Annotated in this window: 30 protein-coding genes and 1 pseudogene; 24 read left to right on the top strand and 7 right to left on the bottom strand. The window is 43.2% G+C overall.

Going from position 1 to position 43,412, the window contains the following annotated elements; all coding sequences use genetic code 11:
• The 7 genes from ACT8YW_RS08995 to ACT8YW_RS08965 form a co-directional block, all read left to right on the top strand.
• Nucleotides 1–1,235, top strand: a 1,235-nt coding sequence (locus tag ACT8YW_RS08995; RefSeq protein ID WP_444104675.1) for a SusC/RagA family TonB-linked outer membrane protein, incomplete at its 5' end; no start/stop codon positions are given.
• 4 nt (nucleotides 1,236–1,239) lie between these two features.
• Entirely contained in the window at nucleotides 1,240–2,994 is a 1,755-nt protein-coding gene (locus ACT8YW_RS08990) for a RagB/SusD family nutrient uptake outer membrane protein (protein ID WP_444104674.1), read from the top strand.
• A gap of 32 nt (nucleotides 2,995–3,026) precedes the next feature.
• Nucleotides 3,027–6,143, top strand: a complete 3,117-nt coding sequence (locus tag ACT8YW_RS08985; RefSeq protein ID WP_087320732.1) for a SusC/RagA family TonB-linked outer membrane protein — start codon at nucleotides 3,027–3,029, stop codon at nucleotides 6,141–6,143.
• Nucleotides 6,144–6,162: 19 nt separating this feature from the next.
• Entirely contained in the window at nucleotides 6,163–7,872 is a 1,710-nt protein-coding gene (locus ACT8YW_RS08980; RefSeq protein WP_087320737.1) for a RagB/SusD family nutrient uptake outer membrane protein, read from the top strand.
• Between the two features lie 34 nt (nucleotides 7,873–7,906).
• Nucleotides 7,907–8,848, top strand: a complete 942-nt coding sequence (locus ACT8YW_RS08975; protein WP_444104673.1) for a hypothetical protein — start codon at nucleotides 7,907–7,909, stop codon at nucleotides 8,846–8,848.
• 240 nt (nucleotides 8,849–9,088) lie between these two features.
• Nucleotides 9,089–10,441 (top strand): sulfatase-like hydrolase/transferase, encoded by a 1,353-nt coding sequence (locus ACT8YW_RS08970; protein ID WP_270604180.1) that lies wholly within the window; start codon nucleotides 9,089–9,091, stop codon nucleotides 10,439–10,441.
• Between the two features lie 37 nt (nucleotides 10,442–10,478).
• A complete protein-coding gene (locus tag ACT8YW_RS08965) occupies nucleotides 10,479–12,164 on the top strand; it encodes an arylsulfatase (RefSeq protein WP_444104672.1) in 1,686 nt (561 codons plus the stop codon).
• Between the two features lie 120 nt (nucleotides 12,165–12,284).
• Here ACT8YW_RS08965 and ACT8YW_RS08960 read toward each other — a convergent pair whose 3' ends face one another.
• From ACT8YW_RS08960 to dut, 5 genes are read right to left on the bottom strand one after another with little or no spacing between them, the layout of a single operon-like run.
• The gene (locus ACT8YW_RS08960; RefSeq protein WP_444104671.1) at nucleotides 12,285–16,301 is read right to left on the bottom strand and encodes a hybrid sensor histidine kinase/response regulator transcription factor; all 4,017 of its coding nucleotides are present in this window, start codon (nucleotides 16,299–16,301) and stop codon (nucleotides 12,285–12,287) included.
• A gap of 20 nt (nucleotides 16,302–16,321) precedes the next feature.
• Nucleotides 16,322–17,623: a murein hydrolase activator EnvC family protein gene (locus ACT8YW_RS08955; RefSeq protein WP_444104670.1), complete on the bottom strand. Its 1,302-nt coding sequence runs from the start codon at nucleotides 17,621–17,623 to the stop codon at nucleotides 16,322–16,324.
• Nucleotides 17,620–18,198 (bottom strand): DUF4292 domain-containing protein, encoded by a 579-nt coding sequence (locus tag ACT8YW_RS08950; protein ID WP_008024136.1) that lies wholly within the window; start codon nucleotides 18,196–18,198, stop codon nucleotides 17,620–17,622. Before ACT8YW_RS08950 ends, ACT8YW_RS08955 begins: the two co-directional genes overlap by 4 nt.
• Nucleotides 18,195–19,967, bottom strand: coding sequence for a tetratricopeptide repeat protein (locus tag ACT8YW_RS08945; protein WP_022200118.1), 1,773 nt, complete (start codon nucleotides 19,965–19,967; stop codon nucleotides 18,195–18,197). Before ACT8YW_RS08945 ends, ACT8YW_RS08950 begins: the two co-directional genes overlap by 4 nt.
• A 24-nt stretch (nucleotides 19,968–19,991) precedes the next feature.
• Nucleotides 19,992–20,423, bottom strand: coding sequence for a dUTP diphosphatase (gene dut, locus ACT8YW_RS08940; protein ID WP_004307331.1), 432 nt, complete (start codon nucleotides 20,421–20,423; stop codon nucleotides 19,992–19,994).
• A 124-nt stretch (nucleotides 20,424–20,547) separates the two neighbouring features.
• Here dut and ACT8YW_RS08935 point away from each other — a divergent pair, with 124 nt between their 5' ends.
• The gene (locus ACT8YW_RS08935) at nucleotides 20,548–21,894 is read left to right on the top strand and encodes a deoxyguanosinetriphosphate triphosphohydrolase (RefSeq protein ID WP_444104669.1); all 1,347 of its coding nucleotides are present in this window, start codon (nucleotides 20,548–20,550) and stop codon (nucleotides 21,892–21,894) included.
• On the opposite strand, the gene ACT8YW_RS08930 is transcribed toward ACT8YW_RS08935, so the two are convergent.
• Together ACT8YW_RS08930 and ACT8YW_RS08925 are read right to left on the bottom strand one after the other, a co-directional pair.
• Nucleotides 21,866–22,882: a GNAT family N-acetyltransferase gene (locus tag ACT8YW_RS08930; RefSeq protein ID WP_022200119.1), complete on the bottom strand. Its 1,017-nt coding sequence runs from the start codon at nucleotides 22,880–22,882 to the stop codon at nucleotides 21,866–21,868. The two genes, ACT8YW_RS08935 and ACT8YW_RS08930, sit on opposite strands and share 29 nt — an antisense overlap.
• A gap of 26 nt (nucleotides 22,883–22,908) precedes the next feature.
• The gene (locus ACT8YW_RS08925) at nucleotides 22,909–23,727 is read right to left on the bottom strand and encodes a 1-acyl-sn-glycerol-3-phosphate acyltransferase (RefSeq protein ID WP_004324396.1); all 819 of its coding nucleotides are present in this window, start codon (nucleotides 23,725–23,727) and stop codon (nucleotides 22,909–22,911) included.
• A 258-nt stretch (nucleotides 23,728–23,985) separates the two neighbouring features.
• Between ACT8YW_RS08925 and ACT8YW_RS08920 the strand changes: the two genes are divergently transcribed.
• The 16 genes and pseudogenes from ACT8YW_RS08920 to ACT8YW_RS08845 form a co-directional block, all read left to right on the top strand.
• A complete protein-coding gene (locus ACT8YW_RS08920; RefSeq protein WP_004298201.1) occupies nucleotides 23,986–24,489 on the top strand; it encodes an RNA polymerase sigma factor in 504 nt (167 codons plus the stop codon).
• Between the two features lie 464 nt (nucleotides 24,490–24,953).
• Nucleotides 24,954–25,424, top strand: coding sequence for a division/cell wall cluster transcriptional repressor MraZ (mraZ, locus tag ACT8YW_RS08915; protein WP_004307337.1), 471 nt, complete (start codon nucleotides 24,954–24,956; stop codon nucleotides 25,422–25,424).
• Nucleotides 25,411–26,325, top strand: a complete 915-nt coding sequence (rsmH, locus tag ACT8YW_RS08910) for a 16S rRNA (cytosine(1402)-N(4))-methyltransferase RsmH (RefSeq protein WP_004309512.1) — start codon at nucleotides 25,411–25,413, stop codon at nucleotides 26,323–26,325. Before mraZ ends, rsmH begins: the two co-directional genes overlap by 14 nt.
• Nucleotides 26,326–26,331: 6 nt before the next feature.
• Nucleotides 26,332–26,688, top strand: a complete 357-nt coding sequence (locus ACT8YW_RS08905; RefSeq protein ID WP_004298204.1) for an FtsL-like putative cell division protein — start codon at nucleotides 26,332–26,334, stop codon at nucleotides 26,686–26,688.
• A gap of 76 nt (nucleotides 26,689–26,764) precedes the next feature.
• A complete protein-coding gene (locus tag ACT8YW_RS08900; protein ID WP_444104677.1) occupies nucleotides 26,765–28,891 on the top strand; it encodes a penicillin-binding transpeptidase domain-containing protein in 2,127 nt (708 codons plus the stop codon).
• A gap of 29 nt (nucleotides 28,892–28,920) precedes the next feature.
• Nucleotides 28,921–30,369, top strand: a complete 1,449-nt coding sequence (locus ACT8YW_RS08895) for a UDP-N-acetylmuramoyl-L-alanyl-D-glutamate--2,6-diaminopimelate ligase (protein ID WP_444104676.1) — start codon at nucleotides 28,921–28,923, stop codon at nucleotides 30,367–30,369.
• Nucleotides 30,370–30,459: 90 nt separating this feature from the next.
• Nucleotides 30,460–31,728 carry a phospho-N-acetylmuramoyl-pentapeptide-transferase gene (locus ACT8YW_RS08890; RefSeq protein WP_004298207.1) on the top strand — a complete coding sequence of 423 codons (1,269 nt, stop codon included), beginning with the start codon at nucleotides 30,460–30,462 and terminating at the stop codon, nucleotides 31,726–31,728.
• A gap of 141 nt (nucleotides 31,729–31,869) precedes the next feature.
• Nucleotides 31,870–33,204: a UDP-N-acetylmuramoyl-L-alanine--D-glutamate ligase gene (gene murD / locus ACT8YW_RS08885; RefSeq protein ID WP_444104668.1), complete on the top strand. Its 1,335-nt coding sequence runs from the start codon at nucleotides 31,870–31,872 to the stop codon at nucleotides 33,202–33,204.
• A 32-nt stretch (nucleotides 33,205–33,236) separates the two neighbouring features.
• Nucleotides 33,237–34,559, top strand: a complete 1,323-nt coding sequence (locus tag ACT8YW_RS08880; RefSeq protein WP_444104667.1) for an FtsW/RodA/SpoVE family cell cycle protein — start codon at nucleotides 33,237–33,239, stop codon at nucleotides 34,557–34,559.
• Nucleotides 34,560–34,619: 60 nt separating this feature from the next.
• Nucleotides 34,620–35,738, top strand: coding sequence for an undecaprenyldiphospho-muramoylpentapeptide beta-N-acetylglucosaminyltransferase (murG, locus tag ACT8YW_RS08875; RefSeq protein WP_032812022.1), 1,119 nt, complete (start codon nucleotides 34,620–34,622; stop codon nucleotides 35,736–35,738).
• Nucleotides 35,739–35,851: 113 nt separating this feature from the next.
• Entirely contained in the window at nucleotides 35,852–37,252 is a 1,401-nt protein-coding gene (gene murC / locus ACT8YW_RS08870) for a UDP-N-acetylmuramate--L-alanine ligase (protein ID WP_444104666.1), read from the top strand.
• 68 nt (nucleotides 37,253–37,320) lie between these two features.
• Nucleotides 37,321–38,058, top strand: a complete 738-nt coding sequence (locus ACT8YW_RS08865) for a cell division protein FtsQ/DivIB (RefSeq protein ID WP_444104665.1) — start codon at nucleotides 37,321–37,323, stop codon at nucleotides 38,056–38,058.
• Between the two features lie 80 nt (nucleotides 38,059–38,138).
• Nucleotides 38,139–39,590, top strand: coding sequence for a cell division protein FtsA (gene ftsA / locus ACT8YW_RS08860; RefSeq protein WP_444104664.1), 1,452 nt, complete (start codon nucleotides 38,139–38,141; stop codon nucleotides 39,588–39,590).
• 57 nt (nucleotides 39,591–39,647) lie between these two features.
• Nucleotides 39,648–40,958, top strand: coding sequence for a cell division protein FtsZ (gene ftsZ / locus ACT8YW_RS08855; RefSeq protein ID WP_175630769.1), 1,311 nt, complete (start codon nucleotides 39,648–39,650; stop codon nucleotides 40,956–40,958).
• An 86-nt stretch (nucleotides 40,959–41,044) separates the two neighbouring features.
• Entirely contained in the window at nucleotides 41,045–41,494 is a 450-nt protein-coding gene (locus ACT8YW_RS08850) for a GatB/YqeY domain-containing protein (protein WP_004324390.1), read from the top strand.
• Between the two features lie 751 nt (nucleotides 41,495–42,245).
• Nucleotides 42,246–43,367: pseudogene (locus tag ACT8YW_RS08845) on the top strand (tetratricopeptide repeat protein); the annotation flags it as partial.
• Nucleotides 43,368–43,412: the final 45 nt, after the last annotated feature.

Raw genomic sequence — 43,412 nt, 5'->3', positions numbered from 1 at the left:
GACACAAATTCGGTTTCTTCCCTACAGTATCTGCCGGATGGACTGTTTCTAACGAGTCTTTTTGGAAAGATGCCAAAAAATTAGTGCCCTACTTGAAACTAAAAGCATCTTATGGACAAGTCGGCAACTCATCGGGTGTAGATGCCTTTTATTACAGAGGACGTATGTGGCCGCAAAACGATGTCTATATCACAGGGGTAAACATGGGAACAAAGCTTGGAGGATATATTCAGGATATACTTCCAAATCCCGGACTGACTTGGGAGAAAGCAAGAATTCTGAACATCGGAATAGATACCAGGCTATTTTCAGACCGTCTATCTGTTACAGCTGAATTTTTCAAAGACAACCGTCATGATATGTATGTAGTTAATAATAAAATCAGTTCTCTTGTCGGTAATGTAAAAGAGTTTAAGCAGAATATAGGCAAGATCAATAGCCATGGAGTAGACTTATCTGCCATGTGGAATTCAACTATCGCAGATTGGAGCTATTTCATAGGGGGAACCTTCTCTTATTCCACGAATGAACTGATTGCAAATGGTGAAGTAGATCAGCCATACGAATGGTTGAAAAATCAGGGACGTCCTTTGGGAGAAAACCGGGGATATATCGCCAAAGGCTTTTTTAACTCATGGGAAGAAATAGCAGCCTCTCCTGTACAAACATTCTCTGATGTCCAACCAGGCGATGTACGTTATGAAGATATAAACAAAGACGGACAGATCGATGTAAACGATATGGTACCCATCGGATATGGAGATATTCCCAAAATCATGTATGGCATTAATCTGGGAGTCGGCTACAAAGGATTTTCGATCACCGCATTGTTTCAGGGAGCAGCAAAAGTCTCTCATCAATATTCGGATATCGTAATGAATCCTTTTACAGACAATGGAACCATATTCGAGCATCAACTTGACTACTGGACACCCGAGCACCAAAATGCAGCATTCCCGCGCTTAACGACACTGGACAATGCCAATCTTAATAACAGGCAAATAAGTACATTAAATGTAGAAGACGCTGATTTCTTAAGATTGAAGACATTGGAAGTTTCTTATGACTTTCCTGCAAAAATGATACAGAAAATCCATCTTAAGGGATTGAGACTTTTCCTTAGCGGAACGAATCTGATTACCTGGACAAAATATAAATGGGTTGACCCGGAAGCACCTTCACTGGCAGCTCCTTTGACGAGAAATATGAGTATAGGTTGTTCCTTAAAATTCTGATAGCATGAAAAAATCGATAATTTATTTAGCAATAAGCGCAACACTGACATTTTCCGGTTGTGATTATCTGGATGACATGCCCTATGACTGGGCACAACCTGATGATATTTTTACGAATGAACAGAATTATCTGAAACCAATCAATCAGGTTTATGCCTATATCCCTGAAGGCTTCAATCACGTAGGAAATGCTTTTTTAGATGCAGCCACCAACGATGGAATAAGTACAATCATAGATTCGGATATCCATAAGTTGTCTCGCGGATATATCACTTCTTCAAATCCGATTGAAGAATGTTGGAATAAGTCATACAAGGGAATTCAACAAGCCATTTTTGCCCGTAAGTATTTGCGTGAAGCCGACTTGGTGTTACAAAATAAGACAGAAGAAGATATCCAGGCATTCAAGGATACTTATTGTGCGGAAACCGAATGTTTACAGGCCTTATTTGAGTTTAACCTGTTAAGACACTATGGAGGTTTTCCCATTGTCGATCGTATTTATGAAGTCGACGATCCTGAACTGCAGACAAAAGCAAGAGACTCTTTCAAGGACTGTGTCAGTCACATCGTACAGTTGTGTGAAAGTGCTGCCGCTGTGTTGAAAGTTGATCCGGAAGGTGGAAATGGTTCTTATGGCCGTATGACTAAAGGGATGGCACTTGCCATTAAAGCCAAGACATTACTTTATGCCGCAAGCCCACTCTATAACAGAACAGATAATAATGACCCACTATTAGGATATACCGATGGCTCGGATGTAACAGAACGTTGGAAGCTTGCCGCCAAAGCTTGTTCAGACGTAATTAACCTGAATGCAGATGGAACTGTCAATCCGAATGGAAATAAGAAATATAGCCTGATAGCTCTTACTACTGCTAAAACGTACGACAAGATCTTTATCCATGCTAACCCTAATCCGGAATATATCTTATTCTACACAGCTGCCAAGGACAATGCTCTGGAAAACAGGCATTATCCCCCTACTATTTCAAAAGATCTGGGAGGAGGTACAGTACCTTCACAGCAATTGATCGATGCTTTTACTATGAAAGATGGAAGCGAATATACCCATTCTTCTGACGGCACAAACATGTATACTAACAGAGACCCGCGTCTGGCAGCAATTATCGGATATGACGGTTCGGCTTATGGGAAAAATACCATCTATACGCGAATTAGTGACAACACTACTATAGACGGACTCAACCAAGTGAAAAACCGTTCGACCAATACGGGATATTATTTGGCTAAGTTCCTGGACAAAACCCTGAACTTCGGACAGGCTAATGTAGGTACTGTTTTCCACTTATTCCCAATGATTCGCTTATCTGATATCCTACTTTCCTACGCAGAAGCCATGCACCAAGCTTACGGCATGAATGCGGATCCAGAAGGCTATGGTTTGACAGCAATAGAAGCCGTACAGAAAATACGTTCCAGAGCCGGATTCGGAATAGATGATAAATTTCTTAATGGGGTGACAGATGACAACTTCATGGAAAAAGTGAAGCAAGAACGTCGTATCGAACTCTGTTTTGAAGAACATCGTTACTTCGATCTGCGACGTTGGATGGATGGCAATCAACTTAGAGAACCTATTGTCGGAATGAAAATAGAGGAAAATGTTTCCGGACTTCATTATACTCGCTTTACAGTAGATGAAGCACGCAATTTTAAGGATTACATGTATTATCATCCCATTCCTCTGAAAGTAATCAAGGAAAGCCCTTCCATTCAACAAAATCCGGGTTGGTAACGGGTATCAAACCTATTTAATAGATAGAAAACATGAAAAAGATAATAATATTATTTATATGTTTCACCAGCTCCATCTGGCATGTCTGTGCACAAACCAAAGTTAGCGGAATTGTCAAAGATGCCCAAGGAATGGAGATGATTGGTGCTACTGTCCTTCAGAAAGGGACTAATAATGGAATAGTGACTGGTTTAGATGGCAAATTTACTCTTACATTGTCCAACGAAGCAGAGCAGACACTTCTTATTTCAATGATCGGCTTTATAGAACAATCTATTGCCATAAAAAAGAATCATCCTTTCATCAATGTCACTTTGGAAGAAGATGTTGCACAATTGGATGAAGTCGTTGTTGTGGGATATGGAACACAGAAAAAGGTTTCCCTGACCGGTTCTATTTCTAATGTCGGGACGCAAGACTTGAAAAGTATGCCTGTATCGAGTGTTACAAATGCTTTAGGCGGTCGCATCCCGGGACTGGTAACCCGACAAGAAAGCGGACGTCCCGGTGGTGATCAGGCTACAATGTTTATTCGTGGGCGCGCTTCATTAAACGATTCTAGTCCTTTGGTGCTGATTGACGGAGTAGAACGGCCTATGGCACAAATCGACCCTGATGATATTGAAACCATTTCCGTATTAAAGGACGCTTCTGCAACGGCGGTATACGGTGTACGAGGAGCAAATGGTGTAATATTGGTAACTACCCGGAGAGGTCGTGAAGGAGAAACTCAAATTTCTTTCTCATCTGAATTCGGTGTTACCTCCTTTAATCGCATATCCCAGACCCTAAATGCAGAATATGTTTCAAGATTCATGCGTGAAGGTGCTATCAATGACGGTTTTGACCCCTCCGATACCGGTAATACTCGCGGTCTTTTCCTGTCAGAGTATGATAACTATCTCTATCGTACCCAGAAAAGCCCGTTTACACACCCAGACAATGATTTCGTGGATATGTTTACGAAGAATGGTTTCCAGCAGAAATACAACGTCAACCTATCCGGTGGAAACAAAACTGTGCGCTACTTTATCTCTGTGGGATACTTCACGCAGACTGGTATGTTTGAAACTGACGTAGACAAAATAAAAGAACACGAAACAATACAAGCCCTTTTAGCAGCCTCGCCCGATGTAGCAAAAGGCTTATACAAAGAAGGCTATGATTCAGAATATAAGTACAGCAGACTCACCACCCGTTCGAATATCGATATCAACCTGACTGAAGATTTCAAGGTATCTGTGAATCTAGCTTATCGTTTCGGAAGCCAGAACCGCCCCTATGGTTATGATTCTGACGGACAAGAAGCACTACGCTTATTTGGTATGTTCTACCGTAATTCTCCACAAGCATTCCCCATCTTGAATGCGAATGGTACCTATGCCGCTGCCGACGGCATATGGAGACAGAACCCGCTCGTAACATTATGCTATTCAGGTTTTTTTCTTAATTTCAACAATAAGCTTGAGACTGATTTTGCTTTTAAATATAACCTAAGAAAGCTGTTAAAAGGATTAAGTATAGACGGAAAGTTCTCTTACGATGCCGGCTGGAGCAATAACCGCAGCATACAGCAGCGCCCTAACATCTATCAATATAATCCTGTAAACGAAACCTATAAACAAGGTCTTGAAATGGTGTTACCAACAAAGGCCACCAACAAAACAGCAGCTACACATCGTAAGTATATTGAAGCAGCCGTTCGCTATAAACAATCCTTCTCCGGGCATAACGTATCCGGACTAGTACTTTATAATATGAGTTACACCTCCACTCCCGGCGGACGCTATTCTTACGTGCCTCATATCTATCAGGCTTTAGTAGGACGTGTGAACTATGATTATGAAAATCGCTATCTACTCGAGGTTAACGCAGGTTATAACGGTTCAAACCGTTTTGCGGAAGGCCACCGTTATCAACTCTTCCCTGCAGCATCAGTAGGATGGGTACTGACTAATGAACCTTTCTTTAAAGAAAATCCAATCTTAAGTTTTACTAAACTACGCTTCTCTTATGGTGAAGTTGGTAATGACAAGCTGGGAGGTTTCTCTTACTATTATCGTTCAGGATATGATGAAGGATTAGGTTACACTTTTGGAGAGACACATAATCCTGCGATTAAAGGTCTGATTCAAGGAAAAAGTGCCAATGAAAATATCACATGGGAAGTGGCACGGAAATACAACTTAGGACTTGAGACAAAATGGCTGAAAGACAAAATATCTGCCAGTATTGACTTTTTTAAAGAACGTCGTAGTAACATCTTATGTGAGCCGGAAAGATATTCTCAAGCAGCCGGCTCAAACGGACTGGCTCCCATAAACTATGGTATCGTAACAAATCAGGGATATGATCTGGAAATTGGATATCAAGATCAAAAAGGAGATTTTGGATATTCTGTAAAAGGGATTTACGGATATGCCCACAATGAGATTGTCGAAAAAAGTGAATCAGTGAAACCCTATTCCTATATGTCACAAACCGGCAATCCTATCGGACAGTTTATCGGCTATATTTCCGACGGATTCTTCAGTTCTTATGAAGACATAGCAAGTTCTCCCGTTCAGTTCGGACAAGTAAGCCGACCTGGAGATATTAAATATAAAGATTTAAATCATGATGGAGTGATCGATTCTAACGACCAAGCTCCTATCGGCTACAATCCGGTACCCGAAATGACTTTCTCTCTTGCTGCCGGTTTGAACTGGAAAGGAATTGATTTTAGTATATTGCTTCAGGGAGCTGCCCGTTCATCCATCTATCTGCAACAGGATATTGCATGGGATAATTTCTGGGGTAATTATTACGAAGAGCACATCGGAAGATGGACACCGGAAACAGCAGCAACAGCAACGTACCCACGTTTCACTAAGGCAGCCACTGCCGCTCATCCTAATTATTATAAATCTGACTATTGGTTGAAAGACTCCAAATACTTGCGTCTGAAAAACATTCAGTTAGGTTACACTATACCTCGCAAACTATTGAAAAAATTCGGAGTACGTTCACTTAGAGTATATGCGAATGCCTACAATCTCTTTACATGGGACAACGTAAAGAAGGTAGACCCTGAATCATCGAACAATAGTAATGGACAATTCTATCCACAACAAAAAGTAATAAATTTTGGTATCAACCTGAATTTCTAATGTTTGAAATGAATAATTTATGAGAAAACTATTTATATCCTTTGTAACGGCTGTCCTGCTTGCCAGTTGTAGTGCAGATAGCCTGATGAAAGAAACCGAACTGGATCTTACGGATACAGAGAAAGTTTATTCGGACATTACATTGACCCGTAAAGTTGTATACGACTTGTATGCACGTATGCGCATGGGAAGAGACCGCCATGGTAGCTTTGGTTTTTTGGCAAACATGGGTAGTTCACCTTGTATGCTTGACAATGCAACAGACGATGGAGCTGGAAATACAACCCGTGCCGGAGGTGCAGTGATTCCCGCACTCGAGAAATTTATCAAGGGGGGAATCGATGCTTCCAAAGGTTTGATTGGCGATGACCATCCATGGACATTCTATTATAAGGCCATTCGTTCTGCAAACACATTCCTAAACAACGTAGACCGTTCACCTTTGGAGGATGCAGAGAAGATTTCCTTGAAAAACCAAGTACGCTTTCTGCGTGCATTGTATCACCACGAACTGTTTCGTTTCTACGGAGCATTAGTAATCGGAGACAAAGAACTCGATCCGTTACTTTATGATGAAATCAAACGTGAATCGTTAGAGACCACCGTCCGTTGGATTGCCAATGAATTCAAAGAACTTGCAGAACCGGGAGTATTACCCGACAAATACGATGCGGCAGACTACGGAAGAGCTACACGGGGAGCAGCCCTAGGCTATCTGGCACGCACACTACTTTATGCAGCAAGCCCTCTACACAATACGTCCGGAGTGACCTGGAAGGAAGCGGCTGATGCTGCCTATGACATGATTGAATATTCTGATGGCGGAGATTTTTATCGTTTATATGAAGATCCGACCACTCCGGAAAAAAGTTACACACGATTATTTAATACCCGTGCCAACGGCGAGGTTATTATGGGATTCCTTCGCGCACCGGCAAATGACCTTTACGCAATGATGCCTGCCTTTGACCCCTGGAATGTAAATAAAGAACTACTGACTTGCCCGAACCAATGGCTGGTAGACTGTTATGATATGCTCGACGGCTCACAGCCCATTCTCGGTTATGAATCAAATACGAAAGCCATCATCAACCCGAACTCCGGTTACAATGTAAATTCTCCTTATGCTAACAGGGATCCTCGTTTGGCGCAGAGTATTCTATGTGATGGTGCTACCTGGCCTTTAGTCAACGGTAAGCCAGCTACAATAGACCTGTCAAAATCATATAGATGGGGAAGTGGATACTTCCTGACAAAGTTCCTGGATGACCGTATCGATCATCGAAAAGGTGGCACCACTTACATGGACTTTCCAATGATGAGATATGCAGAAATCCTGCTCGATTATGCAGAAGCCGAGAATGAAGCTGAAGATACGAATACAGCCAGAGAAAAAGCAATAGCCCAGCTTAACAGGATACGTCGTCGTGCCGGTATCACGACAGACTTACTGGCCGCAAATTATAATCAGGCAACCCTTCGGGAACGCATACGCAAAGAACGCCGTGTAGAACTTTGTTTTGAAGATCATCGATTCTTTGATATAAGAAGATGGCTGATAGCAAAAGATGTAATGAGGTTACCGGCTGTCGGAATAAAGAAAATTAACGGTGAATATCAACGGGTAACTTTAGATACACGAAACTATAACGAGCGCATGAACTTGGCTCCAATACCACAGGATGAAGTTAATAACTGCCCGAATATCTACCAGAATCCAGGATACTAATCTAAATAGAATGTTTACTTAAAAAAATAAAGTCATGAAAACAAATAGTATAATTGCATTAATTCTGTCAATCAGTTTATTTGGATTATTCGGTTGTGCAGATAAATATGAAGTTGATTATGAAGCACCTGTCAAAATTGAATTTACAGGTGTCGATCAGAACAATAGAGTATCATTAGAGAAAGGAGTTGCAGAATACACAGCAACTGTTAAAGTTCAGGGAGAGATCATGAGTTTTGAAATTTATCAGGCAGACTCCAAAACCGGAATGCAGGGAAGTCTGATAGAAGAAACTGCCCAGTCATTTGAAGACGGAACCGCTAATTATGAGACAACTTACAAGTTTACTTCTTTAAAAGAAAATGCCTGTATTACAGTAGTCGTTCTAGGTACCGACGGCCATACGTACCAACGTAACTTATTGGTAGAGATTACTCCTTCTGTTTTATTCTCCGATCCAGATTACGGAAAAGATGGAGAAATAGTAGAGACAGCTTCAGCTTATTATGGTTGTTATTATGCAACATGGCTTCTTGGACGCACCTATATGGCTGCTGATGCCATGAAATATACAAACGAAGTCGATTTCTCACTCGGAGATATTATCTTGCCTTCAGGAAGCGAAGCTGTACCAGCTCTTGTTTCACCTGCTAAAAGAAGTAATTATGGTTTGATGACAATTAGCGGTTTGCAACACACATTATTTGCTGAAACCTCTTTATCACAAGCAGAATTTAATGCAATCTCCCAAGTAGATGCAACTCCAATAGAACGTCTGGCAGATCCAACCTCCGAAGTCTTAGCTATTCAGGCAGATAAAGTTTACCTGTTCAAAACTGCCAATGGAAAGAAAGGATTGATTTGCATACAAAAAATAACAGCAAAAACTGGTACTATCGAAGTCTCACCGGATAATTGGGTAGAAAACACTAAATACTCATGGGTACAATTACTGACTAAAACCGTGGCGAAGTAAAGCTCCCATTCAAGATACTTTCTCCAATGATCGTATCATAGAATAATTAGAAGAATAGAGAAGTTCTCGGTTTCTACGAGCTTCTCTATTCCTGTTTTCCCAATAGAAGAAAGAAGAAATCTATCATTCTACCATTTTTTTTCCTTTATTGATTAGTATTTTTCCTTCCTTCTCTGATATCTTCCCTACTTTTGCGAAAAGTCATCATGAAAAACTGAAGTTAATTAAATCACAATAATTATGAATCTGAAAAAACATTTACCCTGGCTGGGAGCCCTACTCCCCATTGCTAACACACAAGCAGAAACAAAACCTAATGTAGTAATTATCTATATCGATGATATGGGTATCGGTGATATAGGTTGTTATGGAGGTAAATTCGTTCCTACTCCTAATATTGACAAGTTAGCACAGGACGGACTATTATTCAACCAATATTACTCTTCTGCGCCGGTTAGCTCTCCATCCCGCTGTGGATTAACCACAGGTCTCTTTCCTCTTGAAGTAGGAATCAACACTTTCCTGAATGACAAAGCTGCTAATAAGAGATGCGAACAACGTAATTTCCTGGATGATAAGTTGCCTTCCATGGCGCGTGCCTTCCAAAATGCAGGTTACTCAACAGGACACATCGGAAAATGGCACATGGGAGGCGGACGTGACGTGCACAATGCTCCTTCTATTAAAAATTACGGTTTTGACGAATACATATCAACCTACGAAAGCCCGGATCCGGATCCAACAATCACTGCAACCAAATGGATCTGGTCGGATAAAGACAGTGTAAAACGTTGGAGACGTACCGAATACTTTGTAGATAAAAGTATTGAGTTTGTAAAAAAGCACAAAGACGAACCCTTCTTCCTAAACCTATGGCCGGATGATATGCATACCCCTTGGGTACCGGAATTCAAACAAAAGGAAAGAAAAAGCTGGGAAACACAAGAAGCATTTGCTCCTGTACTTGCAGAAATGGACAAACAACTCGGACGTTTCATCAAAACCCTGGATGAGTTGGGAGTGGGAGAAAATACAATCATTATTTTCACTAGCGACAATGGTCCTGCACCCAGCTTTAAATCTGTACGTTCCGCTTATTTGAGAGGAACTAAAAATAGTCTTTATGAAGGTGGAATCCGTATGCCGTTCATCGTTAGATATCCAAAGAAAATTAAAGCCGGACAGGTAAATAACGAGTCTGTATTATGCGCAGTAGATTTATATCCGACTTTGTGTTCTATAGCCGGAATCAAAACAGAAAAAGGTTACAAAGGCGATGGGCAGAACTACTCAAAAGTTCTTCTCGGTAAATCGGAAGCCAAACGCAAGACCGATTTAATGTGGGATTTCGGACGAAACAAACATTTTGGCTTTCCAGGAAACCCTTATGACAGAAGCCCTCATTTAGCTATACGTAGCGGAAAATGGAAATTATTAGTGAACGGTGACGGAAGCGACGCACAACTATATGATATGGAAAAGGATAAGTTCGAAAAGAATAATATTGCAAATGAGCATCCTGATTTGGTTGCCAAGTTGAGCAAGAAAGTATGTAAATGGTTTGAAGAAAACAAAGACAAAGGAAAAGAGTAATACAGTGAAAAACAAATTATAAACCAACATTAAACTTATGAATTCTAAATTTTTACTATTACCAACCGCCTTGATGGTTGCTGGACATTCTGCAGCAGAGGCCAAAGGAAAAAAGTCCGATCAAAGACCCAATATCCTGGTAATTCTTGCAGATGACCTTGGCTATTCTGACCTGGGATGCTACGGTAGTGAAATCCACACACCTAATCTGGACAAACTGGCAAAACAAGGAGTACGCTTCAATCATTTCTATAACACCAGCCGTAGTTGTCCGACGCGTGCTTCCCTGCTAACAGGACTGTATCAGCATCAGGCAGGAATCGGACGTATGACCTTCGATGACCACCTGCCGGGATACCGGGGGACACTCTCACGCAATGCCGTTACCATCGCAGAGGTATTGAAAGAATCAGGATATGCTACCAGCATGGTAGGTAAATGGCACATCGCAGAAACTCCACTACGCAAAGACCAACGCGAATGGCTCGCACATCACGTATACCACGAAACCTATTCTGATCTTTGTCATTATCCGGTGAATCGCGGATTTGATAACCACTATGGTACTATCTACGGAGTAGTAGACTATTTTGACCCATTCAGTCTGGTAGAAGGTGAAGTACCCGTGAAAGAAGTACCCGACGGATATTACATCACACAGGCGCTTTCAGACCGTGCAGTGAAAGAAGTGAAAGAGTATGCCAAAGACGATAAACCATTCTTTATGTACCTGGCTTACACAGCACCACACTGGCCATTACATGCACTGCCGGAAGATATTGAAAAATATAAGGATACTTATAAAGTAGGCTGGGAAGCTATCCGTAACGCCCGTTACGAACGTCAGAAACAGCTTGGTATATTCCCTAACATGGATAATTTCCTGTCTGATAGACAGTTCAAAGATAAATGGGAAGATAACCCACATGCTGAATGGGATGCTCGTGCCATGGCTGTTCATGCTGCCATGATCGACCGTATGGACCAGGGAATAGGACAAGTAATCGATGCTCTGGAAAAGACAGGACAACTTGAAAATACACTGATTTTATTCCTTTCCGACAATGGATGCAGCAATGAAGATTGTCAGAACTACTCTCCCGGAGAAAATGACCGTCCTGATATGACACGTAAAGGGGAGAAAATGGTTTATCCTCATAACAAAGAAGTGCTGCCTGGCCCGGAAACAACTTATGCTTCACTGGGAGCACGCTGGGCAAACGTAGCCAACACACCGTTCCGTTTTTGGAAAGCCAAATCTTATGAAGGAGGAATCTGTACTCCGATGATTGCCCACTGGCCAAAAGGTATCAAGAAGAATGTCGGCAAAACGACTCCCGAAATCGGACATGTGATGGACATCATGGCTACTTGTATCGATATGGCAGGCGCCACTTATCCTACCCAATACAAAGGAAATGACATCATCCCATTGGAGGGTAAGAGTCTGGTTCCTATCTTCAAGACCGGACATCGTGAAGGACATGACTACCTTGGATTCGAACATTACAATGAACGTGCATTCCTCTCTAATGACGGTTGGAAACTGGTTCGTCCGGGAGAAAACGCTAAATGGGAATTATACAACCTGAATGAGGACCGGAGCGAAATGCATAATCTGGCAGCACAATACCCTGAAAAAGTAGCTGAAATGACAAAGGCTTACGAAGCATGGGCTAAACGTTGCATGGTAGAACCTTACCCGGGACAGAAAAAGAAATAAAGCCAACTCAATTAATTAGAAAGAGTACTCGATTAATTATTTTATATTTGACTCCTGTCGGAAAATATCCAATGATATTGCACGACAGGAGTTTTTTTATATGCTTTTATCCCTTCTTTATCAAGCCTCACCTGAAATCGGAGGCTGACCTGTATACTCCTTAGGCAGTACACCATATTGCGCTTTAAAACATTTCGCAAAATAAGAAGAAGAAGTAAATCCTACCTGCGCTGCCACTTCAGAAATCCGGGTACCGCTCACAATCAGTTCAGCGGCTCTATTCATACGAAGTGTCTTCAAATAATCATTAGGAGACATTCCGGACAAAGCCTTTATCTTCCGATAGAAATTAGAACGACTCATATTCATCTGTTCCGCCAAAGTATCTATCGAGAAGTTCTCATCCGCCAACTGTTCGGCTATTACTCCCTGTATCTTCGCTATAAATTCACAGTCTTTTTGAGACATCGCAAAATCCGTTGTCGAAACAGCAACCGTATCTCCTGCCAAGCTCACCATCAATTTATGGAAAGACTGCCTCAACTTCAACAGATTCTCGATCTGCATATGGAGCTGTTTAACAGAGAATGGTTTCTCAACATATACATCCGCTCCACATTCAAGTCCTTCGACTTTAGACTCCAAAGTGGTTTTCGCCGTCAACAAAATAACCGGAATATGTGAATAAGAGATTTCAGACTTCACCTTGCTGCAAAGTTCCAGCCCATCCATCTCCGGCATCATAACGTCACTCACTATTACATCCACGTTTTCCTGCGCAAGCACTTCAAGCGCTTCACGACCGTTGGAAGCCCTCAACACACGGAACCACTCTGCCAATGACTCACGAGTCAGATTCAGCAAATCAACATTATCCTCAACCAACAGAACTGTAAACTTCTTCCCTGAATACTCCGAAGAAATCGTTTCAGAAGCATCCGCATGCTCCGGGGATATTTCTACAATATCGCTCGTTTTTTCCGTCTCCCACTCTTTGACCGGAAGAGACAGTATAAACGAAGAACCACCTCCAATATTATCTTCCAGACGCAAATCTCCCTGATGAGCTTCTGCCAAAGACTTCGCAAAAGCCAATCCGATGCCAGTGCCTACTGCTGTGGCCACCTTATCGTCAGGCAGTTGATAGAAAGCCTCAAATATCTTTTGTTTCTGTTCATTTGGTATTCCGGGACCATCATCGTTCACTTGTATCTCATATCCCCCATCAGTGACAAGCAGCTTCAAGTCAATACGCGCATGCGCATATTTGATGGCATTTCCCATCAGATTGACAAGAATCTTACTTAATTTGTCCCTATCCACCGTAGACACCAGCTCTTGTTCAGGCACAGTCAGTTGCAAATCAATACCTTTTAATTCAGCAGGACTTGTAAACTGATTATAAACGTCACTGACAAGTTCTTTAATATCACTCTTTTTCAAATTCAGATGCAGCGTACCACTCTCCATTTTCTGAAAATCAAGCAATTCATTAGTAATCCCCAACAGATAATTTACATTTTTATCTATCACAGACAAATACTTGAGATCTTTTCCTTCATGCTCTTTCTCTAATAATTTCTCCAAAGGAAGCCGTATCAAACTAAGCGGAGTACGTATCTCATGTACCAGATTGATGAAAAAGCTAATCTTCGACTTATAAACTTCCTGTTCCTTGGCAGTCTGGTATTTTTCCATCCGCCGTTTATATTTGCGTTTAACACGGAGGTTCCATCGCCAAGCCATCCAGCCGATCCATCCCAACAGCATGAGGACATAAACGAAGTATGCAAAGGTACTACGCCACCAGGGAGGGGTAATCACCACTTTTAAAGTGGTAGTGTTCTCGTTCCACTGACGATCATTATTAGAGCCTCTGACTTCGAACAAATACTCACCGGGAGGCAAATTGGTGTAAGAAGCCATATTGTTATCGGTATTCATAATCCATTCCTTGTCCACTCCCCGAAGTATGTAAGAATACCGGTTCTTCCCCGGATCTTCAAAACTAAGAGCGACAAAACGAATGGAGAAACTATTGTTTTCGTAAGATAAAGTCACCTTATCAGCCATATAAAGCGGTTTATCCAACTGAAGCAGTTTCTTCACCTCCTGCTCATCGGTTTGATAAGACAACCGGATATCGGTCACATAAACCGGAGGAATATATTTGTTATCTACAAACTGTTCCGGCTGGAATACATTAAAGCCATTGATCCCACCAAAATACAATTTTCCTTCGGATGATTTCAATGAAGATCGAGCTATAAACTGATTCCCTTGCAAGCCGTCATTAATCGTGAACTGGCGGAAATGATCTTTGGTAACAGGATTAATCTTAAAGATTCCGGCATTGCTGGATACCCAGAAATCACCTCCCTGATCTTGCTCAATCGCATAAATAACCTTGTTAGGTAATAAAGTATTATGCGGGTCAAACTCAATGAATCTTTTCTCTTTAGCATCAAAAGAACACAGTCCTCCCCCATTCGTTCCAAACCACATGGTTCCTTTCGTATCTTCAAATAAAGTAATGACCGAATTACTGGTGATCGTAGTCGAATCTTCCCGTTCATGCTGATAATGTTTCCAATGAGCATTCATTGTATTGTAAGAAAACACACCACTATTGGAAGTCGCAATCCAGAGATGATTGTACATATCCTCATAGATATCGACAACAGAAACCATTGAACCGACACTTGTGATGGTCATAAAGTTATCTCGAGCAGCGTCATAACGACACAATCCCCAACTCGTTCCTACATAAATTTCTCCTTTTCGTCCTTTATAAATACACAACACATCGTTGCTACAAATCGTATTGGGGATTCCACGAGAATGAGTATAGGCTTTCACTGCCCCTGTGCGTAAATTGATAACCCGTATTCCTCCGGCATAAGTACCGATCCATAAATAGTCACCATCCAGCATTAGAGAACGAATGTCATACTTTTGATTTTTAGTTCCTCCTATTGCATAAGGAGAAAGCTCCCGAGTAGCAGCATTGAAAAAATACAAACCGCTTTGAGTTCCAATCCAGATATTCCCATCCTTATTCTCACAGAAAGGAGCAACGACCTCCCCCGCTCCCGGCACTCCGGACAGATAGGCAGGCGAATAATAATCAAAGCGTTTAGTCTGCTTGGACATATAGTTAATCCCACCCAAATTGGTCAACACCCAAAGAGCCCCTTCGGCATCCCACATCATTCCATTGATAGTCTGGTCACTCAAACTTCTCGGATCGGCGGGATTATCCGCCCGCTGGAATGTGTTTGTATTTTGATCGAACAGATAAAGCCCGTTATCCGTTCCTACCAACAGCTCTTTATCCGTATACTTCAACAAACAATGAACAGCTCCGAAATTAAACGCCGAACCACTGTAATTGTCTATAGCTTCAGTTCGTTCATCCAAACGGCTCAACAGGTTACTTCCCGCACCAATCCAGATTTCTCCATCGATATTCTGAATACAGTTCACCTTATAACTATCAGAGGCATTTGTTTCCAATGAGATTTCGTATGCCCGGAGAAACTTGCCATTCTCGTCAAAACACAACAAACCTTCCTGTAGAGAAGAGATATACACCCTCTTTTGATCGGCACTCTGACAAAGGTCCCACACAAAAGAAGTCTGAACACTATTTTGAGTCAACACCTCTGTTTTCGGATCATAAATAAAAAATCCCTGTCCCAAAGTAGCAATCCAGATAAGACCATTTTCTGTCTTTACAATCTTTTTAATCTCACTACTGATATACACACCATACTGCGTAGTTTTATCAAAGTAAGAAAAACGATCGGTATCGCAGTCATAAATATAAAGTCCGGAGTTTGTTCCGACCCAGATACTCTTGTCCACCTCTATCAAGGCTTCTACGAAATTATTTTCTAATGAAAATTTGTCGTTGAGAACATTTCGGTACACTTTATTGCCTTGTCCGTCATAACGGTTCAGTCCGTCACTGGTACCCAACCAGATAAAGCCATAACTATCTTGAAGGGCGCACCACACGGTATTATGAGACAATCCATCTTCTACTTGATATTTCTTGAACGAAAAATAAGGAGACGCGGATAGTGTTCCGGTCCAGAAGACCAGCAAGCATATTAGTATTTTAGTTAACTTCATTCTACGTGTTTTTTATTCAATTATCGGTTCAGCCAAGGTTCAGGATTCAACTTTTCTTTCTCCCTACGCAACTGGAAGTGCAATACCGTCCGTCCATTATCCGTACCGTCAGAAAAGACCTGACCGATGGATTGCTTCGTCTTCACCGTATCACCGGCTTTGACGGATGCAGAAGAAAGATTGCAATAAACAGAAATATAATTGCCATGACGAATGAGGACATTAAATAATCCGTTCAATTGGAACACAGCCGCCACCTTCCCATCAAAAATGGCACGCGCCTGTGCACCCGGTTTTCCCTGAATATCAATACCCTTGTTATCCAGTTTCACGTTGCGCAACCCCTCTACGGCATATTGCCCATAACGGCTGGTGATAATATAAGCGCCGGATATAGGCATTGGCAATTTCCCGCGATTCGCGGCAAAGTTACCTGATAATTCCCGATCCGCCTTACTCATGGTATAAGCCTCAAGAGGTTTCGATTTGGCGACCGTTTCCGTTGCGGCGGATTTTCCCTCCTTGCTTTCCTCTTTCTTACGGGCAGCCGCTTCACGACGAGCCTCTTCCTGCGCACGCTTACGGGCACGCTCTATTTCTTCCGCAATTAATTTATCGATGCGGGCATTCAGCTGATTGGCTTCCCTGCGTTTTTTATTTATCTCATTCTGCAATCCTTTCTGCTTCTTTTGCAGATTAGTCACTAACGTGCGTTTCTCTTTTTCCTGCTCTTCCAACTTCACCTTTTCGCTCTCACGTTCTTGCAGCAGGTTCTCTTTGGCGGCTTTCACTTGCTGACGTTCCGCTTTCTTCTTGCGTATCTGCTCCTGTTTCTTTAGGATTTCTTCCCCTTGCAGACGTTGATAAGTGGCATATTCACGAACATATCGCATACGCCGATAAGTCTGCCCCAGATTCTTTGCCGAAAAAATAAACATGAGCTTCTCCTCTATCGACTTATTCTTATACAAGTACTGGACAGAAGCTTCATATTTCTTCTTTTTATCTTTCAAATCCTTCTCCAGCCCGTGCAACTGGCGCTCCAACGAAGCCAACTCACGCTGGATAGCCTCCACATCATTGTTGATAGCCATGATATAGCGTTTCCGCTCTTCAATCTGTCCGGTCAACACAGCCAGACTATTCAACTGGCTTCCCACATCTTTCTTTGTATCCTTCAATATAGATTCCGATTCGGCAATCTGCTTTTGCAGCGCACCGCGTTTACTTTCCAGCTCACGAATCAACTTGTTCGATTGAGCGAAAAGAGGAACTGCCAACCAAAGGCAACTGATTAGAATAACAAAGAAACGTTTCATCATAATAAAGCTACCAGCATTTTTACTAATTCTTCCAAGGGAATCTGGTTGTATTTGGACGTCAGTTCCGTCGGAGTCATTGAAAACTCTTGTGTGGAAAACTCATAAAGTTGGACTTTAGCCTTTTCTAATGAAGGAATTCCTATATCTTTTCCTGTCAGCTCTGTCTTTCCACCAGGAAGAGAGGCATCCATCAATATCTTTTCCAAACGGGAAAACTCCACATTCTTCGACAATACATTTTTCAATTCAGCTTTAGTGGCACGAACAAAGCGTTTATTCATCCTGTCTACCAATAAAACTTCGTCGGGAGTAACTTCTATACGTGCCACTTCTGTACGCAGAATAGGCATCAATAAGGAGATTTGTACCCGCTCATGAGTTTTCATCTTCATGGTTCCCCCTACAGACATGCTTCCCTTCTTGCCGGGAATAGTCAACTGAAGCTTGGAAGCCAGGTAACTGGATGTCGGAGCCTTTGTCGAAGTCTTAGTTTCCGAAGTTGCCAAGTGTTTCGAACTCTTACAGCCGGCCAACACCACTACCACCAACAACAGTAGATAAATGATTCTTTTCATTCCGCAATATATTTCTTCTTCTCTATTTTCTGTTTCAACGTTTTCGACTCGCTACCCATTTCCAGTGCCTTCTTCCAATATTTCAACGCACCTTCCACATCGCCGGTCATAAAATAAATATCTCCGCAATGCTCCACAATCACATCACTCTTCTCGCCGTCGTTCTTCATTGCATTATCAATATAGATACGGGCTTCGGCATAGTTTCCCTTTTCAAAAAGAATCCATGCATAAGTATCGAGATAGGTCGAATTATTAGGTTCGGCTTTCACCGTTTTGTAACTCATCTCCTCCGCCTTGTCCAAGTCACGACGTTCCACAGACAGATAATAAGCATAATTATTTAATGCGCCAATATTGGAAGGATTATATACCAAAGCCGAATCGTAAGCAGCATAAGCCTCCGTCATTTGTTTCTTGGTATGATAAATATCCCCCATGATAGAATAAAAATCTGAAATGACTTCTTTTCTGGTATCGGGAGTTATATGTTCCAATGCTCTATTACAAACACTCAATACACTATCTCCCTGTTCTGCCTGATGATAAGCGATAGCCAGATAATAATAAAGTTCCAACGCATCCGGAGTAGCTTCAATGCCCGGTTCGCAGACCTTGATAATTTGCTTGTAATCTTCCTTTTTCACCGCCGCGCTAACCAGCATCAGACGGGCAGCCTTATTGGTAGGATCCAGATCAACCACCTGCTCCAATACCGGCACAGCCTCTTGTTCCATATTCTTCGACAACAGGTATTGAGAATAAAGCATCGGTATCTGCGGATCATCCATATCCTGCTTCATCATCCGGTCAAACAAGGCAATCACCTGAGTGCTATCTTTAGCGGACGACTGTTCATTTTCCGCAATCACCTGTCTCATGACACTGATTTTAGTATCAGAAGTCACCTTTTTGTTCAATAACAACGTATCCAGTTGCTGTTGATACAATTCTTTCTGCCCGGTCTGTTCATAGTAAGAAGCCATCGAGAAGAGAGCCATCGGATTATCAGGCTCTACAGCCAGTACCTTCTGGTATGCATCATAAGCTTCCTGCTTTTTCCCGTTCTGAAGATATACATCTCCCAGTATCACCTGATAACGCATATCCATCGGATATTCCTGTACCAGACTTTCTATTTCCTGAAATGCCTTCTTATCATCTTTCATCTGAAGATAAATCCGGAATTTCTCCATAGACAGCTGCTCATTCTTACCCAAACGTTTCTCTAAACGATTCAATGTAGAAATGACATCATTATACTTCTCCTGGCGACTGTAAATATCAAGAAGGCTGAACAAAGGGTCCTGTTTCGACGGGAAACGGGTCACCATCTTCTCAAGCAAAGCCGCAGCCTTATCCAATTCATTTTGTTGCTGGTACAAACTGACCAATCCCTGACTATACCAATAATTATCAGGCGCAAAAGCCACTGCCTGCTCCAAAGCAACCTGACCTTGCGGCACCTGGCGAAGGAACATATAATATTGCGATATTTCATAAAGCGCAGAAGAAGCAGTGGGGTTGATATCCAGACAATGCTGTAGTAATCCAAATGCCGCATCATACTCATTCTTTCCTTTCATCCGCATGGCTTCTAAAAAGAAGTAGTCATATTTACGCTGTTGTTCAGCAGAAAGCAATGTTTCCTTCATCAAAGAAGCTCCATCTGCTTTCGCTGTTGTTTTTGCTGTACGCACAGACCGGATTCCCCCACATGAAGTGAGCATCAATACCGTCACGAACAGCCATCCTATTTTTATCTTCATTCTATTTTCTCCATTAAGCATTCATCATACTCCGGTATGTCCGAAACCACCGGCTCCCCGTTCTGTTTCATCCAGCACCTCTACTTCCTGCCATGCAGGCTGTTCGTGCTTCGCTATCACCATCTGCGCGATACGTTCACCGTCTTCAATCACAAACGTTTCAGAGGAGAGATTGACTAAAATGATACAAACTTCCCCACGATAATCCGCATCAATCGTACCCGGAGAATTGAGCACCGTAATCCCTTTCTTGATCGCCAGTCCGCTACGTGGACGAACCTGTGCCTCAAATCCCTTCGGCAAGGCGATATACAGTCCTGTCGGCACCAGACAACGTTGCAACGGTTCCAATGTGATAGGTTCAGAAAGATTAGCACGGATATCCATTCCTGCGGACAATTCAGTGGCATAAGCCGGAAGCGGATGCTTCGATTTATTGATAACTTGAATATTCATAAATGCATGTTTACTATTTAACGGGCGAAAATACACATTTTGAACTGAAAAATAGTTAAGTTTGCAGTTAAATAATGTACCTGTAGCCAATTTGCGAATGGTAAACACTAAAATTATAGATAAAATGATGAATTGGAACCAATTAATATCAGCGAAACGTTTCGGAATGGAAGAATTCCATGAGGAACGACAGGAAAACCGATCCGAATTCCAACGGGACTATGACCGTCTTATTTTTTCGGCTCCTTTCCGCAGATTACAGAACAAAACGCAAGTATTCCCTCTACCGGGCAGCGTTTTTGTACACAATCGACTTACGCACAGTCTCGAAGTCGCCAGCGTTGGCCGTTCACTCGGGGACGATGTTGCCAAAGCACTTCTGGAACGTCATCCGGAACTTCAGGATTCTTTCCTGCCGGAGATCGGTTCTATCGTTTCGGCTGCTTGCCTGGCACACGATTTGGGCAATCCGCCTTTCGGTCATTCAGGCGAAAAGGCCATTTCCACTTTTTTCTCTGAAGGCAAAGGAGTTCGCCTGAAAGAGAAACAGCCCAACGGAGAGCAACTTTCTCCGATGGAATGGGAAGATTTAATACATTTTGAAGGAAATGCAAATGCCTTCCGAATACTTACACATCAGTTCGAGGGACGTCGCAAAGGCGGATTCGTTCTAACATACACCACTCTGGCTTCTATCGTAAAATACCCCTTTTCATCGAGCCTTGCAGGAACAAAATCCAAGTTTGGCTTTTTCGTCAGCGAAGAAGAAAGCTTCCGCAAAATTGCAACAGAATTAGGACTGATATTGCTCAACGAACATCCTTTAAAGTATGCACGCCACCCGTTAGTTTATTTGGTTGAAGCGGCAGACGACATTTGCTATCAGATGATGGATATTGAGGATGCATATAAACTGAAGATTCTCACCACAGAAGAGACTAAAAAGCTATTAATGGCCTATTTCAGCGAAGAGCGGCAGGAACATCTCCGAAAAACATTCCTGATTGTTAACGATGTCAACGAGCAAATCGCTTACCTGCGCTCTTCCGTCATCGGTTTATTGATCCGGGAGTGTACCCGTGTCTTTTTAGATCATGAACAAGAAATCCTGTCCGGCACGTTCGAAGGATCACTAATCAAGCGCATAGCCGAGCGTCCGGCAGCAGCCTATAAACACAGCGTCGAAGTATCTATCAATAAAATCTACCGTTCACGGGACGTACTGGATGTTGAACTGGCGGGATTCCGCATCATCAGCACCCTGCTCGAATTGATGATAGATGCCGTAACCTCACCCGAAAAGACTTATTCCAAACTCCTGATCGACCGGGTTTCCAGTCAATACAATATAAAAGCGCCCGTACTCTATGAAAGAATACAGGCGGTACTTGACTATATATCGGGAATGACCGACGTCTTTGCTCTTGATCTTTATCGTAAAATTAACGGGAACAGTCTGCCTGCGGTGTAACCACTTTAGGAGTAAACACCTCTTCCCCTTCACAAGAAGACAATCTCAACGCATCCGGATGGCTTTCAATAAACGTCTGGATGTGTCGAATCCGCTTATCTTCGAGAATTTCGTCTACAGCAATCAGAATACCGGTTTCTTCCACATCACCGAATTCATAATTGATAGCTGTTCCGAACATACGCATAGTAGGGCTTAGGCTCATATATGCATTTACCAACGGAGGAATATTATATCCCAGTTTACGAATTTCACAATTCAATATTTTATAATCTTCCTTGAAGGAATGCTTGCAAAACAAAGCACTCAGCTCGTCTTCGGAAGTCTCAAGTTTCAGAGGCTCGATCGGAGTGACAAGTTTCTCTTTGTCATAAAAATGTTTCTTAAGGAAATGAAGAATCATATCACGGCCACGACGGTGATAGCTTGGATACATGGTCACTTTGCCAAAGAAATATTTCACATTCGGCATAACAACAGTCAACGCTCCCAATCCATCCCACAGATTATCTAAAGCGAACAATCCTTTACTTCCGGCACGGGTAGACTGATATTCAAGCGTAACGAACGAACGTCCCAACTCAATTGTCTGTGGCAAATATTCTTTAATAAAAGCATCGGAGAAATGAAACATATGGGAAGTAGCCAGAATCGGAGCACCTTTTTCATCAAAACGCACGTCCGTACCAAGCAGATACCGGTAACCACCCAGAATTTCTTCCGCTTCCGGATTCCATACGATCAACTGCTTGTAAGGGTGTTCCATCGTGTCGTATTCATCAATATCCATTGACAGGCCTGTACCTCCACCAGCAGCACGGAAAGCTATTTCACGCAAACGACCAATCTCTCTCATCACATTAGGAGCATTCTGATGAGTAATAATATAAATCTGATTATTACTCTTATTCGTCATTCGTAAGCGTCTGTCTTCCGTCAATTCTGCCTTTAGCAGTTCTTTGCTTACCGGTTTAATAATCTCTTCCATATTCCTTGTTATAGTTGTTCTATCAGTTACAGTTTATAAACAATATCCTTTACGTATTCAGCCCACTGCGCAGGAGTTTTCGATTTATCAAAAGTCTGCCAGGGTATAGGTTTGCCAAAAGTGACAGTAAAAGTTTTGTGGCGATTCTTAAACATTTCATCCGCAAGATACAACATAGCAATGTTAAACTTAATGCCCAGTGCCTTACAAACATTTGCCAGATTGTAAAAGAAGTCAGAATTCCTGCCCCCAAAATGCACGGGTATTACATCACGTTTTGCTTGTATGCTCTTTACTACAAATGTCTTTTTCCATTCCAGGTCGCGAATCACTCCATTCTGACGGCGCGAGCACAGTCCGGCAGGAAACATAATCAGCTGATCGTCGGACTGAAATCCGGCTTCCACCATCTTCGGGAAGTCCTTTGCCTGCTTGCCGGTTTTATTAATAGGTATGCAAAGGGGAGCCAACCCGCGTAGATTCATCAATAAATCATTCACCAGGTATTTCACCTTCCCCTCATAGTGCTTACCTAACACATAACCAAGCGCAACACCATCCTGTCCGCCTAACGGATGATTGGACACAAAAGTATACAATCCATCCTTAGGCAAATTCTCAATGCCTTTTATGTCCACTTTCGCATCCAAAAAGCCCATACATGCCTCCAGAAAGTCCACACCCAATCTATCCTTCGACTCATTCAGGAATACATTAATTTCATCCTGATGAACAATTTTCTTCAGATAAGAAACCACGAATTTAGGGATGTACTTATAATGCTTCGGAGCCTTTGTCCGAAGTATCTTATCGACATCAATCAAAAATAAAGAGTCATCAGTCATTCTTTTCAAATAAAAATGATGGCACAAAATTAACGGTTCTTTTTTATTAATCGCAATAATTTGGTAGAAAATGCAGGATTTAAGTTCAGAACATAAAAAAACACCACCCAAAAACTATCAAAAATGACCTAAAAACTATCCGCGGATAGTTTTCGGGTAAAAAACGTCAGTTTTTCCCCTACCGGGTTTCAAAAATTCATGTAAACTTGCAACATCGAAAATAACAAACGAATATTCACCTTTAAAAAGCAACACATTATGAAAAGTTTAAGCTTCAGAAAAGACTTAGTAGGAGTACAAGATGAATTACTACGCTTCGCTTATAAACTGACAACTGACCGTGAAGAAGCAAACGATTTGTTGCAGGAGACATCATTAAAAGCATTAGATAATGAAGATAAATATACCCCTGATACAAATTTCAAAGGATGGATGTATACCATCATGCGCAATATATTCATAAACAACTACCGCAAGGTAGTCCGCGACCAGACATTCATCGACCAGACTGATAATCTTTATCATCTGAATTTGCCACAGGATGGAAGTTCTGAAAATACAGAAAGAGCATACGACCTGAAAGAGATGCACCGTGTAGTTAACAAACTCCCCAAAGAATACAGAGTTCCGTTTGCGATGCACGTTTCAGGATTCAAATATCGTGAAATTGCGGAAAAACTGAACCTCCCGTTGGGTACAGTGAAAAGCCGTATTTTCTTCACGCGCCAGAAATTACAGGAAGAGTTGAAAGACTTCCGCTAAACCTTAACTATATAAAACTTAGTGATTTTGAATCACATATTTCTTTAATGCAGATTTTTAGTTTTGATAATGATTAAAAGGCAGAAATACTCCGGTATATTCTGCCTTTTCTTTTATTGCGAAGATTAGTTGTCCGACACCCGGGTGTCAGCACATACAACACCCGGGTCTCAACCTATCTGACACCCGGGTCTCAGTGCACCCGACACCCGGGTGTCAGATAAACCTCTATTGCATGAAAAAGAATCTCTCCCACCACATTATTTAAATTTTACCTATACAGACATTTTTTTCGTCCTACGCCCACGGGCTCCCCACCAGTAAAGCATTCTCGGAGGCACATCATTTTCAAGCAAATAGACATTTAACATTCTGTTGAAAACTTCTCTGAAAGTTTTTTATGAAAAGTTGTGGGGAATTGTGGGGAATTTCATACTTTTACGGTCGCTTATTATAATAAGGTAATGATACGTTTTTTAGGAAATATTGAAGCCAGGGCGGACGCCAAAGGAAGGGTGTTCATACCCGCCACCTTCAGGAAGCAATTACAAGCCGCTTCCGAAGAGAGGCTTATTATGCGTAAAGACGTATTTCAAGACTGTTTAACCCTATACCCCGAGAGCGTGTGGAACGAGGAGTTGAACGAGCTACGTAGTAGACTTAACAAATGGAATAGCAAACACCAACTTATTTTCAGGCAATTCGTGAGCGACGTTGAAATAGTGACACCTGATAGCAACGGGCGCATATTAATTCCGAAACGGTATTTACAGATTTGCAGTATCCATGGGGATATTCGCTTTATCGGCATCGATAACAAGATAGAGATCTGGGCGAAAGAACGGGCAGAACAGCCTTTCATGTCACCCGAAGAGTTCGGTGCAGCATTAGAAGAAATTATGAACGATGATAATAGACAAGATGGAGAAAGATGAATTGACATATCACGTACCTGTATTGCTGAAAGAAAGCGTTGACGGTATGAATATCCAACCGGATGGAACGTATGTAGACGTTACATTCGGAGGAGCGGGACATTCGCGCGAGATCCTTTCACGGCTCGGAGAAGGCGGACGTTTGCTAGGATTCGACCAGGACGAGGACGCTGAACGGAACATTGTCAACGATACTCATTTCATCTTCGTGCGCAGTAACTTCCGCTATCTGCACAACTTCCTGCGTTATCACGACATCGAACAGGTAGACGCGATCCTGGCCGACCTCGGCGTATCTTCCCATCATTTCGATGATAGCGAACGTGGCTTCTCCTTCCGTTTTGACGGGGCACTGGATATGCGTATGAACAAGCGTGCCGGTATGACAGCAGCAGATATCGTGAATACTTATGATGAAGAACGTCTTGCAAACATCCTCTACCTGTACGGGGAACTAAAGAATAGCCGCAAACTGGCTTCTGTCATCGTTAAAGCCAGAAGCGGACAGAATATCCGGACCATCGGTGAGTTTTTGGAAATCATCAAACCGCTTTTCGGTCGTGAACGCGAAAAGAAAGAGCTGGCAAAGGTGTTCCAGGCACTACGAATTGAAGTAAACCAAGAGATGGAGGCGTTGAAGGAGATGTTGCTGGCTGCTACGGAGGCATTAAAGCCGGGCGGCAGACTGGTAGTTATCACCTATCATTCGCTGGAAGACCGAATGGTGAAAAACATCATGAAGACAGGCAATGTAGAAGGAAAAGCGGAAACCGACTTCTTCGGCAATCTGCAAACGCCTTTCCGCCTTGTCAACAATAAGGTAATCGTTCCCGACGAGGCAGAAATAGAACGAAACCCGCGGTCGAGAAGCGCCAAATTACGAATTGCAGAAAAGAAATAAAAAGATATGGAAGAAGAAGTAGTAAACAAGAAAGCAGAAGAGGACAAGAAGAAAAAACGCACCTCTCTGAAGAGTATTCTGGGTGGAGACATTCTGGCTACCGATTTTTTCCGCCGTCAAACGAAGTTGCTGGTACTTATCATGGTATTCATCATCTTCTACATTCACAATCGTTATGCCAGTCAACAGCAACAGATCGAAATAGACCGGCTGAAAAAGGAATTGACAGACATTAAATACGATGCACTGACTCGCAGCTCAGAGCTGATGGAAAAGAGCCGCCAGTCACGCATTGAAGATTATATATCGAGTAAGGAAAGCGATTTGCAAACATCAACCAATCCTCCTTACCTTATTAAATAGATGATAGTGGATAGTTGATAAATGATAGTTAAGCGTTTAAAAGACAAATACTGTGGCAGTTAATAAAAAGAACATAATGACCCGTTACTTCTTCGTCATCCTATTGATGGCGTTGATAGGAGTAGCTATTGTTGTAAAAGCAGGCATCACCATGTTTGCCGAACGACAATACTGGCAGGATGTGGCTGACCGTTTCGTAAAAGAGAATGTGACGGTAAAACCTAATCGTGGAAACATTATTTCTTCTGACGGTAAACTGATGGCCAGCTCTCTGCCCGAGTACAGAATATATATGGACTTTATGTCCGGTGAAAAGGATGAAAAACGCAGGCAGAAAGATCAGGCACGCCGGGATTCCATCCTCAATGCCAATATGGATTCAATCTGTATCGGACTTCACAAGATATTCCCGGACAAGAGCGCGGCACAATTCAAGGCACATCTCAAAAAAGGACGCCAGGCAAAAAGCCGCAATTATCTGATTTATCCGAAACGTATCTCCTATATACAATATAAAGAGGTAAAGAGACTGCCTGTGTTCTGTTTGAACCGTTATAAAGGCGGATTCAAAGAACAGGCTTACAATCAGCGTAAGAAACCGTTCGGTTCACTGGCTGCCCGTACACTGGGAGATGTATATGCAGACACAGCCAAAGGAGCGAGAAATGGTATCGAACTTGCTTTCGACACCATCCTGAAAGGGCGGGACGGATTGACACACCGTCAGAAGGTGATGAACAAATACCTGAACATTGTCGATGTGCCACCGGTTGATGGTTGCGATCTGATTAGTACTATCGATGTAGGTATGCAGGATATTTGCGAGAAGGCGTTGGTGGATAAGCTGAAAGAGCTGAATGCAAGCGTGGGTGTGGTGGTATTAATGGAGGTAAGTACGGGAGAAGTGAAAGCCATCGTCAACATGATGCAAGGCAAAGATGGTGAGTACTACGAAATGCGCAACAATGCTATTAGTGATATGCTCGAGCCGGGGTCTACTTTCAAAACGGCCTCTATCATGGTAGCTCTTGAAGACGGAAAGATCACGCCGGACTATGTGGTAGATACCGGCAACGGCCAGATGCCGATGTACGGACGTGTCATGAAAGACCATAACTGGCATCGCGGAGGATATGGAAAACTGACTGTTACAGAAATCCTAGGGGTTTCGTCCAATGTGGGTACCTCTTATATTATAGACCATTTCTACGGCAGCAACCCGCAGAAGTTTGTAGACGGGTTGAAACGGATGAGCATCGACCAGCCGCTACATCTGCAGATTGCGGGAGAAGGAAAACCGAATATACGCGGCCCGAAAGAACGTTATTTTGCAAAGACAACTTTGCCGTGGATGAGTATTGGCTACGAGACACAGGTTCCACCGATCAATATTCTCACATTCTATAATGGGATAGCCAACAATGGAGTCACCGTGCGTCCGAAGTTTGTCAAAGCTGCCGTAAAAGACGGGGAAGTCGTGAAAGAATATCCGACAGAGGTTATCAATCCTAAGATTTGTTCGGATAAGACTTTGGCACAGATTCGTGAAATACTGCGGAAAGTGGTCGGCGAAGGACTTGCCAAGCCTGCAGGGAGTAAGCAGTTCCACGTTTCAGGCAAAACGGGAACGGCGCAGATTTCACAGGGGGCAGCCGGATACAAAACGGGAAGAACGAATTACCTGGTTAGTTTCTGCGGATATTTTCCGTCAGAGGCACCTAAATATAGTATGATTGTCTCTATTCAGAAACCGGGCTTGCCGGCTTCGGGAGGTTTGATGGCAGGTAGTGTATTCAGCAAGATTGCAGAAAGAGTGTATGCCAAAGACCTGCGGTTGCCGCTTACCAATGCAATTGACACCAATTCCGTAGTCATTCCGAATGTAAAAGCCGGAGAGATGCGCGAAGCGCAACGGGTATTGGAAGAGCTGGAGATTAATGTACAAGGTAAAGTAGCCGATTCGGGAAAAGAAGTGTGGGGGAATACGCACGCTGCCCCGCAAGCGGTGGTTCTTGAAAGCCGGAGCAATATGCAGAACTTTGTGCCGAGCGTGATAGGTATGGGAGCGAAAGACGCCGTATACTTGTTGGAAAGCAAAGGATTGAAAGTCAATCTGGTCGGAGTGGGCAAAGTGAAAAGCCAGTCGATAGCCAATGGAACCATCGTAAAGAAGGGACAAACGGTGACGCTGACGCTAAAGTAAAAATTAAAGATTAAAAATTAAATAGAGTGATGTTATTAAAGGAGTTACTGAAAGCGATCCAACCGGTAGAGGTAGCCGGAAATTCAGACATAGAAATCACCGGAGTCAATATTGACTCCCGTCTAGTGGAAGCCGGCCAACTGTTCATGGCAATGCGCGGCACGCAAGCGGACGGCCATGCCTACATACCTGCTGCCATAGCGAAAGGAGCGACTGCTATCCTCTGCGAGGATATGCCAGAAGAACCTGTTGCGGGGATCACTTATATACAAGTCAAAGACAGTGAAGATGCAGTAGGAAAGATTGCTACTACTTTCTACGGCAACCCCACTTCCAAGATAGAACTGGTTGGCGTTACCGGAACGAACGGAAAAACAACAATCGCCACCTTATTATATAATACATTCCGTTATTTCGGATATAAGGTAGGATTGATTTCTACCGTTTGCAATTATATCGACGATGAACCGATCCCGACAGAACATACCACGCCCGATCCTATCACATTGAACCGTCTATTGGGACGAATGGCGGATGAAGGATGCAAATATGTTTTCATGGAAGTCAGTTCACACTCGATTGCACAGAAACGTATCAGTGGATTAAAGTTTGCAGGAGGGATCTTTACCAATTTGACCCGCGACCATCTCGACTATCATAAAACAGTAGAGAACTATCTGAAAGCGAAGAAGAAATTCTTTGACGATCTGCCGAAAAATGCATTCAGCCTGACCAATCTGGACGATAAAAACGGACTGGTAATGACGCAGAACACACGTTCGAAGGTCTATACTTATTCATTGAGAAGTCTCAGCGACTTTAAAGGACGGGTATTAGAGTCTCATTTCGAAGGGATGCTGCTCGACTTCAACAATCATGAACTGGCAGTTCAGTTTATCGGAAAGTTCAATGCTTCCAATTTGTTGGCGGTATTCGGGGCGGCAGTTCTGTTAGGCAAGAAAGAGGAAGAGGTGCTTGTAGCTCTTAGCACACTTCATCCGGTAACCGGACGCTTCGATGCGGTCCGCTCACCGCAGGGAATTACGGCGATTGTTGATTATGCACATACCCCGGATGCTCTCATTAATGTACTGAACGCTATTCATGGAGTGCTTGAAGGAAAAGGAAAAGTGATTACCGTGGTAGGCGCCGGCGGTAACCGCGACAAGGGCAAACGCCCCATCATGGCAAAGGAAGCTGCCAAAGCGAGTGACCGCGTCATCATCACTTCCGACAATCCGCGCTTTGAAGAGCCGCAAGACATCATCAATGACATGCTTGCCGGACTGGATGCGGAAGATATGAAGAAAACACTAAGCATTGCCGACCGTAAAGAAGCGATTCGCACGGCTTGCATGCTGGCGGAGAAAGGAGATGTAATTCTCGTTGCCGGAAAAGGACATGAGAATTACCAGGAGATAAAAGGAGTGAAACATCATTTTGATGACAAAGAAGTACTCAAAGAAATTTTTAAATAATGAATAGACTGTGCTAATATGCCGACCGGCTTCGTTATCTATCCGACAGCAACCGGCATAACAACACATCAATAAATTGGCAAATTATTTATGTTATACTATCTATTTGAATGGCTACATAAGCTCAATTTTCCAGGAGCGGGAATGTTCGGATATACTTCATTCCGTGCTTTGATGGCGGTTATCCTCGCATTACTTATTTCAAGTATCTGGGGAGATAAGTTCATCAACCTACTCAAAAGGAAACAAATCACAGAAACGCAGCGTGATGCTAAAACCGACCCGTTCGGCGTCAATAAAGTAGGCGTGCCGAGCATGGGAGGTGTCATCATCATTGTAGCCATCCTGATCCCATGTTTATTGTTAGGTAAACTGCATAACATATACATGATACTGATGCTGATCACTACCGTATGGTTGGGATCGCTCGGATTCGCAGACGACTATATCAAAATCTTCAAAAGAGACAAAGAGGGTTTGCATGGCAAGTTCAAGATTATCGGTCAGGTCGGTTTAGGTTTAATTGTCGGAATGACCTTGTATTTAAGTCCGGACGTAGTGATCCGTGAGAATATCGAAGTTCATAATCCGGGACGGGAGATGGAAGTGATACACGGAACGAATGACCTGAAATCTACCCAGACAACGATTCCTTTTTTCAAGAGCAACAACCTTGATTATGCTGATCTAGTTTCGTTCATGGGAGAACATGCGCAAACAGCCGGATGGATATTGTTCGTCATTGTCACAATCATTGTGGTTACCGCCGTATCAAACGGCGCCAATCTGAATGACGGTATGGACGGAATGGCAGCCGGGAACTCGGCAATTATCGGTGCAACGTTGGGGGTACTGGCCTATGTATCATCGCATATCGAATTTGCAGGCTACCTGAACATCATGTATATTCCGGGCTCGGAAGAACTCGTAATCTATATCTGCGCCTTTATCGGTGCACTGATAGGTTTCTTATGGTACAACGCCTATCCGGCACAAGTATTTATGGGAGATACAGGCAGTCTTACTATTGGCGGTATTATCGCAGTGTTTGCCATCATCATCCACAAAGAGTTGCTGATACCGATTCTTTGCGGTGTATTCCTGGTAGAAAACCTGTCGGTAATCCTGCAACGGGCTTATTATAAGGCGGGAAAACGAAAAGGTGTGAAACAGCGATTGTTCAAGCGTACACCGATTCACGATCACTTCCGCACTTCGATGAGCCTGATTGAACCGGGATGCACGGTGAAATTCACCAAACCCGACCAACTGTTTCATGAATCAAAGATTACCGTCCGGTTCTGGATTGTAACGATTGTATTGGCAGCAATAACGATTATAACGCTTAAAATAAGATAACCGGCAAGGTGCCGGAGCCAGGTTTCCATACGGGAAACAAGTTTTATAGATAGAGAGTATTAACCCGATTATTAACCTTTAAAGATGTGCACAACTAATAGATAAATCAATCAATTAGAAAATAAGGGCACATTATTGTAGATGAAAAGAATAGCAATTTTAGGAGCTGGCGAAAGCGGCGCAGGTGCAGCCGTACTCGCTAAAGTCAAAGGATTTGAGACGTTTGTTTCGGACATGTCCGCCATCAAGGACAAGTATAAGGAACTTCTCGACAGCCATCAGATTGCCTGGGAAGAAGGACACCATACCGAAGAACTCATTCTGAATGCCGACGAGGTTATCAAAAGCCCCGGTATCCCGAATGACGCCCCGATCATCCTGAAACTGAAAGCTCAAGGCACACCGGTGATCTCCGAGATAGAGTTTGCCGGACGCTATACTGATGCCAAAATGATCTGTATTACAGGTTCTAACGGGAAGACCACAACGACTTCCCTGATCTACCATATTTTCAAAAGCGCAGGTCTGAACGTAGGTTTGGCAGGCAACATCGGCAAAAGCCTTGCTTTGCAGGTAGCCGAAGATTACCACGATTACTATATTATCGAACTTAGCTCTTTCCAGCTGGATAATATGTATAACTTCCGTGCGAACATCGCCGTATTGATGAACATCACTCCGGACCATCTTGATCGCTACGACCATTGTATGCAGAATTACATCGACGCTAAATTCCGCATCACCCAAAACCAAACACCGGACGATGCTTTCATCTTCTGGAACGATGACCCTATCATCAGACAGGAACTGGCAAAACATGGTCTGAAAGCTCACCTGTATCCTTTTGCCGCTGTAAAAGAGGATGGAGCGATTGCATACGTAGAAGATCACGAAGTGAAAATCACCGAACCGATTGCCTTCAACATGGAGCAAGAGGAACTGGCCCTGACAGGACAACACAACCTGTACAACTCTTTAGCCGCCGGTATCTCGGCAAACCTTGCCGGCATCGCCAAAGAAAACATCCGGAAAGCCCTCTCCGACTTCAAGGGAGTAGAGCACCGATTAGAAAAGGTGGCACGTGTCCGCGGAATTGATTTCATCAACGACTCTAAAGCAACGAATGTCAACTCCTGCTGGTATGCCCTGCAAAGCATGACTACCAAAACGGTATTGATCCTCGGCGGCAAAGATAAAGGAAACGACTATACTGAAATTGAAGACCTGGTACGCGAAAAATGTTCAGCACTAGTATATCTGGGACTTCATAACGAAAAGCTTCACGAATTCTTCGACCGTTTCGGTCTGCCGGTAGCCGATGTGCAAACCGACATGAAAGATGCCGTAGAAGCAGCCTATAAACTGGCAAAGAAAGGTGAAACGGTATTATTAAGCCCTTGCTGCGCTTCTTTCGACCTCTTCAAGAGTTACGAAGACCGTGGCGACCAATTTAAAGAATGTGTCCGTGCCCTTTAATTTCTAATTATTAATTTTTAAATTCTGCAAGATTGGATTTATTAAAGAACATATTCAAAGGTGACAAGGTAATCTGGATTATCTTCCTCTGTCTCTGCCTCATCTCGATCATCGAGGTGTTTTCGGCAGCGTCAACGCTGACTTACAAAAGTGGCGACCATTGGGGGCCGATTACGCAACACTCCATCATCCTGATGGTGGGAGCTGTGGTAGTCGTATTTCTGCATAATGTTCCCTACAAATGGTTCCAGGTATTTCCGGTCTTTCTGTATCCGGTTTCTCTGGTTCTATTGGCGTTTGTCACGCTGATGGGTATCATCACAGGGGACCGTGTCAACGGGGCAGCCCGCTGGATGACCTTTATGGGATTACAGTTCCAGCCCTCGGAATTGGCAAAGATGGCGGTTATCATTGCCGTCTCATTCATCCTGTCCAAAAGGCAGGACGAATACGGAGCCAACCCGAACGCCTTCAAATATATCATGATCCTCACCGGACTGGTATTTCTGCTCATCGCGCCGGAAAACCTTTCGACAGCGATGCTACTCTTCGGAGTGGTCTTCCTGATGATGTTCATCGGGCGGGTATCTGCGAAGAAACTGTTCGGAATGTTGGGTATATTGGCGCTTGCGGGCGGTGTTGCCGTTGGTGTACTGATGGCTATTCCCGCCAAAACACTACATAACACTCCGGGACTTCACCGCTTCGAAACATGGCAGAATCGTATTTCCGGCTTCTTTGAGAAAGAGGAAGTACCGGCTGCCAAGTTTGATATTGACAAAGACGCGCAGATTGCGCATGCACGCATCGCCATTGCTACCAGCCATGTAGTCGGCAAAGGTCCGGGAAATTCGATACAACGCGACTTCCTTAGCCAGGCATTCTCCGATTTTATCTTCGCGATTGTGATTGAAGAAATGGGATTGATCGGAGGAATATTTGTGGTGTTCCTCTATCTATGGCTGCTGATGCGAGCCGGACGAATCGCCCAGAAATGCGAGCGAACCTTCCCCGCCTTTCTCGTTATGGGCATTGCGTTGCTACTGGTATCGCAAGCAATATTGAATATGATGGTTGCCGTCGGATTATTCCCCGTCACCGGCCAGCCCCTGCCTTTGGTCAGCAAAGGAGGTACAAGTACGTTAATCAACTGCGCTTATATCGGTATGATATTAAGTGTAAGCCGATATACCGCCCATCTGGAAGAACAAAAAGCGCACGATGCACAGATCCAACTGCAATTAGAGGCAGATACAGCTGCAAGTTCCGAGGCACAGACTGCCGCCGAACCGACAGCACAGATTCTGAACAGCGATGCCAAGTTTGAAGATGAGCATGATATTGATAAACGGTAAGTGATGAACGGTGAGTGGTGAACGAAAAACGTTGAACAACGGATAGAAAAAAGAATTAGGATGGAAAAAGAACTTAGAATTATTATCAGTGGTGGAGGAACAGGAGGGCATATCTTTCCTGCCGTCTCTATCGCAAACGCTATAATAGAGCTACGCCCTGACGCAGAAATTCTCTTTGTAGGTGCTGAAGGACGTATGGAAATGCAACGGGTTCCCGATGCAGGCTACCGTATTATCGGGCTTCCGATTGCCGGATTCGACCGCAAACGTTTATGGAAAAATGTATCTGTATTGATTAAACTGATGCGCAGCCAGTGGAAAGCACGCAAAGTTATCAAGGACTTCCGCCCACAAGTGGCGGTAGGCGTAGGCGGATATGCAAGCGGACCTACATTGAAGACTGCCGGAATGATGGGAGTACCGACATTAATCCAGGAACAAAACTCTTATGCCGGAGTGACCAATAAGCTCCTGGCACAGAAAGCAAAAGTGATTTGTGTAGCTTATGACGGAATGGAAAAGTTCTTCCCTGCCGACAAGATTATTATGACGGGGAATCCTGTCCGCCAAAACCTGACAAAGGATATGCCGTCTAAAGAAGAAGCATTGCGCTCCTTCAACTTACAGCCCGGCAAAAAAACGATTCTGATTGTAGGCGGCAGTCTGGGTGCACGTACCATCAACAATACGCTGACAGCCGGACTGGCAACCATCAAAGAAAATACGGACGTGCAATTCATCTGGCAAACGGGCAAATACTACTACCCGCAAGTGAAAGAAGCCGTGAAAGCTGCAGGTGCACTTCCGAACTTATATGTAACGGATTTCATCAAAGACATGGCAGCCGCATACGCAGCAGCCGATCTTGTGATTTCCCGTGCGGGGGCAGGTTCCATTTCAGAGTTCTGCCTGTTACATAAACCTGTTATCTTAGTGCCTTCGCCCAACGTAGCGGAAGACCATCAGACTAAGAATGCCTTAGCATTGGTGAACAAACAGGCAGCTATCTACGTCAAAGACAGTGAAGCGGAAACAACCTTGATGGACGTAGCATTATCCACCGTCAATGACGAACAGAAACTGAAAGAATTGACAGAGAATATCGCCAAGCTGGCTTTGCCCGATTCTGCGAGAATCATCGCACAGGAGGTTATCAAACTGGCGGAAGCAAAGAGCTGATAAACAGAAGCAAAAAACAGATAAATAGATTATCGGATTGCACACAGGTTGAAGTAGCAGTATAGCTCCGGGATCAAACGACGTAATCCGTACTAAAATAAAAAACAGAAGAAATGAATATAGAAACGATAAAATCAGTCTATTTCGTAGGTGCCGGCGGCATCGGTATGAGTGCACTTGTACGCTACTTTCTCTTCAAAGGAAAGATAGTGGCCGGATACGACCGTACCCCTACTCCATTGACTGAAACCCTGATTGCCGAAGGCGCACAAATACATTATGAAGAAAACGTCGACCTGATTCCCGAAGCCTGCAAAGACAAGGAAAGCACGTTAGTCATATACACGCCCGCCGTTCCGCAGGAACATGAAGAAATCGTTTATTTCCGCAACAACGGATTCGAAATACAGAAACGCGCCCAAGTATTGGGAACGATTACCCATTCGAGCAAAGGTCTGTGCGTGGCAGGTACTCACGGAAAAACAACCACATCGACGATGACAGCCCATTTGCTCCATCAATCGCACGTGGAATGTACCTCTTTTCTCGGAGGAATCTCGAAGAACTACGGCACCAACCTACTACTCTCTCAAACAAGCCCTTACACGGTGATTGAAGCAGATGAGTTCGACCGTTCTTTCCACTGGCTGTCGCCCTATATGACCGTAATCACATCTACCGACCCCGATCATTTGGACATCTACGGCACAGAACAAGCCTACCTGGAAAGTTTCGAGCATTATACCACGCTTATCCAACCGGGTGGCGCACTGATTATCCGCAAAGGCATCTCCCTGCAACCCAAAGTGCAGCCGGGTGTTCGTGTCTATACTTACTCACGTGACGAAGGCGACTTCCATGCAGAAAACATCCGCATCGGAAACGGAGAAATATTCATCGACTTTGTTGCCCCGGACACCCGTATCAACGATATTCAACTGGGAATTCCAGTTAGCATCAACATAGAAAACGGCGTAGCCGCCATGGCATTGGCACACCTTAACGGGGTGACCGATGAAGAAATAAAAAGAGGCATGGCAAGTTTCCGCGGAGTAGACCGCCGATTCGACTTCAAGATCAAGAACGACCGTATCGTCTTTTTGAGTGACTACGCCCACCACCCCTCTGAAATCAAACAGAGCGTGTTGTCTATGCGCGAACTTTACAAGGACAAGAAGATCACAGCCATCTTCCAGCCGCATCTCTATACCCGCACCCGCGACTTCTATCAAGATTTTGCCGATAGCCTGTCGCTACTCGACGAAGTGATTCTGGTAGACATCTATCCGGCACGTGAAGCACCGATTCCGGGCGTCACCAGCAAACTGATTTATGACAATCTCCGTCCGGGTATTGAAAAAAGTATGTGCAAAAAGGAAGATATACTGAACATTCTGAAAGATAAAAACATTGAAGTATTAATCACTTTGGGGGCTGGAGACATTGACAACTATGTCCCTGAAATAAAGGAACTATTAGAAACAAAAAAATTAAGAATGAATAATGAAGGATGAAGAATCTCTATCCAGCGTATTGATGCGCAGCAATTCTTCATTCTTAATTCTTCATTAATAAAAAAACTATGGTAAAGAGAATCCTTCTATCCATCGTCATGCTGGTGCTTATAGCCTACCTCGCCGTAGCTATCACCGCATTCAACCGCAAGCCTGCCGACCAGACCTGCCGTGACATGGAATTGGTTATCAAGGATACCGCATACGCCGGCTTCATCACCAAAGAAGAGCTGAAAGGTATCCTTCAGCACAAAGGGATCTACCCCATCGGGAAGAAGATGGAGCGCATCTCTACCAAGTCACTGGAACGGGAACTAAGCAAACATCCGTTGATTGACGAAGCCGAATGCTACAAAACACCCAGCGGCAAAGTGTGCGTGGAGGTGACACAACGTATTCCTATTCTCCGGGTCATGAGCGCCAACGGCCAAAACTACTACCTTGACAACAAAGGAACTATCATGCCACCGGAAGCAAAATGCGTCGCTCACCGGGTAATTGTCACCGGAAACGTAGAAAAGTCGTTTGCAATGAAGGATTTATATAAGTTTGGTGTATTTTTGCATAATAATAAATTCTGGGACGCCCAGATAGAGCAGATCCATGTGTTGCCCGACCAGAACATCGAATTGGTGCCGCGTGTGGGAGACCATCTGGTCTATCTCGGAAAACTGGAGAACTTTGAAGATAAACTGGCACGTTTGAAGGAGTTCTACAAAAAAGGACTCAACCGGGTAGGCTGGAACAAATATTCACGTATCAATCTCGAATTCAGCAACCAGATTATCTGTACAAAACGAGAGTAGTTGATAAGTGATAGATGATAAGTAAACAGTCTCTCTATATAGTAAATTGTAAATAGTAAAATAGTAAATAAAATAACCCTATGGCAACAACAGAATTTATCGCCGCTATTGAACTTGGTTCATCGAAGATAACCGGTGTGGCCGGAAGAAAGAACAGTGACGGAAGTATGCAGGTATTAGCGTATGCCCAGGAAGACTCTTCTACGTTCATTCGTAAAGGAGTTATTTTCAATCTGGACAAGACAGCGCAAAGCCTGACCTCGATCATCAACAGACTGGAAGGTGAGTTGAAAAACTCAATTGCCAAGGTATATGTAGGCATCGGCGGACAATCACTCCGCACCGTCCGCAATGTAGTAAGCCGCGACCTGGAGGAAGAAGCTATCATATCCGAAGAGCTTGTAAGCACTATCGGTGATGAGAACATTGCCATCCCGGTGGTTGATATGGATATATTGGACGTAGCTCCACAAGAATATAAGGTAGGTAATAACCTGCAAGCCAATCCGGTAGGTCTGGTAGGAAGCCACATCGAAGGACGTTTCCTCAATATCGTTGCCCGTGCTTCCGTACGTAAGAACTTGGAGCACTGTTTCCAACAGGCTAAAATTGATATTGCCGACCAACTGATCGCTCCGTTAGTAACCGCAAATGCCGTACTGACAGAAAGCGAACGCCGTTCGGGTTGTGCACTGATCGACTTCGGAGCAGACACAACTACCATCTCTGTATATAAGAATAACATTCTCCGTTTCCTGACTGTATTGCCTTTGGGAGGCAACAGCATCACGCGTGACATCACCACCCTGCAAATGGAGGAGGAAGAAGCCGAACGCCTGAAAAAAGCCTACGGCGACGCCCTCTATGAAGAGGACCCCGAACAGGAAGAAGCAACCTGCAAACTGGATGATGACAACCGTATCATCAAAGTGGCGGATCTTAACAATATCATCGAAGCCCGTGCCGAGGAAATCGTTGCCAACGTATGGAACCAGATACAACTATCGAGCTACGAGGACAAATTGCTGGCAGGAATCATCCTGACAGGAGGGGCCGCCAACCTGAAGAATCTGGACGAAACCTTGCGCAAACGCAGCAAGATAGAAAAGATACGGATGGCGAAACTCCCACGCAATACGGTTCATGCGCCCAACAACATACTGAAGAAAGACGGTTCGCAGAACACTTTGTTCGGCCTCCTGTTTGAAGGTAACCAGAACTGCTGCCTGACGGAAACTGCTCCGCAAGCTGCTCCTGCACCATCAGTCTCCAAACCGGAGCCGGAAGTGCATAAGACAGTGGATATGTTTGAGGACGATCAGGAACTGAAAGAACAGGCCCGCATCGCCCGTCTCAAGAAAGAAGAAGAAGAGCGGGAAGCCAAGCTAGCCGCCAAAGAAGCGGAAAAACTTCGCAAGCAAAAGGAAAAGGAAGAGAAAGAAAGACGGAAAAGAGAAGCAGGTCCGAGTTGGATTCAACGCAAGATCGATTCGTTGACGAAAGAAATTTTCTCCGACGACGATATGAAGTAACCTTCAGCAGCTTGTTAATCAATATTCATAATTCGTAATTCATAATTCAATCAAGATATGGACGAGATAGTACAATTCGATTTCCCGACAGATTCACCGAAGATCATCAAAGTGATTGGTGTAGGTGGTGGTGGTGGTAACGCTGTAAACCACATGTACCGGGAAGGCATCCATGATGTAACGTTCGTTCTTTGTAACACGGACAACCAGGCATTAGCCGAATCACCTGTCCCGGTGAAACTGCAACTGGGCCGTAGCATCACGCAAGGGCTTGGAGCCGGCAACCGTCCCGAACGGGCACGCGACGCCGCCGAAGAAAGTATAGAAGATATCAGAAACCAGCTGAACGACGGCACCAAGATGGTATTCATCACCGCCGGAATGGGAGGAGGAACCGGAACAGGAGCTGCACCGGTCATCGCCCGCATTGCGAAGGAAATGGATATTCTGACTGTCGGTATCGTCACCATCCCCTTTATCTTCGAAGGAGAAAAGAAAATTATCCAGGCACTGGACGGCGTAGAGCGTATCGCCCAGCATGTTGATGCCTTGCTGGTTATCAACAACGAACGCCTGCGCGAAATATACGCCGACCTTACTTTTATGAACGCCTTCGGCAAAGCCGATGATACTCTTTCCATTGCTGCCAAGAGCATTGCCGAGATTATTACCATGCGGGGTACAGTCAATCTTGACTTTGCCGATGTGAAAACCATCCTGAAAGATGGTGGAGTAGCAATCATGAGTACCGGATTCGGCGAAGGAGAAAATCGTGTGACGAAAGCAATCGACGATGCCCTGCATTCTCCGTTGCTCAACAACAATGATATCTTCAATGCCAAGAAAGTAATGTTGAACGTATCTTTCTGCCCGTCGTCGGAACTGATGATGGAGGAGATGAACGAGATACACGAGTTCATGAGCAAATTCCGCGAAGGAGTGGAAGTGATCTGGGGTGTTGCCATCGACAACTCACTGGATACAAAAGTAAAGATCACCGTACTGGCAACCGGATTCGGTGTAGAAGACGTCCCCGGAATGGACAGCCTGCACGCTGCACGCAGCCAGGAAGAGGAAGAACGCCAACTGCAACTGGAAGAAGAGAAAGAGAAGAACAAAGAACGTATCCGCAAGGCATACGGCGAAAGCGCCAGCAATATCGGAAGCAAGAGCCTCCGCAAACGCCGTCACATCTATCTTTTCAACACGGAAGATTTGGACAACGACGATATCATCGCCATGGTAGAAGATTCTCCCACGTACATGCGTGATAAGACGACTCTTACTAAAATCCGGACAAAAGCTGCATTGGAAGAAGAAGTGGCAACGGAAGAAGCTACGGATGATAACGGCGTAATTACATTCTAAACCAAGAGCTTAAGAACGAAAATTATAGTCCCACAGCATCAGGCTTCAGATCTAATTTTTAATCTTCAATTTATAATTATAATAGTATGGATTTATTCGATCAAGTCAGCGAAGACATTAAAAACGCAATGAAGGCGAAAGATAAAGTAGCCCTCGAAACTTTGAGAAATATAAAGAAGTTCTTCCTCGAAGCTAAGACAGCTCCGGGAGCCAACGATATATTGACAGATGATGCTGCTCTGAAGATTATCCAGAAACTTGTGAAACAAGGAAAAGATTCTGCTGAAATCTATATCGGACAGGGTCGTCAGGACTTGGCTGACGTAGAATTGGGTCAGGTAGCCGTTATGGAAAAATACCTGCCGAAACAGATGAGTGCCGAAGAACTGGAAGCTGCTTTGAAGGAAATCATCGCAGAGACAGGTGCTACGAGCGGTAAAGACATGGGTAAGGTCATGGGAGTTGCCTCCAAGAAGCTGGCAGGACTTGCAGAAGGACGTGCCATTTCCGCAAAAGTGAAAGAGCTTTTGGGATAACCTCCGGGACTTCCACAGAAGTTTTATTTCGATTTTATCTTGCACCCTACACTAACCAGAGTTTATCTATTTGATTAATAGCAGTATAAGCCTGTGCAAGATACCGTTGCAGATGCGTGTAAGATGTTTTATCTTACACACATCTGCAACTTTTCTTTAAACATGGCATTCACCTCCTTCACCACTCTGAAACATCGATGAATAAAGGGATTTCGGGTGAAGGGCTGCCTTTCACATAGGTTTCACCCGATTCACTATACCTTTCTGCCGAATTTTGATTAATAGACTGATTCCAATCTATTAGATATAAACTTATTCTCTATTGATGCCAAACTTCCTTTTCACTAATAGAAAAGATTACTAACATTAAAGGCAATCTCTAAATGAAGCTTTTGTTTTTATAAACAAAGCTTTCATTTATAAAATCAAAAGCTTCATTTATATAATTGCAACTTGCAATTATAGATTGCGATTAATGAAAAACAAGTTTAGAATTATAGTAAAGTAATTTAGGTATTAATAGAAAGGAACTTTTCTCACTATAAATAAGAAAGAATCTATTAATAGCTGGGAAATAATCAAATTAGATCACATGAACTTAATAAAGTAAAAGCAGATTTGAAATTAATTTAATGTATGATATAGACAATACTAATTATTATTTCCCCGAACTAAAATAATCTCCCTATAAAAGAGCATAATATAGAAAATAAAGATTACTTTTACAATGAAACTAAACCACGACAGACAAATGAGAAAGAGTATTGCTATAATTATAACATCTATATTAGTGCTATCAGGATGCAACAAACAACAATCCGTATCTGACAGACTGCTAAATGAAGTAGAAAAAGCCATTGCCATAAATCCTGACAGCGCATCCAACCTACTAAAAAGTATATCATCTCCTGAAAAACTAGACGACAAAGCTTTTGCACGCTGGTGTATGTTATCAGGTAAGATTACAGACGAAATTTTTAATAGCATCCTACCAACTTACCAATTAGAAAGAGCTTATGACTGGTATTCCTCACATGGTAGCCCTGACAAGCAAGTGCAAATTTTGATTTATTTAGGTCGTTCCTATTTTGCTGATGGAGATTATGATAAAGCAATGTCTATTTATACTAATGCGCTGGACATTGCAGAAAAAAACAAGCTCAATAACCTCATTGGATATACCTATGACTATATAGGCGATCTATATCGAGAAAAATTCATGTTCACAGAAGCTATCAAAAAATACGAGACTGCTGCCGAATGCTTTAAAAAAGAAAATAACACCGATAGTTATGCCTGCGCATTAAAAAACATAGGACGTGAATATGCATGTATAGACTCATTATCATGTGCTATAGAAATACTGACTATTGCCGATTCCGTAGCAGCTAATACTAAAGATATAGAAGTTACCGCTTCAATAAATAATGCTTTAGGAAATATCTATGTAATGCGAGAAGAATATGATAAAGCCGAAAAGTACTTTCTTAAAGCATTATCGACGGGAAAAGAAAAAATGCCTGATTATGTAGCACTGATTGACTTATATACCACAACTGATTCTATAGATAAAGCTAAAGAACTATTATCTAAAATTCCACAAGATGACCCCCAATATACGTGTAGCATCAATTATTTATATTATCAAATCCATAATGCAGAGAGAGACTATAAAGAAGCGCTTGCCTACCTGGAAGAATATGTTGACATGGTAGATTCTATCGTATACGCTGACAGCCAATCTAAGATATTAAACATAGAATCTAAATATAATCATTTAAAAATCAGCCAAGAAGTAGATAGATTAAAGATTAAACAACAAAGCTACATTATATTTTCAGTTATCTGCATTTCATGCTTATTATTAATAATGCGAATCAGCAGTTGACAATCTTCTACCTTTTCGCTTGTTAAAATG

It is taken from the genome of Bacteroides sp. (assembly GCF_052357945.1).
Classification (GTDB): Bacteria; Bacteroidota; Bacteroidia; order Bacteroidales; family Bacteroidaceae; genus Bacteroides.
This window is presented reverse-complemented; position numbering and strand designations above follow the sequence as displayed.

Bases quoted from the DNA above. Each gene is read 5' to 3' on its own strand.
- ACT8YW_RS08990 (WP_444104674.1), top strand. From the start codon at position 1,240: ATGAAAAAATCGATAATTTATTTAGCAATAAGCGCAACACTGACATTT.
- ACT8YW_RS08985 (WP_087320732.1), top strand. From the start codon at position 3,027: ATGAAAAAGATAATAATATTATTTATATGTTTCACCAGCTCCATCTGG.
- ACT8YW_RS08980 (WP_087320737.1), top strand. From the start codon at position 6,163: ATGAGAAAACTATTTATATCCTTTGTAACGGCTGTCCTGCTTGCCAGT.
- ACT8YW_RS08975 (WP_444104673.1), top strand. From the start codon at position 7,907: ATGAAAACAAATAGTATAATTGCATTAATTCTGTCAATCAGTTTATTT.
- ACT8YW_RS08970 (WP_270604180.1), top strand. From the start codon at position 9,089: ATGAATCTGAAAAAACATTTACCCTGGCTGGGAGCCCTACTCCCCATT.
- ACT8YW_RS08965 (WP_444104672.1), top strand. From the start codon at position 10,479: ATGAATTCTAAATTTTTACTATTACCAACCGCCTTGATGGTTGCTGGA.
- ACT8YW_RS08960 (WP_444104671.1), bottom strand. From the start codon at position 16,301: ATGAAGTTAACTAAAATACTAATATGCTTGCTGGTCTTCTGGACCGGA.
- ACT8YW_RS08955 (WP_444104670.1), bottom strand. From the start codon at position 17,623: ATGATGAAACGTTTCTTTGTTATTCTAATCAGTTGCCTTTGGTTGGCA.
- ACT8YW_RS08950 (WP_008024136.1), bottom strand. From the start codon at position 18,198: ATGAAAAGAATCATTTATCTACTGTTGTTGGTGGTAGTGGTGTTGGCC.
- ACT8YW_RS08945 (WP_022200118.1), bottom strand. From the start codon at position 19,967: ATGAAGATAAAAATAGGATGGCTGTTCGTGACGGTATTGATGCTCACT.
- dut (WP_004307331.1), bottom strand. From the start codon at position 20,423: ATGAATATTCAAGTTATCAATAAATCGAAGCATCCGCTTCCGGCTTAT.
- ACT8YW_RS08935 (WP_444104669.1), top strand. From the start codon at position 20,548: ATGATGAATTGGAACCAATTAATATCAGCGAAACGTTTCGGAATGGAA.
- ACT8YW_RS08930 (WP_022200119.1), bottom strand. From the start codon at position 22,882: ATGGAAGAGATTATTAAACCGGTAAGCAAAGAACTGCTAAAGGCAGAA.
- ACT8YW_RS08925 (WP_004324396.1), bottom strand. From the start codon at position 23,727: ATGACTGATGACTCTTTATTTTTGATTGATGTCGATAAGATACTTCGG.
- ACT8YW_RS08920 (WP_004298201.1), top strand. From the start codon at position 23,986: ATGAAAAGTTTAAGCTTCAGAAAAGACTTAGTAGGAGTACAAGATGAA.
- mraZ (WP_004307337.1), top strand. From the start codon at position 24,954: ATGATACGTTTTTTAGGAAATATTGAAGCCAGGGCGGACGCCAAAGGA.
- rsmH (WP_004309512.1), top strand. From the start codon at position 25,411: ATGGAGAAAGATGAATTGACATATCACGTACCTGTATTGCTGAAAGAA.
- ACT8YW_RS08905 (WP_004298204.1), top strand. From the start codon at position 26,332: ATGGAAGAAGAAGTAGTAAACAAGAAAGCAGAAGAGGACAAGAAGAAA.
- ACT8YW_RS08900 (WP_444104677.1), top strand. From the start codon at position 26,765: ATGACCCGTTACTTCTTCGTCATCCTATTGATGGCGTTGATAGGAGTA.
- ACT8YW_RS08895 (WP_444104676.1), top strand. From the start codon at position 28,921: ATGTTATTAAAGGAGTTACTGAAAGCGATCCAACCGGTAGAGGTAGCC.
- ACT8YW_RS08890 (WP_004298207.1), top strand. From the start codon at position 30,460: ATGTTATACTATCTATTTGAATGGCTACATAAGCTCAATTTTCCAGGA.
- murD (WP_444104668.1), top strand. From the start codon at position 31,870: ATGAAAAGAATAGCAATTTTAGGAGCTGGCGAAAGCGGCGCAGGTGCA.
- murG (WP_032812022.1), top strand. From the start codon at position 34,620: ATGGAAAAAGAACTTAGAATTATTATCAGTGGTGGAGGAACAGGAGGG.
- murC (WP_444104666.1), top strand. From the start codon at position 35,852: ATGAATATAGAAACGATAAAATCAGTCTATTTCGTAGGTGCCGGCGGC.
- ACT8YW_RS08865 (WP_444104665.1), top strand. From the start codon at position 37,321: ATGGTAAAGAGAATCCTTCTATCCATCGTCATGCTGGTGCTTATAGCC.
- ftsA (WP_444104664.1), top strand. From the start codon at position 38,139: ATGGCAACAACAGAATTTATCGCCGCTATTGAACTTGGTTCATCGAAG.
- ftsZ (WP_175630769.1), top strand. From the start codon at position 39,648: ATGGACGAGATAGTACAATTCGATTTCCCGACAGATTCACCGAAGATC.
- ACT8YW_RS08850 (WP_004324390.1), top strand. From the start codon at position 41,045: ATGGATTTATTCGATCAAGTCAGCGAAGACATTAAAAACGCAATGAAG.